40 protein-coding genes and 1 other RNA gene (1 of these 41 cut by a window edge) are annotated in these 57,671 nt (G+C 56.1%); 24 read left to right on the plus strand and 17 right to left on the minus strand.

Annotated elements, in window-relative coordinates:
• The first annotated feature begins 103 nt into the window (after positions 1–103).
• The 4 genes from SD425_RS21635 to SD425_RS21650 all read left to right on the plus strand — a co-directional run bounded on the left by SD425_RS21635 (position 104) and on the right by SD425_RS21650 (position 6,557).
• The gene (locus tag SD425_RS21635; protein WP_324672155.1) at positions 104–2,557 is read left to right on the plus strand and encodes a glycoside hydrolase family 2 TIM barrel-domain containing protein; all 2,454 of its coding nucleotides are present in this window, start codon (positions 104–106) and stop codon (positions 2,555–2,557) included.
• 666 nt (positions 2,558–3,223) lie between these two features.
• Positions 3,224–3,640: a hypothetical protein gene (locus SD425_RS21640; protein ID WP_324672157.1), complete on the plus strand. Its 417-nt coding sequence runs from the start codon at positions 3,224–3,226 to the stop codon at positions 3,638–3,640.
• Positions 3,641–4,291: 651 nt separating this feature from the next.
• On the plus strand, positions 4,292–5,371 hold the full coding sequence (locus SD425_RS21645) for a T9SS type A sorting domain-containing protein (RefSeq protein WP_324672158.1): 1,080 nt from the start codon (positions 4,292–4,294) through the stop codon (positions 5,369–5,371).
• Between the two features lie 598 nt (positions 5,372–5,969).
• Positions 5,970–6,557, plus strand: a complete 588-nt coding sequence (locus tag SD425_RS21650; RefSeq protein ID WP_324672160.1) for a hypothetical protein — start codon at positions 5,970–5,972, stop codon at positions 6,555–6,557.
• Between the two features lie 370 nt (positions 6,558–6,927).
• On the opposite strand, the gene ssrA is transcribed toward SD425_RS21650, so the two are convergent.
• From ssrA to SD425_RS21670, 4 genes are all read right to left on the minus strand, one after another.
• Positions 6,928–7,299: a transfer-messenger RNA gene (gene ssrA / locus SD425_RS21655) on the minus strand.
• 408 nt (positions 7,300–7,707) lie between these two features.
• Positions 7,708–8,436: a hypothetical protein gene (locus tag SD425_RS21660; RefSeq protein WP_324672162.1), complete on the minus strand. Its 729-nt coding sequence runs from the start codon at positions 8,434–8,436 to the stop codon at positions 7,708–7,710.
• A 121-nt stretch (positions 8,437–8,557) separates the two neighbouring features.
• Positions 8,558–8,914, minus strand: a complete 357-nt coding sequence (locus tag SD425_RS21665) for a hypothetical protein (RefSeq protein ID WP_324672163.1) — start codon at positions 8,912–8,914, stop codon at positions 8,558–8,560.
• Positions 8,915–9,002: 88 nt separating this feature from the next.
• On the minus strand, positions 9,003–10,088 hold the full coding sequence (locus SD425_RS21670; protein ID WP_324672164.1) for a hypothetical protein: 1,086 nt from the start codon (positions 10,086–10,088) through the stop codon (positions 9,003–9,005).
• A gap of 370 nt (positions 10,089–10,458) precedes the next feature.
• Between SD425_RS21670 and SD425_RS21675 the strand changes: the two genes are divergently transcribed.
• From SD425_RS21675 to SD425_RS21695, 5 genes are all read left to right on the plus strand, one after another.
• Positions 10,459–12,519 carry a DNA polymerase III subunit gamma/tau gene (locus SD425_RS21675; protein WP_324672165.1) on the plus strand — a complete coding sequence of 687 codons (2,061 nt, stop codon included), beginning with the start codon at positions 10,459–10,461 and terminating at the stop codon, positions 12,517–12,519.
• Between the two features lie 168 nt (positions 12,520–12,687).
• Positions 12,688–15,759 carry a M16 family metallopeptidase gene (locus tag SD425_RS21680; protein WP_324672166.1) on the plus strand — a complete coding sequence of 1,024 codons (3,072 nt, stop codon included), beginning with the start codon at positions 12,688–12,690 and terminating at the stop codon, positions 15,757–15,759.
• A gap of 129 nt (positions 15,760–15,888) precedes the next feature.
• Positions 15,889–17,154, plus strand: coding sequence for an NADP-dependent isocitrate dehydrogenase (gene icd / locus SD425_RS21685; protein WP_324672167.1), 1,266 nt, complete (start codon positions 15,889–15,891; stop codon positions 17,152–17,154).
• A gap of 127 nt (positions 17,155–17,281) precedes the next feature.
• The gene (locus tag SD425_RS21690) at positions 17,282–17,803 is read left to right on the plus strand and encodes a hypothetical protein (protein ID WP_324672168.1); all 522 of its coding nucleotides are present in this window, start codon (positions 17,282–17,284) and stop codon (positions 17,801–17,803) included.
• Between the two features lie 32 nt (positions 17,804–17,835).
• A complete protein-coding gene (locus SD425_RS21695) occupies positions 17,836–18,780 on the plus strand; it encodes a hypothetical protein (RefSeq protein ID WP_324672169.1) in 945 nt (314 codons plus the stop codon).
• A 75-nt stretch (positions 18,781–18,855) separates the two neighbouring features.
• On the opposite strand, the gene SD425_RS21700 is transcribed toward SD425_RS21695, so the two are convergent.
• The 6 genes from SD425_RS21700 to SD425_RS21725 form a co-directional block, all read right to left on the minus strand.
• On the minus strand, positions 18,856–20,088 hold the full coding sequence (locus tag SD425_RS21700; RefSeq protein ID WP_324672170.1) for an NADP-dependent isocitrate dehydrogenase: 1,233 nt from the start codon (positions 20,086–20,088) through the stop codon (positions 18,856–18,858).
• Between the two features lie 186 nt (positions 20,089–20,274).
• On the minus strand, positions 20,275–21,057 hold the full coding sequence (locus SD425_RS21705) for a bacteriorhodopsin (RefSeq protein WP_324672171.1): 783 nt from the start codon (positions 21,055–21,057) through the stop codon (positions 20,275–20,277).
• Between the two features lie 258 nt (positions 21,058–21,315).
• Positions 21,316–22,278, minus strand: coding sequence for a mechanosensitive ion channel family protein (locus tag SD425_RS21710; RefSeq protein ID WP_324672172.1), 963 nt, complete (start codon positions 22,276–22,278; stop codon positions 21,316–21,318).
• 167 nt (positions 22,279–22,445) lie between these two features.
• A complete protein-coding gene (locus SD425_RS21715; RefSeq protein ID WP_324672173.1) occupies positions 22,446–22,952 on the minus strand; it encodes a pyridoxamine 5'-phosphate oxidase family protein in 507 nt (168 codons plus the stop codon).
• 120 nt (positions 22,953–23,072) lie between these two features.
• Positions 23,073–23,858, minus strand: coding sequence for an SDR family oxidoreductase (locus SD425_RS21720; protein ID WP_324672174.1), 786 nt, complete (start codon positions 23,856–23,858; stop codon positions 23,073–23,075).
• Between the two features lie 286 nt (positions 23,859–24,144).
• Positions 24,145–25,188: an AraC family transcriptional regulator gene (locus SD425_RS21725; RefSeq protein ID WP_324672175.1), complete on the minus strand. Its 1,044-nt coding sequence runs from the start codon at positions 25,186–25,188 to the stop codon at positions 24,145–24,147.
• 183 nt (positions 25,189–25,371) lie between these two features.
• On the opposite strand from SD425_RS21725, the gene SD425_RS21730 reads away from it, so the two are divergent.
• Positions 25,372–25,611 carry a hypothetical protein gene (locus SD425_RS21730; protein ID WP_324672176.1) on the plus strand — a complete coding sequence of 80 codons (240 nt, stop codon included), beginning with the start codon at positions 25,372–25,374 and terminating at the stop codon, positions 25,609–25,611.
• Positions 25,612–25,770: 159 nt separating this feature from the next.
• Here the strand turns inward: SD425_RS21730 and SD425_RS21735 are convergent, their stop codons facing one another.
• Together SD425_RS21735 and SD425_RS21740 are read right to left on the minus strand one after the other, a co-directional pair.
• A complete protein-coding gene (locus SD425_RS21735; RefSeq protein ID WP_324672177.1) occupies positions 25,771–27,273 on the minus strand; it encodes an ATP-binding cassette domain-containing protein in 1,503 nt (500 codons plus the stop codon).
• Positions 27,274–27,482: 209 nt separating this feature from the next.
• Positions 27,483–28,265 carry a hypothetical protein gene (locus tag SD425_RS21740; protein WP_324672178.1) on the minus strand — a complete coding sequence of 261 codons (783 nt, stop codon included), beginning with the start codon at positions 28,263–28,265 and terminating at the stop codon, positions 27,483–27,485.
• 339 nt (positions 28,266–28,604) lie between these two features.
• Here SD425_RS21740 and SD425_RS21745 point away from each other — a divergent pair, with 339 nt between their 5' ends.
• From SD425_RS21745 to SD425_RS21755, 3 genes are all read left to right on the plus strand, one after another.
• Entirely contained in the window at positions 28,605–29,741 is a 1,137-nt protein-coding gene (locus tag SD425_RS21745; protein WP_324672179.1) for a P1 family peptidase, read from the plus strand.
• Complete coding sequence (locus SD425_RS21750) at positions 29,725–30,591, plus strand: aminotransferase class IV (RefSeq protein ID WP_324672180.1); 867 nt, start codon at positions 29,725–29,727, stop codon at positions 30,589–30,591. The genes SD425_RS21745 and SD425_RS21750 overlap by 17 nt, the downstream gene beginning before the upstream one ends.
• A gap of 314 nt (positions 30,592–30,905) precedes the next feature.
• On the plus strand, positions 30,906–31,607 hold the full coding sequence (locus tag SD425_RS21755; protein WP_324672181.1) for a hypothetical protein: 702 nt from the start codon (positions 30,906–30,908) through the stop codon (positions 31,605–31,607).
• A 103-nt stretch (positions 31,608–31,710) separates the two neighbouring features.
• Here the strand turns inward: SD425_RS21755 and SD425_RS21760 are convergent, their stop codons facing one another.
• Positions 31,711–32,565, minus strand: coding sequence for an AraC family transcriptional regulator (locus SD425_RS21760; RefSeq protein ID WP_324672183.1), 855 nt, complete (start codon positions 32,563–32,565; stop codon positions 31,711–31,713).
• Between the two features lie 377 nt (positions 32,566–32,942).
• Here SD425_RS21760 and SD425_RS21765 point away from each other — a divergent pair, with 377 nt between their 5' ends.
• Positions 32,943–33,311 (plus strand): hypothetical protein, encoded by a 369-nt coding sequence (locus tag SD425_RS21765; RefSeq protein WP_324672185.1) that lies wholly within the window; start codon positions 32,943–32,945, stop codon positions 33,309–33,311.
• A gap of 313 nt (positions 33,312–33,624) precedes the next feature.
• A complete protein-coding gene (locus SD425_RS21770) occupies positions 33,625–34,164 on the plus strand; it encodes a cupin domain-containing protein (RefSeq protein WP_324672187.1) in 540 nt (179 codons plus the stop codon).
• A gap of 129 nt (positions 34,165–34,293) precedes the next feature.
• Here the strand turns inward: SD425_RS21770 and SD425_RS21775 are convergent, their stop codons facing one another.
• Positions 34,294–34,809 carry a DinB family protein gene (locus SD425_RS21775; protein WP_324672188.1) on the minus strand — a complete coding sequence of 172 codons (516 nt, stop codon included), beginning with the start codon at positions 34,807–34,809 and terminating at the stop codon, positions 34,294–34,296.
• 169 nt (positions 34,810–34,978) lie between these two features.
• Between SD425_RS21775 and SD425_RS21780 the strand changes: the two genes are divergently transcribed.
• The 7 genes from SD425_RS21780 (at position 34,979) to SD425_RS21810 (ending at position 40,795) form a co-directional block, all read left to right on the plus strand.
• Positions 34,979–36,214 (plus strand): pyridoxal phosphate-dependent aminotransferase, encoded by a 1,236-nt coding sequence (locus SD425_RS21780; protein WP_324672189.1) that lies wholly within the window; start codon positions 34,979–34,981, stop codon positions 36,212–36,214.
• A gap of 94 nt (positions 36,215–36,308) precedes the next feature.
• Complete coding sequence (locus SD425_RS21785) at positions 36,309–36,971, plus strand: cytochrome b/b6 domain-containing protein (protein WP_324672190.1); 663 nt, start codon at positions 36,309–36,311, stop codon at positions 36,969–36,971.
• 276 nt (positions 36,972–37,247) lie between these two features.
• Positions 37,248–37,682, plus strand: coding sequence for a hypothetical protein (locus SD425_RS21790; RefSeq protein ID WP_324672192.1), 435 nt, complete (start codon positions 37,248–37,250; stop codon positions 37,680–37,682).
• Between the two features lie 112 nt (positions 37,683–37,794).
• Positions 37,795–38,979 (plus strand): sensor histidine kinase, encoded by a 1,185-nt coding sequence (locus SD425_RS21795; RefSeq protein WP_324672194.1) that lies wholly within the window; start codon positions 37,795–37,797, stop codon positions 38,977–38,979.
• Positions 38,976–39,704, plus strand: coding sequence for a histidine kinase (locus tag SD425_RS21800; RefSeq protein WP_324672196.1), 729 nt, complete (start codon positions 38,976–38,978; stop codon positions 39,702–39,704). Before SD425_RS21795 ends, SD425_RS21800 begins: the two co-directional genes overlap by 4 nt.
• Positions 39,705–39,733: 29 nt before the next feature.
• Entirely contained in the window at positions 39,734–40,081 is a 348-nt protein-coding gene (locus tag SD425_RS21805; protein ID WP_324672198.1) for a hypothetical protein, read from the plus strand.
• 6 nt (positions 40,082–40,087) lie between these two features.
• On the plus strand, positions 40,088–40,795 hold the full coding sequence (locus tag SD425_RS21810; protein ID WP_324672200.1) for a LytTR family DNA-binding domain-containing protein: 708 nt from the start codon (positions 40,088–40,090) through the stop codon (positions 40,793–40,795).
• Between the two features lie 84 nt (positions 40,796–40,879).
• Here SD425_RS21810 and SD425_RS21815 read toward each other — a convergent pair whose 3' ends face one another.
• Together SD425_RS21815 and SD425_RS21820 are read right to left on the minus strand one after the other, a co-directional pair.
• Positions 40,880–42,235: a vanadium-dependent haloperoxidase gene (locus SD425_RS21815; RefSeq protein ID WP_324672201.1), complete on the minus strand. Its 1,356-nt coding sequence runs from the start codon at positions 42,233–42,235 to the stop codon at positions 40,880–40,882.
• Positions 42,236–42,585: 350 nt separating this feature from the next.
• A complete protein-coding gene (locus SD425_RS21820; protein WP_324672203.1) occupies positions 42,586–43,632 on the minus strand; it encodes an NAD(P)-dependent alcohol dehydrogenase in 1,047 nt (348 codons plus the stop codon).
• An 874-nt stretch (positions 43,633–44,506) separates the two neighbouring features.
• On the opposite strand from SD425_RS21820, the gene SD425_RS21825 reads away from it, so the two are divergent.
• Positions 44,507–53,413 carry a N,N-dimethylformamidase beta subunit family domain-containing protein gene (locus SD425_RS21825; protein ID WP_324672205.1) on the plus strand — a complete coding sequence of 2,969 codons (8,907 nt, stop codon included), beginning with the start codon at positions 44,507–44,509 and terminating at the stop codon, positions 53,411–53,413.
• A 96-nt stretch (positions 53,414–53,509) separates the two neighbouring features.
• On the opposite strand, the gene SD425_RS21830 is transcribed toward SD425_RS21825, so the two are convergent.
• Complete coding sequence (locus SD425_RS21830) at positions 53,510–54,439, minus strand: carbon-nitrogen hydrolase family protein (RefSeq protein WP_324672207.1); 930 nt, start codon at positions 54,437–54,439, stop codon at positions 53,510–53,512.
• Positions 54,440–54,751: 312 nt separating this feature from the next.
• On the opposite strand from SD425_RS21830, the gene SD425_RS21835 reads away from it, so the two are divergent.
• A protein-coding gene (locus SD425_RS21835) for an FG-GAP-like repeat-containing protein (RefSeq protein ID WP_324672209.1) crosses the window boundary here: on the plus strand, positions 54,752–57,671 show its 5' portion. Its footprint extends 1,595 nt past the window's final position; the window shows 2,920 of its 4,515 coding nt (coding positions 1–2,920); it begins with the start codon at positions 54,752–54,754; its stop codon lies off the right edge, out of view.

The raw sequence follows: 57,671 nt of genomic DNA on the forward strand, positions 1-57,671 counted from the left end.
GATTCTAAAAATTCAGGGTCGTATCCACCATGATAGAACAGGACAGTTGACTATTGGGACTTATTTAATTTTAAGATGCACTAAAATCCTAATAAGTCCACTAATGATTAACCAGGCTTACTCGCGCCTTATCCTATTTTTATTAGGTAGTTTATGCGCTGTTCAATCAGTAAAAGGCCAAACTCAACAAGGCCGCACTATCCGCAATTTTGATAAAAGCTGGCGCTTCCTTAAAGAAGACGCTCCTGGAGCCGAACAGCCATCTTTTGATGATTCCAAATGGCGGACGCTGAATGTGCCGCACGACTGGAGCATTGAAGGGCCAATAGCCCAAACCAATCCAACCGGCAGCGGGGGGGGTTATATGCCCGCGGGTATAGGCTGGTACCGCAAAACGTTTACCGTTGCTGCTGCTGATGCTAAACGCAAAGTAAGTGTTGAGTTTGACGGCGTAATGGCCAATAGCGAAGTTTTTGTGAATGGTGTTTCGGTAGGCAAACGCCCTTATGGTTATGTCAGCTTCACGTACGATATCACATCTCATCTAAATTTCGGCGGCAAACCCAATATCATCGCCGTTCGGGTTGATAACAGTGCTCAGCCATCATCACGCTGGTATACCGGCGCTGGTATTTACCGCCATGTGCATTTAGTATCGACAGGAACTACCCATTTCGACCAGTGGGGGGTATTTATCCGGCCTATGCAGGTTACTGCGCAAAAGGCATTCGTAAATGTGCAGGCTAAAGTGACGAATGAATCGGCCGCGGCGGGTAGCTATACCTTGCAAACCACCCTAATTGACCCAAAGGGCAAGACCGTAAAAACAAGCGAAAGCAAACAAACCATTGCGGCCGGCAAAACAGTTGACTATACCCAAACTATTGAGGTGGCTAACCCTGCCTTGTGGGATACAGAACACCCGCAGCTGTACAAAGCCATTACCAAATTGGTAAGCGGCGCTGTTACTACCGATGCGATAACCACGCCTGTAGGCATTCGCGAAGCTAAATTTTTGGCAGCTACTGGCTTTTGGTTGAATGGGAAGAACCTCAAAATGTATGGGGTTTGCTTACACGAAGATGGCGGCGCGGTTGGTTCGGCTATTCCACTTGCCGTATGGGAACGCCGGTTTAAGCAACTGAAAGCTATTGGTGCTAATGCCATCCGTACTGCGCATAACGAAGTTGCTCCCGAGTTTTTAGACCTGTGCGACCGAATGGGCATGCTGGTAATGGATGAGACATTTGATACCTGGGAAGCAAACAAAGTAAGCCGTGGCAAAGAGGGCAGCAGCGGTGGTTACCACTTGTATTTCAAGCAATGGTGGGATAAAGATACCCGCAACCAGGTGCTGCGTGACCGCAATCACCCAAGTATCGTGATTTATAGCGTGGGCAACGAGATACACGATAACCTGAAAGATTCTACGGGCTTTAGAAAATATAAAATGCAGCAGGACCTGATCCACTCGTTGGACCCAAGCCGTCCTGTTACCATGGCCTTGCTGCAACCCAACGGTACATCACAGGTATATAAAACAGGATTTGCCGAACAAATGGATATTGTTGGCCAAAACTACCGGGAGAATGAATTAGTGGCCTATCACAATGAACATCCCGACAGAATAGTTATCGGCACGGAGAATACCCATGTGCTTAATCAATGGCTGGCGCTGCGGGATAATGCCTTTATGTCGGGCCAGTTTTTATGGACGGGTGTTGATTACCTAGGCGAGGACGTTTGGCCAAGCCGCGGCGCCACCTTTGGGCTGCTAGACCGTACCGGCGGCTGGCATACCAATGGTTTGCAACGAGCAGCCTGGTGGTCGGCTAAACCGGTAGTTTTTATCCAGCGCAGTTCACCAACTCCTCCGCGACCGGCGCGTGTACCGGCAGGGGGTGCCCCTGCTGCAACCCCTGCTGGTACTCCTGCTGTGCTGGACGGACCTACCGCGGCAGCGTCCCGTGGCGGCATCGAGTACCTATCGGACTGGACACCGGCCGACCTGGCCACCTATACGCAGGCCAGGGTACAGGTTTTTAGCAATGCTGATGAAACAGAGCTGTTCCTGAACGGAAAGTCTTTGGGGGTTAAACACAAGTCGCCACTCGATTCAGCGCTGTTCTGGAAGGTGCCTTTTGAAAAAGGCACCTTGAAAGCCGTTGCCCGCAACAAAGGCAAAGAAGTTGCCACCGACGAGCTAAAAACGGCCGGCGAACCAGCAAAAATCATCCTGACTGCCGATAAATCTAAGATTGGCAATAACTGGGATGATGTCTCATTTGTGACTGCTACCATTGTTGATGCCAATGGCGTCGTATGCCCGAATAGCAATAAGCTTATCCAGTTCAGTGTTAGCGGCGGCGGTGGGATAGCGGCGGTGGATAACGCCGACCGCAATGATCACGATCCTTATCAGGCAACGGAACGCAAAACGTATAAAGGCACCTGTATTGCTTTGATTAAAACGAAAGTATCAACTGGTAAAATCACAATTAAGGCCAGTGCCCAGGGCTTAACCGGCGGAGTAGTAACCATTGACGCTATGCCTTAAAAAGTAGGCGGTGGTCTAAGCGTTAGTTTGCTAGCCTATGTACGTAGTTAGCGCGTGGTGCGAAGCGCCTTTCACAGCGAACAGGAATAGGCCGCCTTGCTGTGGGCTGAGTCGTTGACGCAGTTGACAGGTCAACCGGTGTCTGAGGAGCTTTTCAAGCGGTTACCCCGCACTTTTCCGACGACGCGCTAGTAGAGTTGACGTTAGCCGTTAAGGTTATTACTAATTACAATCGTCTTACTTTGGCCTTTGGCGCAGAAGACAAGAGTCTACCGAGTATAGACCAACCTGCGCGAGCAAGCACTTGAAAGTGCTTGCTCGCGTTTTGAAGGCCTTGCCCTCCTGGAGGCCTTTTTCAGATTCGCTTCTTACTTGGCTAGCGCTGCCGGTTCCGGTGCTCAAGTAGCCGTCACTGCGCAGTTCACGCTTCTCCTACTCAGCGCGCGGCAAGCCTGCCTTTCCAGTTGGCACCAGCTCTTTTACCTAGCTAGTGGCTAAACCGAATCGTGGTCTTCCGGCAACCGCTAGCAGCTTCGTCTTGGAGGGATGGCGGCGCTTACCCGTGTTACGGCGTTGTAACTAACAGTCTGGTTCATCGTAACACCAGAGCAGTACGCGTGCTCGCCCTCATCCGCATCCCACCCCGTAGTAGTATCTCTCATGGCCATGCTTGCTACTGAGCCGGTCTGCTGTTTTGTTAACCAGGCCGCTCACCTCTGGCTTCATCCACAAGGCTTTCTGCAACTACGCTGGTTACCGGCTGGTGGCTCCAGTCGTGCCTTTCGCATAGCCCTAGAGCAACTCTTGTGGCACTTGCACCAGCAACACTGGCACAAGGTATTCGTGGACCAGCGCCACATGGCGGCGCTTTCGGCGACAGATACGGCCTGGTACCTGCTGGACTGGCTGCCTCGGGCTACGCAGCACCACTACCGCTATGCGGCCGTGCTCCGCCCCTGCCACGTAGCCACACGCCTGAGCACGCACACCATTCGCCAGCAGGCCATGGATCGGTTCCCCTTGTGCTATCAGCTCTTCGAACAGGAAGCCCGAGCCGTCGCCTGGCTCCTAGCGCAGCCCTAATAGGTGGTGCTACCCGACTAGCCGCTTTAGGTGCTCGGAGCTCAGAGCAGGTGTTCTAGGATGGTCTGACAGCTATATGAGATGCTAAAAGATGCCTCTCAATAGCCGACCTGTTGGCAGTTAAGGGGCCTATAGTGCCGCCAGCACCTTCATGTCGTCCATTCCTAATATCTGCTTGGGAGTGCCGCGGCGAATGCTGTGAATCATGGCCTGTCCAATCTGTTGCATAGTGATAGTCTGGCCGGGCAGCGCCCATAGCAGCGATTAGAGCAGGGTGGGAAGCGGGTAGAACAGCTTGACGTTTTGCTGCCCGTCGCGAGGCTTAATAATATCCGGCCGCATGATGTAGACGTGCTGAAACGGCAGTTAGCAAGGGCTTATGATCATCCTTGCAGTACTTTACCAATTCCACTGTAGCAATAAATTAATAGAGCACAGTGGGCGGCGTATTTTGGGCTGTAGCGTCAGTAAGGCTGGCGAGTGCCAGCAACAGGAGTTCATTTACAAACTGTGCTAGGTAGCGTCTGGACCAGAACGTAGATCCTTGCAGGTAAGAAACTTAACTTATTAGAAAGCAGCTTGTAAACAGGGCTTTTAACGCCATCCTTTTTAAAGTAACTTGTCTATACCTAACGTCTATCCTTCCCGCCCATGCAACCATTTTACGCTCCTTACCGCTCGGTAACTGCCCGCCCTCATGCCGCGCGTTATGCTTGCCTCAAACGACATTGCTTCGCCTTGCTATTGACGCTCGCTCCGACTGAAGCGCTGCTAGCGCAAACGACCACCTTTTCCTACTCAGGCGACACACGCAGCTATACCGTCCCCCTAGGGGTTACCTCCCTTCAGGTGGTAGCCACCGGCGCGGCGGGCGGCCGCTACGACGCGAGCACGGCGTCTAGCCCCGGTGCTCAAGTGAGCGCTACCTTGACGGTAACTCCGGGGGAGATTCTCTTTGTTGTAGTAGGCGGACAAGGTACAGGTGGCAGCAGCGTGAATGCCGGCGGCTACAATGGCGGCGGTACGGGCAGTGGCGGGGCCGGCGCCGGCGGCGGCGCCACCGAGTTGCGCCGGGCCATAGTTGTGGGTCCCACGTACGACTATCTCAGCGCTCGGAACGCCTTGCTGGTGGCGGGCGGCGGTGGGGGCAGTGACGGGGGCGGCGCAGTGGGTGGAACTGGAGGTACCCCGACGGGGGGCGACGGCGTAAAAAATAATGCAGGCATCGCCGGCGGCGGGGCGACCCAGACTGCGGCGGGTGGAACAGGTACTCTGGCCGGAACCAATAACCAGGGAGGCAAAGGCAGTTCCGGCGGCGGCGGGGGTGGCGGCTATTATGGCGGGGGCGGTGGGGCGCCTTCCAGCGGCTCGGCGGGGGGAGGGGGCGGTTCTTCGTGGGTAACCACGATGGGCAGCAGCACCGTCACCTACCGCACGGCCGCGACGAGCGGCGATGGCTCGCTCAGCATCACGCCCGTACTCACCCCACTGCCCGTGCGCTCCGCCGTTGCGCCCGGCAACCTAAGCGTGTTCCCGAACCCGACGGCGACGGGCGCTACTCTCACAGGGGCGGCCGCTGGTAGCCCCGTGCACGTGCTAGACGCGCTCGGCCGGGACGTGTTCACCACAACGACCGATGCGTCAGGCACCGCCAGGCTCCCAGCTATGCTACCAAGCGGTGTGTACCTAGTGTGGGTGGGGCCGCACGCGACGCGCCTGCGGGTAGAATAAAGAAGGCACGAGGCCACCCCGAATCGCTCAGCCAGGCGCTACTCAGGTGCCAACTCACCCAGTTCGGAATACCCCGGTCGTGGTGGTGGCGCAGCGTGTACTGCGGTTTTACCAGTAGATAGTTCGTGAAGTTACTGGCATCCGTCGTGGCGCCATTGGAGTTGCTCAGCGCTACGTTCTCATCCCGTATAGGGGTAGTTGTCGCAGGTATAGGAGACTCTTTCTTCTCAGAACAACTTGCTGCAAGCAGACCAATAAATAGAAAAAGCTGCCGTGGCCCGAGAGAAGGGCATCAGTACCGTGCAGCTGCGCCACTCACTGCGCAAGGCGGCTGAGCGAGCACCGCAGCTTGATAGTGCATTTAGTGTAGATGGTGCACCTGGAAAAACGACTTAATTTTTCAATTGCAAGTCTACTGTTCATCAAAAAGCTTTAGTCTAAACAACTAAGTCTTTTTCACTTCCAGTTATATCGATCCTGAACAAATAATATAGTTAGTATTTCGTACTTATGCTTTCTTATCAATACTGCCTTCATCCTCGTCTAGCAGACTGCGGGATACATAGTTTTACCTATTCCTTATTTTTCTCCTACCATCATGCTTACGTTATGCTATAGCGGCGCTTTCCTACTAGCGCTTTCGCCGGGGAGTGCAGCGCACTCTGCCGCTCCTGACTCGACGGCAGCTACCCACCGCCACCTGCTCACACTGCACACGTTGCGCGTTAACGCGCCATTTCTGCCGGCCCTAGGCTATGAATCGCAGGTGCATCCCCGCTGGAGTGTGCGCACCAGCCTAAGCGGTCAACGCAACAGCCTCAACTACAGCTATAACACTATAGACGAAACAGGGACGATCCACGGCCCGATCTCTAGAAGGTACCGTTCTACCACGCTAATTACTGACGTTTCGCTCAACTACTACTTGCAAGGCTCCAAACCAGCCTTGGTCGGTTGGTTTGTCGGGGCCGGCCTAAGGAGTGGCCTGCAACGTACTCGCATTACGGATGACGGCGCCGTAGCTTTCTCCCCAACGTTTCGTGCCTTATCGGTACGACCCTTGCTGCGAGCGGGTCGTCATTGGGCACTAGGGCAGCGCTGGCTGGTAGACACCCACGTGGGCATTTTGGTGTCAAGTTCATCCCTGGAGAGAGTGATCGGCGTGGGAGTAGGTTACCGGTTGTAACCAGTGCAGGTAGTTCGACCTATCCGAAACGTTGGATTGGCTTCTTTGCAGTCACTTTCAACTACCAAAGTGCCCCGGCAAAATTGCCGTAGACGCTGCAAATGCACTTAGCGGGTGCATGAGGTGTACCGCTAATTTCTTTCTCTCGGTTTAAGCAGACCGTGACACCAACGAAAAAGGCCCGCTCTGTCGAACGACGAAGCAGGCCTTATACCTTCCTGAAGCAAGCTGGCAACTATTTCCGGTTGGCTACTTCAAAAGATAAGCAGGCAACCTATATGGTGCACAAGTAATCAATCAGCTAGGTTTGTACCCCTACTTGTACCCCAGAAAGATAAAAACCTCGCTCCTGTATTAGAAGCAAGGTTTTCGGTGGAGCTGCAGGGATTCGAACCCTGGTCCAGACAAGGAAGCCGTCGAGCTTTCTACGTGTGTATCTATGCTTGAATTTTCGTGGCAACCCGGGCGCACATCAGGCCTATAGGTTACCCTTATCTGCTTGAGTTTCGCCTTGATGTCGCAGTGCCATCAAGACTATCCTCTTACTTACGACGCCCCGTACTCACCCGTGAAAAGGAAGACGGATGCGGGACGATGGCATTACTTAGTACCTAGACTAAGCAGCCATGGCGTAGCTATACTCGCCATTTATTGTTTGGGCGATTTTTTCACAGGAGAGCTTCGTCCAACTCCTGACACGCTTACTCGCGACCTGCACAAGCTGTCAATTCCGGTCAGCCCCAAATTTAAAAGAACGATTCCCGCCGCATTCGACGGGGTGCAAATGTACGCAACTGTTCTGAAAACGTTGCGTGGAAGTCGGAAGTTCCGCTTGCACTGCTAGTCCGTTGAGCATGCTGGAACTACGCCAAGGTACGGGAGGTCAGCACCAAGTTCTGCATGATGGAAACGAATGGCTCTCGCCAGAACCTAGCTCCGGCGTGGTCTTTATAAGCCGCTTCAATAATAAATACGATAGTTCGGTAGCTCGACTGTACAGGTACAGAAGACCCTAGGTGTGTGGCAGGAGTGGCTGCCGAAAGGCGTCATGGAACACAGCAGAATGCCTACTTATACAAGAAGTCTGGCGCGGCACGATGGGCGAGAGGTATCTTAGACTTAAATTTCAACGGTCCGCGCTGGACCCACCCTAGCCCGGGCAAGTTGTTGTTGCGGTGTTACTCCAGAGTGTACCGGTCGAATCGTGCGAATCGCTGCGGCCGTCGTTGGCGGAGAAAAACACCTGACCGGCTCGTTGGCAGATCTTGCCGGTCGGATATTCCAGGGTGCCCTGCGCGGTAGCCGTCTGGTTGACCCAGAAGGTGTTCAGGGTGGCGTCTACAATCCGAATGTGCACCGTGGCGCTCGCCGAAAAGCCGGAGCCGCTCACCACAAAGCTCCCGTCGCCGTTCGACTTCACCGAAATAACAGGCTTGCTAGGTTGTGGTGGCGGCACGACTTTGGCGCGCGCCGAAATCGGGAAGCTCTTGGTCAGTTGGGTACGCCCGGTACTGATAATGCCAGTACGCGTGATGTTGAAGAAGTAAGAACCAGGCACGGCGAAGTTATAAGCGGCGTAGTCGCTTCCACTCCAGGTCCACGTTGCTACTACCTCCCCATTTGGCCGGAGGACGTTGGCTCGTGTTTCCAGCACTACACCCACACTGGGCTGCACGTGCACCGCTACCGACAGTGGCACTTCGCCGCTGGTGGTTTCCGGCTGTGCCTCCAGGGTGATGGGCGGCAAGCTCTGGAGGCGCTGAATTACGGCGCGCATGGAGATGGGCTCACCGCGTTTGGTGACGTAATTGCCAATAGGCCGCAGGCTGATCGGTGGACCTAGCCCGGTAAATTTTCCTAATTCTCGCAGTGTTCTCATGGTCTTTCGTTCGGGAGTGCATACCTGCTGCGGGGCAGATAGCTAGGTTGCCGTTGCACGGACTACGGTGCCGCACCTAGCTTTCGATGAAAAACCTAGGTCGCACCGAGCAGGGATATGGCTAGTCTTCGGCCGCAGTTTTCGTCCCAGCTTCCTCGTGCCAGTGCCAGGCAGCCGCTTTGTTATAAGAGCCAAGCCGCCGAATATCCGGCTCGAAAGCTTCAAGCTTGCGGGCCACGACCGCATCGTCTACCCGCACGTTCTCGATGGAAATACCACTCCAGTCCACTTGCCATATAAACTCGTGCGCGACATCATTGCTGGTTACCTCGTTTTCGCGTGCCAACAACAAGAGGCCTAGTACCTGCCCTACTCGGGTTGGCCCTTTGTGCACCGCCGGAAAGTATTCTTCCCGCATGAAGGTGGCGAATGCCTTGGCATCTTGCTTCTTTGGCAGTCTTATGTGGTAGATAAGCATGAGTTCTACTTGATTTAAAAGATAGAACGATTTGCTCGCGGCGCGCTACACTGTTGAGAGTCTATTGCGTGTTGTAGCCTAGGTCCGCTCACTGCAAGGCAATCAAGATGGGAATTAAGCCTTGGCCTTCTTTCAGCGGGCGTAGCGCTTTGCCAATCACCGCACCGAAGGCTTTTTGCGGCTCTGAGGCTTTCATGGCGTGGCCGGGAGAGGCCGAGGTCGTGAGCAAATCACCGACCTCAATAGCCGCGTAGCGCGCATCTACTTTGCAGAACACCTTACCCATGAGGGCAATAGGCTTTCGGTCACTGCGCGTGGCTTGCCGATCCAGCACGAGCCCCGGCTTGTAAGTACCGGCTCCGGAAACGACGCCAGCCACGCGCTTATCGTAGGGCTGCTGGCTTTCGCGCAAAGCGCCTTCGTCGCCGAGCACCATCACAGTGCCTGGCTCACTGGAGCTAGCCTCGGCAATGTCAAAATCTTCGGCGCAGTCGGCATTCGAGAGGCGAATATCGCCGGTCACTTCCACGTCGCCTTCAAAAAAGCCCGCAAGCCGGCCTCCTTTCCCATAGACAGCAACACCGCTCGAAGTTGTCGCAAATACGCCCGTGCCTGTGGTGCTCCAGCCTTCTATGCCATTGCCCTGCACCGAAGTACCGCGCACGCCTGCTGAGGCCCGGCTGTCGCCCGAGGCGCCGTAGCTGGTGTCGCTCCACCCTTCCATGCCGCGGCCACTTTTGGAGCGCCCAACCACTCCAGAGTTCGTTTCACTCGTTCCGGCCACGCCCGCGCCGCCTTTGCTGGTGCCTAGCACACCCACGCCGTTGCCATCTGTCTGGCCCCAAACGCCGTTGCCATTAGTGCTGATGCCTACCACTCCTTCTGCCTTCGTAGCCCAACCCTCCACACCTCTGCCCTCAACTGAGCTGGCGCGCAGCCCGGCCGACGTACGGCTAGCGGCGCGTAGACCGTAGTCCGTGTCACTGGTGGCAACCACGCCACGGCCACTGGTGGATTCGCCTAGCACGCCAAACGACGTTACGCTTTTGCCGTGCACCCCATTACCGGCGTTGCTTGTTCCCAGTACGCCATCTGCCCCAGGTGCTCCACTTGTGTTTTCACCTTTCACGGCCGCCACTGTAGGGTCGGCAGAGTCACCACTTACGTTTGCCATTGGAGAGTATCTTAAAGTTTGAAGGTTTATTCACCTAGGTCCGCCGATAAGAGGGAGCTGGGTCGGGGGCGCCAGACAAGCGCATTCATGCCGAGTCATGCTGCAGCTTGATCACCCTGAATTAGTTAAGCTCAGGTGTTGCTAAAGCCCTCAAAATATAGGCAACCCCCTAGCCCCAAACAAGCAAACCACATGATCATGTGGCTCATTATCAGTTATTTATAATATATTATCGTTTAAGTTATTATGGCATAAACCTAGGTACTCCGGCTCGCAGGGACTAGCCATTGGCTCTTGGGTGTTTCTTGCCTGATTCCGGAGGCGAGGCTTCCGAACCCCGTCTTTTCGGGGTATCTTTGTAGGAAGAACTATGGAGAATTTCGTCGTTTCGGCCCGTAAGTATCGTCCCGCCACCTTCCGCAGCGTGGTTGGGCAGCAGCACGTGACTACCACGTTGCAGAACGCTATTGTCAGTCATCACCTAGCCCAAGCTTTCCTTTTTTGTGGTCCGCGCGGCGTGGGCAAAACCACCTGCGCACGTATTCTGGCCAAGACCATCAACTGCACGAATCTGACGCCGGAAGCCGAGGCGTGCAACGAGTGCGAGTCGTGCCGGGCGTTCAACCAGAACGCCTCCTTCAACGTGCACGAGTTAGACGCGGCTTCCAACAACTCGGTCGAAGATATTCGCTCGCTGGTGGAGCAGGTGCGCTACGCCCCGCAGGCTGGTCGCTACAAGATCTACATCATCGACGAGGTGCACATGCTCTCCAACGCGGCCTTCAACGCCTTTCTGAAGACCCTGGAAGAGCCGCCGAGCTACGCCATTTTTATCCTGGCTACCACCGAGCGCCACAAGATCATCCCCACGATTTTGTCGCGCTGCCAGATCTTCGATTTCAACCGCATTCGCGTCGAAGACATCCGCAAGCACTTGCGCTATGTAGCCACGCAAGAGCACATTGCCGCCGAAGACGACGCCCTGCACCTGCTCGCTCAGAAAGCCGACGGTGGTCTGCGCGACGCCCTGTCTATGTTCGACCAGATGGTGACCTTCTCAGGCCATAATCTGACCTACAAGGACGTGGTGCAGAACCTGCACGTGCTTGACTACGAGTACTACTTCCGGCTGGTCGATGCGCTGCTGACGGAGAACCTCTCGGCGGCGCTGCTGCTGCTGGATGAGGTGATGCAGAACGGCTTCGATCTGCACAACTTTGTGGTGGGCGCGGCTGAGCACTTGCGCGGCTTGCTGGTGTGCAAAGACGCCGTGACGGTGCAGTTGCTGGAAGTTTCGGAAGGCATTCGGGCGCGCTACGTGCAGCAGGCGCAAGCCTCTCCCCTTGCCTTCCTGCTCTCGGCCCTAAACCTAGTAAGCCAGTGCGACCGGGAGTTTAAGCAAGCCAAAAACCAGCGCCTCCACGTGGAGCTCACGCTGATGAAGCTAGCCTACCTGAACGGTGCCGTGCAATTTGCCCGCGACCTAGGTTCCGGCAACGGCCACGCTGCAAACGGCGAGGCTAAAAAAAAAACTAGCATAGGGACAGATACGCCCGGAGCGAGTGCGCCCGTACCCGCTCCGGCACCTAGCATCCCTGCCGCTACGGCTGCGCCGGTCGTTGAAGCGGCTCCTAGAGTTTCGGCGCCGGCTCCGCGCCCGATGGCGCCGCCCGTTGCCGCTCAGCCGGTTGCTACCGTTTCCGCACCGGCGGCGCCGGAAGAAATCGTGCCAGTAGAAAGCGGCGTTGATGAGTTGCACACAACCCCTAGCATCGAGGATGAGGTAGCCGATATACCGACGGTTCATCACCAGGTGATGGACTCAAACCCGCACGTGGACATTGGCGCACCGAGCGTAGCAGGCCACGAGCCGGCCGCCATCCGGATGCCACCACCGCAAACGGCCGCGAATAAGCCCTTGCCAACAACGGCCAAGCTGCCGGGCCTAGCTTCCAAGATTCCGAGTCTGAAGAACCTGAAGGAACAGGTGGCACAGCAGATGACGGCGACCAAAGCCGCGCCAGTAACAGACGACGAGCCGAGCGGCCCCGTAACGGGCTTGCCGGTTATCGACGAGGAAGTCTTGCAAAAAGCGTGGAACGACATTAAGGAGGACCGACGCGCCCAGGACCGCATGAGCGAGTACATCGTACTGAACCGGCCCGTGTCGGTGGATGATCAGCACGTTATTCGTCTGGCCGTGGACAACCCGATCCAGATTGACCAGTTCAACGCCTTCCGCAGCGAGTTCCTGACCGAGTTGCGCCAGCGAACCGGCTACCCCCGCCTGAACGTGCATCCGGTGCTCGTGGAGCAGGCGCCAACGGCCCGTAAGCTCTACACCTCGGCCGATAAGTTTGAGTACCTGGCCGACAAGTTTCCCATCCTGCTGGATATGAAACAGAAGCTAGGTCTGGACACGGACTTTTAAAGCAAAGAATGACGGAGCGGCTGAGCACCTGAGTGATGTTGAACAACGTACACTCAGGTGCTCAGCCGCTCCGTCATTCTTTGCCTAGCCCTCAGCTTTTAATTCCAAGGCCTACCCAGTATCTTTGATTTCTCATTGCCCTGCCCTATTTTCTGCTCCGGAACTTCCGTGAAAAAACCCTTTCGACTTCTCTTTCCAGCCATTGCGGCGCTTGGGCTAACCACCCAGTGCCAGACCAGCAAGCCGGCCGTCACTACCACCTCGACAGCTCCAACAGCCGCTCCGCAAGCGCCGGTTCTGAAAGAGAAGGAATACAAATACGAAACCGTTGCGAACGACCCGCTTAAGGCGCGCATCTATACCCTCGACAACGGGCTGACGGTTTACCTCTCCGACTACGAAGACGCCCCACGCATCCAGACTTACCTGGCGGTGCGCGCCGGTTCTAAGAACGACCCTAGCACCGCCACCGGCCTAGCGCACTACCTGGAGCACATGGTGTTCAAAGGTACTTCGAAGCTAGGTACGCAGAACTGGCAGGCCGAAAAACCGGAGCTCGATAAGATCGAAGCGCTCTACGAGCAATACCGTGCCCAGACGGATCCGGCCGTTCGCAAGAAGCTTTACCACCAAATCGATTCGGTATCGAGCGTGGCGGCCAAGTACGCCGTAGCCAACGAGTACGACAAGGTGATGGGCGCCATTGGGGCGAAAGGCTCGAATGCTTACACCTCGGTGGAGCAAACGGTGTATCAGGAAGATATTCCGTCGAACCAGATTGAGAAGTGGGCTGCTATCCAGAGTGAGCGGATGCACGAAATGGTGCCGCGCCTTTTCCACACCGAACTAGAAGCGGTGTACGAAGAGAAAAACCGCGGGCTCGACAACGACTTCTCGAAAGAGTACGAAGCACTGAACGCCAGCCTGTACCGCAAGCACCAATACGGCACCCAGACCACCATCGGCACGATTCAGCACTTACAGAATCCGTCGATTACGGAGATCAAGAAGTACTACGGCCAGTACTACGTGCCCAACAACGTAGCGCTCTGCCTGAGCGGCGACCTGGATTACGACCAGACCATCCGCATCATCGACAAGTACTTTGGGCAGCTGCCGAACAAGCCGGTACCTAGCTTCACCGTTGCGAAGGAAGAGCCGATTACGGCGCCCATCGTGAAGGAAGTGGTGGGACCTAGCTCCGAGAACGTGATGATCGGCTTCCGCTTTCCCGGCACGGCTTCGAAGGATGCCAACGTGCTGCGCATGATCGACAAGATCCTGACCAACGGACAAGCCGGCCTGATCGACTTGAACCTGAACCAGAAGCAGCTCGTGTTACAAGCCGCGTCGTTCACGGACCTGAATAATGACTATTCCTCGCACATCCTGTACGCCACGCCGCGCCAGGGTCAGAAGCTGGAAGCGGTCCGCGACTTGCTGCTAGCCCAGCTCGATCAGGTAAAGAAAGGCAACTTCCCCGAATGGCTGATTCCAGCCATCATCAACAACGAGCAGCTACAGCGCACCAAGAGCTACGAGAGCAACGAAGCCCGCGCCGGTGCTTTCGTGTCGGCGTTCATTGCCCGCGAGGACTGGAAGGAATATCTGAAGCAGATTGATGACTTCGCGGAAATCAAGAAGGCCGATGTATTGCGTGTGGCCAACGAGTACTACGGCAACAACTACGCCCTTGTGTACAAGCGCACGGGCAAAGACACCAGCACGCCCAAGGTTATCAAGCCGGCCATCACGCCCGTGCCGGTAAATCGCGAAGTATCGTCGGCGTTCTACAAGGAAGTGACTGCGCTGCCTACGCCGCCATTGGAACCGGTGTTTTTGGATTACAAAAAGGATATTCAGGAGCTAGCGCTCAAGCCGGGCTTGCCGGTGTTCTACACCAAGAACACGGAGAACAATCTGTTCAACCTGTTTTACGTGCTGGATATCGGCACGAACAACGACCCCAAGCTAGGGCTGGCCGCCGACTACCTGCAATACCTAGGTACCGACAAGTACACCGCCGCCCAGCTTCAGCAGGAGTTCTATAAGCTAGGCTGCTCCTTCGGCGTGTCGAGCGGCCAGGACCGCGTATTCGTGAGCCTGAGCGGACTCGATAGCAACTTTGAGCCGGCCTTGCAGCTGTTCGAAACGCTGCTAGCTAGCCCTAAGCCCGACGCTAAGGCCCTGCAAGACATGGTAGCCGGTGTGCTGAAGGCTCGCCAGGATGCCAAGCTCAACAAGCAGGTAATTCTGAGCCAAGCACTCGTGAACTACGCTAAGTATGGCCCGAAGAACCCATTCACGAGCCAACTTTCGGAGAAAGAGTTGAAGGCGCTGAAACCTGCTGATCTGACGGCGCTGACCAAGAAGCTCACCAGCTACCAGCACCGCATCCTCTACTACGGACCGCGTCCCGTTGTCGAACTGAACAGTGAGACTTTACCGCCAGGAAAAATTGACAACCAAGGAAGGAAAACTGTGCAGTTAGGTGCCGTGGCAAAGCGCCCGGGTGATGGCATAATCGAAACTCTTGCCCAACTCCACCACACGCCCACCAAGCTCACCCCCACGCCACCCCAGAAAGATTTCGCTGAGCAGCCCATGAAGGACCGCAAGGTGTACTGGGTGGATTACAACATGGTGCAGGCCGAAATCTTGTTCTTAACCAGAGGCGACGTCTACGACAAGAACTTGGTGCCGACGGTGAGCCTCTACAACGAGTACTTCGGCGGCGGCATGGGCAGCATCGTGTTTCAGGAGCTGCGCGAGAGCAAGGCCCTCGCCTACTCGGCTACCTCGCGCTACGCCAACGCCGACAAGCAAGGCCGCTCCAATTACCTGCTCTCCTACATCGGCACGCAGAACGACAAGTTGCCCGAAGCCATGGCCGGCATGGAAGCCCTGCTTACCGATATGCCGATGGCAGAAGCCAACTTGCAAATCGCCAAGAACGCCATTCGTAACAGTATTGCTACGGAGCGCATCACCAAGTCGGACGTACTCTTCAGCTACGAGCGCGCCAAGCGCCTCGGCCTCGACTACGACGTGCGCCGCGACGTGTACGAGAAGACCCAAAACATGAGCTTCGACGACCTGAAGAAGTTTCAGCAAGCCAAAGTGAAGGGCCAAAGCCAAACGATTCTGGTGATTGGCTCGAAAGATCGTTTAAACTTTAAAGAGCTGGCCAAGTATGGTCAGGTACAACAACTTACCCTGAAAGAGATTTTTGGGTATTAATCCAGACGGTCGCCTCACCCCTAGCTTCTCCCTTCGAGGCGAAAGCTAGGGGTGAGGCCCACTGTTGAACATAACTTAATTCATCACTCTATTAATACTGTCACCTAATCACTGACGTACCTTTTTAAAATGGCAGGACAGAAGATCACCATCAAAGACGGAAAGCTGACCGTACCCGACCAACCTATCATTCCCTTTATCGAGGGTGACGGCACGGGGCCAGATATTTGGGCAGCTTCCGTACGCGTACTGGATGCCGCAGTAGAGAAAGCCTACGGTGATACGCGTAAGTTGGTGTGGAAAGAGGTGTTGGCTGGCGAAAAGGCATTTAAGCAAGTCAACAACTGGCTGCCAAATGATACATTGGATGCGTTCCGCGAGTACCTGGTGGGGATCAAAGGCCCACTGACGACTCCGGTAGGTGGTGGTATTCGTTCGCTGAACGTAGCGCTGCGCCAGGAGCTAGATTTGTACGCGTGCGTACGTCCGGTGCGTTGGTTTGAGGGTGTGCCTTCGCCGGTGAAGCGCCCCGAGCTGACGGACATGGTGATCTTCCGCGAAAACACGGAAGATATCTACGCGGGTATCGAGTACATGAACGGCACCCCGCAGGCGCAGAAAATGCTCGAATTCCTGCAAGACGAGATGAGTGTGAAGAAAATCCGCTTCCCCGAAACCTCGTCGTTCGGCATCAAGCCGGTATCGAAAGAAGGCACTGAGCGGCTGGTGCGCGCGGCCATCGAGTACGCCATTGAGCATAAGAAACCATCGGTGACGATCGTGCACAAGGGCAACATTATGAAGTTCACGGAGGGCGCCTTCAAGACGTGGGGCTACGAGCTGGCTGAGCGCGAGTTTGGCGACAAAGTGTACACGTGGGCCCAATACGATAAAGTGTTGGCCAAGCAAGGCCAGGAAGTAGCCGACGCCCAGCAGAAAGCAGCCCTCGACGGCGGCAAAATCCTCATCAAGGACAGCATTGCTGATGCTTTCCTCCAGCAGATTCTGCTCCGCCCTTCCGAGTACTCAGTAGTAGCTACCCTGAACCTGAACGGCGACTACATCTCCGACGCCCTAGCGGCCATCGTGGGTGGTATCGGCATTGCACCGGGAGCCAACATCAACTACGCCACCGGCCACGCCATCTTCGAAGCAACCCACGGCACTGCGCCCAAGTACGCCAACCAAGACAAGGTAAACCCCGGCTCGGTGATTCTGTCGGGCGCCATGATGCTGGAATACCTAGGTTGGCAGGAAGCCGCCGACCTCATCTACAAAGGCCTCGAAGCCGCTATTGCGTCGAAGCGCGTCACCTACGATTTCGAACGTCTGATGGAAGGCGCTACCCTGCTCAAGACCTCGGAGTTTGGCGATGAGATTATCAAGGACATGTAATACATTGGCTTAGGCCAAGTGACACAAAACCCCGTGTTGGCTGTGAGGCTGGCGCGGGGTTCTTTATTAATACCGGTTTAGTTTACACTTAGAAAATGACAGATAGTGCAGTTAATTACACAGCTCCATGAAAATCTATACAAAAGTTACTCTAGCATATTTGTCGCTATTCATTCCGAACCTTTTAGGGGTATACAGTACATCTATATTAATTAATCAACTATTCAGCGTTTATAAATTATTTATCGTGTTTATTCCGCTGCTGTTCATTTTCTCTATTTCACGTACTAAGCTTAAAATAGTCCTTTCAGCCCTGTACTCAGCATTGCTAATTCTAGTTAGTCCTGCCCTGCTCCTCGCTAGCGCATTCATCATAGGAGACTTAGGAACTAATAATGGGCTCAGAAAAGTATACGAATATAAACTTTCCGATGGGTATTTATTCTCTATATACCGTACCCGTAATGAAGGAGCTCTAGGCGGAAATGATTTGATAATTTATAAAGAGAAAAAACTAACTCCTGGTATTATATACCGCACTAAATTTAAGAGTAAAAATATTTATAGACCATATGGGCAAACTATAGAATTAGAAGGAAACATTATCAATGTTCCTTCTGAAAGAGAGTTAAGAATTACCACCTATTGAAGCCTATAGTTTTAGCTAGGTTAGCGTAAGGAATGCACAATTTCTCACGGCCCTTTAATATCGAATCTTTGATGGTCACCGATGAAATACAAGCTGACCTTGAGGCTATCGAGCGAAACGTTGTGCTTTATGAAGAAGCAAGCTTTGATAGCCGGGTAGAAGCCCTTGATTACCTAGAGTTCCACATCCTTGATCGGATTGAGGGCCTACTTCAAGCGCCAAATAGCGCAACGGGACTGCTGTCTCTACAACAACGCGCAGAGAACGTAAAGCGCCGACTAGGAGCCATTGATGCGGTCTTGTTTCAGCGGCTGCGGGCAGACATTCGAACGGACCGTTTCCGAGGAACCTCCCTCCTAGCTTTGGTTACAAGCTGTATCGGGCGCGGTGCAAACGGCAAGCAAGCGCAGCAGGAAGTTGGGTATGATACCCTTGATGTGTTTACCAATAACTTATTTCCCGACCTAGCTTTTCCGTCAGAGACGCAAGAGCGGGAGCCAGAAATGGTGTTTTATCAAAAGACACCGGCTAGAGTCATTTTCGAGCTGGTAGAGAAAGCCCAGTTTACCACCACCGACGTTTTGTATGACCTAGGGTCCGGCTTGGGCCACGTTCCTATCCTAGTGAATCTGCTCAGTGGCGTTACTGCCAAAGGCATCGAAGTGGAACCTGCTTACTGCGCGTATGCAAGCGCCTGCGCGGCCGATTTAAACCTGCCGCTGGTAACGTTCATCCAAACCGATGCCCGCACCGCCGACTACTCCGACGGCACCGTCTTCTTTCTGTATACGCCCTTCGAGGGTCGTATGCTGCAAGAGGTGTTAGAGCGGCTGCGGACAGAGGCACAACACAGAAGCATCAGGCTCTTCACCTACGGGCCTTGTACGCTCCACCTAGCTCAACAAGGTTGGCTGCGGTGCGTAGATCCAACGGCTATGGACCTCTACAAACTGGCTGAGTTTAGAAGTTTTCACTAAAATCAGCCAACGAAGGAACAAGAAAAAAGCCCATCTGGCGACCAGATGGGCTTTTTTATTACAGACGTTTAACGCTTACTGACCTAGCTTGGCCTTCAGGTTTTGGTCAAGAGCTTCTAGGAATTCCTCGGTGTAGAGGTAATCCCGGCCGTGCTCCACTTTGTTGCCGTGGATACAAACGGCGAGGTCTTTCGTCATCTTGCCGCTTTCTACGGTTTCAACGCACACCTGCTCGAGGGCGTGGCAGAAGTCGATCAACTCCTGGTTGCCGTCGAGCTTGCCGCGGAACTCTAGGCCGCGGGTCCAAGCGAAGATGGAGGCGATAGGGTTCGTCGAGGTCGGCTTGCCTTTCTGGTGGTCGCGGTAGTGGCGCGTCACGGTGCCGTGGGCAGCTTCCGCTTCCATCACCGTGCCGTCAGGCGTTACCAGCGTCGAGGTCATCAGACCCAGCGAGCCGAAACCTTGGGCTACCGTGTCGCTTTGTACGTCGCCGTCGTAGTTCTTACAAGCCCACACGAAGTTACCGTTCCACTTCAGCGCCGAGGCTACCATGTCGTCGATCAGACGGTGCTCGTAGGTGATGCCAGCGGCTTTGAACTTCTCTTGGTAGTCTTGCTCGTAGATCTCTTGGAAGATGTCTTTGAAGCGACCATCGTACTTCTTCAAGATGGTGTTCTTCGTGGACAGGTACAGGGGCCAGCCTTTCATCAGGGCCTGGTTGAAGCACGAGTGCGCGAAGCCGCGGATCGACTCGTCGGTGTTGTACATGGCCAGGGCCACGCCGTCGTTCTTGAAGTTGAACACTTCAAACGACTGCACGTCGCCACCATCTTCGGGGGTGAAGGTAATGGTGAGTTTGCCTTTGCCTTTGGTTACGAAGTCGGTAGCGCGGTACTGGTCGCCAAACGCGTGACGACCGATGCAGATCGGGGCCGTCCAGTTGGGCACCAAGCGGGGCACGTTGTTCGTCACGATTGGCTCGCGGAACACCGTACCGTCCAGGATATTGCGGATCGTGCCGTTAGGCGACTTCCACATTTGCTTCAGGCCGAACTCTTCTACGCGCTGCTCATCGGGAGTGATGGTAGCGCACTTGATGCCCACGCCGTACTGCTTCACTGCGTTGGCCGCGTCGATGGTTACCTGGTCGTTGGTTTCGTCCCGGTACTCCATGCCCAAATCATAGTACTTGATATCCAGTTCCAGATAGGGGGTAATCAACTTGTCCTTGATGAATTTCCAGATGATGCGCGTCATCTCGTCGCCATCCATCTCCACAACGGGATTCGCTACTTTAATTTTTGCCATTGTCCTCTAGGGGTTGTTTGTACTGACTACTGTTCACGCCTAGGCCGCTGCTGGCCGGGCGCGTGCGCCAAAGATAGAAGGTCGCAGATAAAATGCCTTGTCTAGTTTATCGGTTGTGTAACCTTTGCCACCTCATACCCGCAGCACGGACGACAGAGTCTGCGCACCTACTTCTCCTAGGTTCCATTAACCAATCTGGTGGCCCGGCAGTACGGATTCTTCAGACACGCGTTCTTCCAACAGCTTTTTAGCAGCTAGGTACAGCACGGCGGCAACGCCTACCTTATTGATAATATCGGCGATGGTGAACGAGATATGAATCCAGTTTAGATTCAGGTCCGTCAGGGTGAGCAGGTAGCCGATGGGGTACACGCCCCAGGTAGTCACGGTGGTGAGAGCCATCCATTTGTAGGCGCGGCGTTCGGGTTTTTTGGCCCGATCCTTAAAGCGCTTCCACAGCCCAAACAAGATGAGTGGCACCAGCACGTAACCAGCAGTAGAAATAGCGCCCCACAGCAGCTTCTGGCCCGCAATGATTTCGCCGGCAGCCGTAAGCTGTTGCTCGCCAATGTAGCCGGTAAACACCATAAAAAAATCAGCTGCCAACAGCGTGAAAATAGCCCGTGGCGCTTCGGAGGGCTTAATCCGAAGCGCGCCCACCATTTTGAGTAGCAACAGCGGCGTGGTCACGGCCCAGTCCATATAGCGATACTGGCCGATGGCGTTGTAGCTGCGGTTAATCAATTGGTGACGGCTAGCTTCATCGGTGAGTTTGGCTAGGTCCTCCAACATGTGGTGGTAGTCACTCAGGATCAAGAAGTACGAAATACCCGCCACCGCCGCAATAATGGCCTCGAAGGTGCGGGAGATGCGGTGCTCAGGCACTACGCTACTGTGAGTAGCAAGCGAGAAAATCAGGTTGCCCAAGAAAGCGTAAGCGGCCACCGACAAGAAGAAGTAGGTAGCCATACACAGTGTCCCGACCTCACCTGCAGTGGGGATATACGTACTACTCAAATGCATAACATAAGCTTATCGTTTGCAGATGAATACCTTACTGCACTAGGCCGGCCTGGGTTTAAAAGATTTACACTTCCGTAATGCTTACCACGCCTTTCGCTAGCTTATCTACTAAAAGACTGACTGGTGTATGAGGGAAGCTTTTGAACTAGGCGGTACGCTATTCCGCGTATCCTAGCTTTCTAGTAGCCCTTGCCACCCCTCTAATCAATCGGCCTGTGCCGCTTGTTCTTGTCCCGCCCGCATAGCTTCCGCCCGCGGCTTTGGTACTTCGCCTTTGCCGGCGGGCCAGCCTTCGCGCTGGCGCTTCCGGTCGCCATCGGTTTCTTCGGTTTGGTCGTGGAAGAGAATCTGCTGGGTTGGGAAAGGCAGATCGATACCGTTCTCGGTGAGTTTGTTGCGGATGGCTTCTAACACTTGATCTTGGGCGTGCATCACGTCGGTGCGGCGGGGCGGATTGATCCACCATCGAACCTGAACGTTGACCGTACTTTCGGCTAGGTCGACTACCAAGGCTTCCGGCGCAGGGTCGGTGAGTACGCCATCTACTTCGCGCATCGCCTCTATCATTATTTTTTTGGCGCGTGCGACGTCGTCGCCATAGCCAATGCCGATTTCGTATTGCAAACGGCGTTTGTCGTAGGCGGTATTCACCGTCACGGCGTTCGTAAACAGCTCGGCGTTCGGGATAACGACGCGCCGGCCGTCGTATGTTTTGATGGCTGTAGCCCGCGTCTGGATAGATTCGACAGTACCTTCAAAATCCTTGTACTTAATCTGGTCGTTGATCTTAAACGGCTCGGTGAGCAACAGCAGAATGCCCGCCAGAAAGTTCTGGAAGATGTCTTTGAAAGCAAAGCCGATGGCAATGCCACCCACGCCGAGTGCGCTGATCAAGCTAGCTGGCGTGAAGCTAGGTACCACAATGGTGGTGGTAACGAGTATGCCTAGAATAAGCACGGCTACGTAAGCCAAGCGGCTAATCAGCAGCTTTAGACTCTCACTACCGTGCTCCCGATGACTAATAAGCCGCTCTACAATCGACCGAATGCCCTTGGCAATAAGTAGAAATCCAATGAACACGAGCAGCCCAAACAATAGGTTGGGCAACGCGGCCATGGTGTCGTGGGCTATTTGGTTGATCTTCTGCCAGGCAATCGAGAAATCCATAAGCTAGGTAGTAGGCTAGGTGTGCGGAACTACTAGACACGTAGCGCGCTTTCGAATGGTTGTGTCGGCTAGCTTTGCGCAGGCAGAACAAGCTCTTAGCCGACCTTCCCTACCAAAAAAGGCATCCTAATGGGTGCCTTTTCTTCGTGTCACGTTGGAGTAGCAACCTAGCTTGGTTGTTCGCCAAATTTCTCGTTGCGCTGGCTGTTGTCGGGCGCGCCGGTAAGGGCTCCTTTGGCCATTTGGAACAGGCTATTGATTTTGCCGCCGGGCTTGTCCCAGTACTCGCCTTGGTGTGGCTGAATTTTGAGCAGCGTAACGTTCGGGTCGTTTTTGCCTTTCGGGAACCAAGCCTTTAGGCCGTCCACCCAGAGTTCATCTATCTTGGCCTCGTCGCGGGTTACTTCGGCGGTGCCGGCTAGGGTCACGTAGGTTTGCGCGTCGTTTTCGGCGTAGCTGATGCCCACACGATTGTTGCGGTGAATTTCCTCCACCTTGCGGGAGTCGTTGTACGTAAAAAACCACAGGGTGCCGTTATCATCCACGCCGTGCGTGTACATGGGGCGGGTGTGGAAGTCGCCATCCTGCTCCTGGGTGGTGAGCATGGCATAGCTGATGTCCTTGATCTTCTCTTTAAGCAGGTCGAGTTCTTGGGGTTGGATGGCGCTGGGCATAGTGTTGAGGTTATGGCTAGAAGCTCCTCCTAAAACGGCAAGATTTTCAGGAGGTTAACCCCACAAGCACATTGGCCCGAATGCTACACATACCCACCTGCACCTAGCTTTTATAAGCAGCTAAACCGATCTTACCTGCGCTTTCCAGCTAGCAAACTCCGTCGCGACGATTCGTTCTCCCGTGATGCCGTTGCTCTCATCGGAGGCCAGAAAGACGATCGGCTCCGCCATTACCTCCGGACTCAACAGTTTGAAATGGCTCGCAACCGCTGCTTTCGCCTCCTCCGGGATCATGCCGGTTTCGGTAGCGCCGCCGGGCAGCAGCATGTTCACGTCGATGTGGTGCTCGCGCAGGTCTTCGGCCATGATGAGCGACAACGACTCGGCGCCCGCTCGCGACGGACCATACGGCACAAAGCCGCGACGGCGCATGGTTTCGTGGTTCATGGAGATGTTTACGATCTTGCCCTTCCCCTGCTCTACCAACATCGGTGCGAAGGCCTTTGCCACTAGAAAGTAGCCGGTCAAGTTCGTGTCAATCAGGTCGCGAAAGCCATCGGCAGTTACTGCATAAAACGGCTGCGGCTTGGTCAGAAAGTCTGGGTTCACGGTGCGCATGCCGATGCCGGCGTTATTCACCAGCAGATCCAGCGTACCCCAGTGTGCTGTCACCCATTGTACCGCCGCGGCAATCGACTGCTCATCGCGCACGTCCATCTCCAAGGCAAACACTTCCAGTTGTTGCGCCTGCAACTGAGCCACTACATCAGCTAGCTTTTCGCTGCTGCGGGCAGTAAGCGCCACAGTGGCGCCTGCTTGGGCCAAGGCTTTGGCCATTGCCAACCCTAGTCCACTTGATGCGCCTGTAACTAGGGCTTTCTTTCCAGTTAAGATTTGTTCGCTCATGTAGCTAGGCTACGGCTTCAAGGGTTGCCCTGTTGCTGGCACAGCCTCTATCCCCTAGGGTAGAAAACTCAGCTGCATCGTATGATGAGGCAGTAGCTGGTGCAGAGCGTATCCCTAGGTATTGCCTCTGGCACTGACCCTCCCGCGGGTCATCTTCATTCTCCTCAGCCTTTGATATTTGCACCCTAGCGTGGCATATACAGCACAGATAAAAATTACTATCGCAGCCTACATGAGCAACAGCCGGAATTTGGAAAGTCAATGCTAAATACGCTGCACTAGATAATCAGGCGGCGTGTAGCGGCTCTTTTGCGCGTTTCAGCCACGCATCCACCGACACTTTGGTGTAGCGGTTTCGCTTGGGAAGGCGCCGAATTTGGGAGGGCGTTACCCCAAACTTGCGCCGAAATGCCGTGGTAAAATGCGCCGGATTGGTGAAGCCCACCGACTCGGCAATTTCCTGGATCGATTGCTCCGTGAGCGTCAGCAGCTGCTCAGCTACGCGCAGGCGCTGCTCGGCGATGTAGCCAAACACGGTGGTGCCGAACAGCTGTCGGAAGCCCTTCTTGAGCTTGAAGTCGTTAGTACCAAACATGCGCGCTAGCTCCAGCAAGCTAGGTGGATCTGCATAATTGCTATCTAGGAAGTCGCGGATGCGAAAGAGCAAGTCTCGTTCGCGGGCGTTGAGGCGCGGCACGAGGCGACCTAGCTCTGCTTGTTGCTCCACAAACAGATCCATGATGCGCGCCTCCAAAAAGGCCTTCTTCAGCGTGCCTGTGTAAGGGCACTGCACAATCTGCTGGATAATCAGGCGCTGCGTGGGGCTAATCGTGGTTCCGGGCGGCAGCATCACGAACGGCTCTCCCCGACCTAAGTGTTTTTCGTGCATCGACACCCACTCCAAATTGTTGGCTATCATGTCCGTAAAAAGTTTAGGTGTTAGGTGCAGGCAAAAGCTGCTGAAGTGTTCCTGCTGCCCTCGAAACGTGTATGTATTAACCGGCGCTTCATCGCCCATCACGTTTTGGTGCCCTACGCCCACGTGCAAAGGTCGCAGGGCGCACCGGCGTGATGCCATATCGCCTTGTAGCTGGTAGTAAAACGCCACCCAGGGCTGCTCCACCGCTAGCTCTACCCGCAGTGACCGGTCGAGGCAACCGCTCATGTGGGTCATCTGCAAGCCGTCCATGAGATAGTCGGTGAAAACTAGCTCGCCGCCACCTGAGCTGTGCCAGATGGTATCGGCCTGCAACAAGCCTGCTTGTGCTCGGATGTCTGTTTGGCAATTATCAACCAACTCCGCGCTACGAAACTGAAAAAAGGGCTTCATGCAGACAGGAAAGATAACTCGTTGACCAGCAACGAGGTCATAAACATCTGCATTCTTTGGGGAGAAACAAAGAGCTGGCGTGGGAAAAAATAAAATCCGTTTCGCGAAAGTAGTTCATCGTGCGAATTCCGACTTTTATCGAGCGAATCCGACCTACTAACCTGCCATACCGCTCATATAGCTATGAACCTCACGAGTCCCCCTCCCGTTTCTCGTAACCAGTCGATGGCAACGCTGCTGCGCCTGCTGAGCGCGTGCCGTATTGCGTTGCAAAATGCGTGGGAGCCGCAAATTACAAACCGTTTACACTACTCCCCTTACTCGACGAAGCTCCGACAGCAGTTGATCCGAGTGACACGACTTTTCTGGCTGACAACGGGCCTTTTGGCTGTTGCGATGCTAGTAAGTTGGGCCCTGCAATAATAGCTTGCCCTTAGAGCTTTAATCTAACAGAGCCCAACAGAAAAAGAGCGCCCTTTCCACCAGCAGGATTTCTCCTGCTGGTGGAAAGGGCGCTCTTTTTTAATTTACCCTGCGCAGCTAGCTTCATGTAATGTGTAAAGCCGCTTCGTTACGGAGCGCTTATCCTGCTACTTGTCTGCCGTTATCTAGCTGCAACACTTGAGTCACGCTGGCCGGAATTTCCTGGGCATAGTGGCTCACATAAATCAAGGTAGCGTTGCTGACCTGGCAAATGGTATCTAGCACGTGCTTGAAGTGCTGCTGCTGCTCGGCATCTAGCCCCTGACAGGGTTCATCGAAGATGAACAAAGGTGGGTTCTTTGCCATAGCGCGCGCCAGCAAGCACAGGCGCTGCACGCTAGCAGCTACTTTCCGGAAAGGCGTAGCCGCGTATTGCTCTAGGGCTAGCACGCGCATCCAGCGCAAGGCCACCGCAGCATTTGCCGCTTGGCTTTTCCGGAAGAGACCTAGGGTGTCGTAGAAACCTGACTCGATAACCTGCTGACAAGTGTTCTGGGCCGGGAAGTACTGAAACAGCTCCGGTGATACAAACCCGATCTTCTTCTTGATATCCCAGATGCTCTCACCGCTGCCCCGCTTGCGGTCAAACAGCGTTATCTTCTTGCCGTAAGCCTGCGGATTATCGCCGTTGAGCAAGCTCAACAACGTTGATTTGCCGGCGCCATTGGGACCCACCAAGGCCCACCGCTCGCCCTGCCGCACCTCCCAACTGATCTGGTCGAGCACGCGCTTGCCGCCGTAGGAAATAGATACGTCTTCGAGCCGCGCTATCACGTCAAACGCGGGCGGGGTGGTCAGCGCAAGTAGGGCACGCAGTTCTTCTTCATCCAAAGGCGGCAGTTCCGTGGTGGCAGCTTTGTGAGTTTCAAATTCCTCACGGGTGCTTGTTCTCACCATGCGCCCCGCCTCTAGCTCGGCTACATGGGTGATGCTCGCCGGAATTTCTCCCGGTGAAGTTGCCATGATAATGGTGATGCCGGAAGCCGTAATGGCACCTAGGATGTCGTTGAAGGTGGCGCGGGTTTGCTTGTCTAGGCCAGCCAGCGGGTTGTCGAGCAGCAGCAACAGCGGATTTTTGAGCAGGGCGCCGGCAATGAGCAACCGCTTAGTTTCGCCGTTCGATAGCTTGATGAGTTGTTGCTCTTGCAGATGAGCTAGGTGCAGCGTGTCGATGGTGCGCTCATACGCCCAGAAAGGCTGCTCGGCGTACGACTTAATGGTGGCTAAATAGTGGCGCACCGTGAGGGCATCTTCCGAGTCGTGGGCGTTGAAGCGCTGCTGGTAGTAGAACTCCGTGGTGTTGGAGAGGGTCCGGAAAGCATACTTTGCTCCTACTTTTCCGATGAGCTTGCGCGGCGTCAGGAACGGGTCGGCCCCTAGGTGCTGCTGCACCTCTTCTTCCAGCAGCGGGAAGCTAGCGTTGCCCCCCATGATGTTGAAGTTGCCAGCGATGGCTTCCAGCAAAGCACTTTTCCCAGAGCCGCTTTTCCCGACCAACGCCCAGTTCTGCCCCTGCTCAACCCGAAAGGTGAGGTCGGCAAATAGCGTTTGTTGTAGGTAACGCACGGTGATGTGCTCGAAGGAAAGAACCGTATTATTCATAAGCGAACGTAGCAGGCTGACACTGGCAGGAGGGCGCAAAGCTAGGTATCGATTTGGAGGAACGCGTCACTGCGTGCCGAAACGTTGCACCTAGGTACCAGCCCAGCTAGCTTCTGCTCATGCTATTGACAGGCGTGAACCATAAGGCTCAAAAGCAAAAAAGCTCTTCCAGATGTTGGAAGAGCTTTTAAGAAGTAGGAACCTAGTGCTTAGCGGATACGGCCCCGGCCCCGGTCGCCGCCATCGTTGCCGCCCCGGTTTTCATTACCACCGCGGTTGTCATTGCCACCCCGATTATCGTTTCCTCCACGGTTTTCGTAGCCGCGATTGTCATTACCGCCGCGGTTATCATTACCACCCCGATTGTCGTTGTTGCGGTTGTCGTTGTTACGATTATCGTAACCGTTGCCACGGTTCTCATAGCCGCCGCCCCGGTTATCGTTGCCGCGGTTATTGTAGTAGCCACCGTTGTTGTACCCACGGGTATCGACGTAGCCACCGCGGTTGTTGCCACGACCATAGCCGTAGCCAGGGCCTGGATTGTAGCCCGAGTAAGGACGATTCACAATGACCGGCTGGCGGTAGTTGCCATACACACGCGACGGAACTGGGTAGCGCCAGCCGGGTCCGGCGGCATAGCCGTAGCGTGAGTAGTACACCGACCGGTGATTGCCGATGTAGTTCCACGGATTGCGACCCACGTAATCAATCACGACGGGGTGGAAGAAGCGAGGGTCGTAACCCGCGTAGACCTGGGGCAGGTAAGGCGAGCTTACCCAGTAGCCGTTGTCGAGGTACACATACTGCTGCGAGTACAGATCGTAGTAGCCGTCGATTTCAGGGATGTAGTAGTACTCTACATTAGGACCAACAGATGGCCCCCAGACGGGAGCCCCAATATTCACATTCACTCGCACTTGGGCCTCCGCGGCGCTGCTAGCTAGCAGCACACCCAGCGTGAGTCCTAAGAACGATTTTATGAGCGATTTCATGGTTGCAAAAAGTGAGGTGAGAGACGATGATACTAAAGCAACTTACGAGCCATATTCCCTTTTTTCGTGGGAATTATCCTATCAGGCTGAGCTACTTGCGTATGGTATACAAACGTGGTTTGGTGAGTGAAGTTGTGCGGCCGCAGCTAGCGCTGCGGCCCTTTGTTGTATACTGTTTAGACAATTGTACTGCGTAAAGGATTAACGCAGCTGGCCGGATATTTTAGGAGAAATCCTTCTCCTTTTGCTACCAGCAAGAGCCGAGACCTAGCTGCCGGAAGGCCACCGCTTACGCCAATTGGTTTTTGCTACTTTTACCGCCGACCTTCTCCCTTAACGATGCGCCTTACTTTGCTTCTGCTCCTACTCGGCAGTTTTGCTTTGCCGGCCTGGAGCCAACAACGGCAGCGGGCCCGGGCGTATGGCCTAGCTATTGGCGTACTGCCGACTGGTCCGCTCAACGCCATTACGGATGTGGAAGGCGTGCGCGTGGGTCACACCACGCTCGTGCAGGGCAATGCAGTCCGCACGGGCGTCACAGCCATTCTGCCGCACCCCGGCAATGTTTTTCAGCAGAAAGTACCGGCGGCTGTATTCGTAGGAAATGGGTTTGGCAAGCTCGCTGGCACGACTCAGGTGCAGGAGCTAGGTAACCTCGAAACGCCCATCATCCTGACGAATACCCTGGCCGTAGGTACGGCCCTGAATGCGGTGGTCGACTACGTGCTGCACCAGCCCGGCAACGAGCAAGTGCGCTCGGTGAATGCCGTGGTGGGCGAAACCAACGATGGCTACCTCAACGACATTCGCAGCCGCACGATCACCGAACAGCACGTGCGCGCTGCCATTGAGCAGGCGAGCAGCGGCCCAATGGCCGAGGGCAACGTGGGCGCGGGGACGGGTACCGTATGCTTTGGCTTCAAAAGCGGCATCGGCACGGCGTCGAGGCGGCTCCCGGCGAAGCTAGGGGGCTACACGGTGGGGGTGCTGGTGCAAACCAACTTTGGTGGTGTGTTGCAAGTGAACGGGGTGCGCGTGGGCGAAGCGCTAGGCCAATTTTACTTAAGCGAGCAGCTTAAAGACAAAGCCGACGGCTCGTGCATGATGGTAGTCGCGACCGACGCGCCCATGGATGCACGCAACCTAGAGCGACTCGCCAAGCGCGCCTTCCTAGGTCTTGCCAAAACCGGCGGCATTGCCACTAATGGCAGCGGCGACTACGTGCTAGCTTTTTCCACGAATGCTAGCTTGCGCATTCCGCACACCGCCACCGAACCGACGCAAACGACTACGGTGCTAACCAACGACGCCATGTCGCCGCTGTTTCTGGCCGCCATAGAAGCTACGGAAGAAGCTATTATCAATTCGTTGTTTAAAGCAGAAACCACGACCGGCGCCGACAACCATACCGTAGAAGCCTTGCCGCTGGACAAAGTCATTTCCCTCCTAAAGAAACATCATGCCCTCAAACCCTGAACTTTACGCATTCGTGCGCGGCGAAATCGTGCCGCTCGCCAGTGCTTCGCTGCACGTGAGCGACCTCTCTATTCAGCGGGGCTACGGCATCTTCGACTACTTCCGCATCCACGAAACGCAGCCCCTGTTCGTGGAAGACCACCTCGACCGCTTCTACGAGTCAGCGCGGCTGATGCAGCTTGCCGTACCGATGTCGCGCGAGGTGTTGCACAACATGATTCTGGAGCTAGCCCAGCGCAACAACCTAGCTTTATCGGGCATTAAGCTACTACTCACGGGCGGCTACTCCGACGACGGCTACACGCCCGCGCCGGACGGGGCTAGTCTGGTCATGATTCATCAGCCATTAACTATGGTGGAGCAGGCCCTTATCGATCGGGGCATCCGCATCATGAGCCACGAGTACGTGCGTGAGGTAGCGCGGGCCAAAACCATCAATTACACGATGGGCATCCGCCTCATTCAACGCGTGCGCGAACTCGGGCTAGATGATGTGCTGTATCACCAAGGAGGCGTTGTGAGCGAGTTTCCGCGCAGCAACTTCTTTATCGTGCGTCAAGACAACACCGTCGTAACGCCTGCCCTGGACATGCTGTTTGGTATCACGCGCAAGAAGGTGTTGCAACTAGCCAGCCAACAGTACCCAATAGAGGAAGGCACAGTGACGCTAGATGACATCTGGCAAGCCAAAGAAGCCTTTTTGACGAACACCACCAAGCGCCTTCTGCCTGTGGTGGAACTCGATGGCAAACCCATCGGCACCGGCAAGCCGGGCGAGGTGACGTTGTCACTGCTAGCAGCCTTTCAAGAGCTAGAGCAAGCAGAGTTAGCGAAAGCTAGCGTTGCGTAAAGTCGCTCACGGGTCCGTCGCCAAGGCGTCCGACCGGTTGTTGTCAGAACAAGCTTCGTGCGGTCGTTGCAACCCTGACAGGGCTTGAAGCCCCTGTCAGGGTTGTAGAAGAACGTGCACCTAGCTCAGGCAGACGCCCACAGCCGACAACCGGTCGGACGCCTAGGGCGTCGGACTGGTAGACGACATATCAGGTGATAATCGGTCGAGCGCCATCCACATTGGACTAGGAACAGCACCAAGTTTTGCTTCTCCGAAACACAGCGAATCCCGTATGGTCTGTCTGACTGCTTTCTACCACATACGCTGTTTTTATGTCGCTTGATCTGCAAACCAACGCTGTTATTGATACCGTGTCGCTGCCGGCGGCTACCGTACGGCGCAGCCTCGACCAGAACATTCCGGATTCCAAGACCGTGACGGGTCTGGAAGTGCGCCTCTCGCGGGTGCTCGTGAAAGACAACCGCACGGCCAAAGTGTGGCCCTTCCCCGGCTACGCCGATGTGTACTTGCTGCTCATCGTGTTCGACGATCTGCATCCAGAGCCGCAGACGATCAACCTTTCCGGCTTTACCCGCATCGACGACAACGAGGATTTGCCCGTTGATAAAACGGCCTATTACTGGAAGCAAAACACCCTCAACGAACGGGCACCCTCGCAAGTGCACTTATTGCTGTCGGTGATGAAGAGCAAAGAGCGCCTGCGCGACACCGGCACTATCCTGACCCAAGCCAAAGACTCGGCCGATTACCAAAGCCTAGTGAGTGCCGTAGTGGCTACCATCGCCAATGCGCCCGCCCAAATTGCTACGCTCCTGCTCCAACTTGGAGCCGTGGTAGGCCAGCAGCTACACGAAGTGGAAGACAAACCGCTGTTCACCCAAGTCATTAGCTTCACCGACATCAACGGCGACTTCGATACGCTCGGCAAAACGCCCATCGTGAAGATGAATCAGTACGTGCAAACGACCCTCACGCTGGTAGTGCGCGACCCAGCGCGCGAGCCAAACACCTAGGAACGCCACTTCCCGAAAGAACCAGCTGTCCTTGTGTTCCCTAGCCTCCGAGCAAGGGAATACAAGGACAGCTAGCTTTGCAGCCATTACACATCGCATTAGCCTAGCTTACAATAGCTTGCTGCTTGCGGTAGTCGGATGGTGTTTGCCCGGCGAGCTTGAGGAATGTGCGGTTGAAGTGCGACAGGTTGTTGAACCCGGCGGCGTAGCTCACCTCCGTAATGGGCATGTCCTGCAACAGCAGCAACCGAGCTTGACTGATGCGGTACTCCTGCAAAAAGTTGGTGAGCGTCTGGCCGGTCATTTTCTTGAAATAGCGGCAGAATGCCGGCACCGTTAGGTGCGTCAGGTCGGCCATTGCCTGCACAGTGATGTTTTCGGCGTAGTGCTGCTCAAGGTGCTGATACACTTCGCGCAGCCGCTGCTGCTCCCGGGCTTGCAGCGCCGACATACCCATATCGGCGTGTAGCTCTGTCACGTCGGGGGCCTCGGCAAGTTGGTAGAGGACCCGCAGCAACGTGAGCAGCCGTGCGGGCCCCGGCTCGGTGAGCATCTGGCGCAACGTAGCCCCCACGGAAGCCCGCGTAGCGGGGCCAAACGACAAGCCTTGCTGGGAACGAAGAAACAGCTGCTGCACGGCAGCTAGCTCGGGGCGCTGCAAAAATTGCTCACCCATAAAATCTTCGCGCAGCTGCAACACAATCTGCTCGAAGTCGCCTTGCTGCTCGTAGCTGAAGCTCAGGTGCGGCAAGTTCGGCCCAATAAACACCAGCTCGCCCCCTTTGTAGCGGGAAAAATGCTGCCCAATGTGCCGCCGGCCGCTCCCCTGCGGAATATAAACCAGCTCGTATTCCGGGTGGTAATGCCACAGAATATCACGCTCCAGTGCATGCGTGAAATGCAACAGGGTGAAGGAGCTGCCGGGGGTAGGCTGAATAGGTTCGAACTCCAGCTTCATGCACTATTAACGACCACGCAGCCGAAAAGATGCTCAGTAGGATAACACAAAGTTAAAATAGTATCAGAATAGGCAAATGTACAAGTAGCATGATTTAAATAATATTTATAATTTTGCATCTATAAATATTAAAGTTAGGTCGGTCCACTTGTCGCAATCCCCACAAGGACAGTATACAAGGGGTTTTTCTATTTGGTGGTGGCAGCTTCTACAAAAGCTGCATTGCACCCTTATAGCAGACCAGCCAGTTTCTTCTGGACTTGCCAGAACTCACGTGGTGCTCAATGAGCATCCTAATCCGAACTCCAATGCCTCAGTCACTCCTATTTGCGAATTCCTCCGGTTCAGTTTTGTGGGCACCCGAAGTACCCTGCTTGATGGTACGTTTTCACGGCGCCGTTCATCCGCCCCATTACCAACACCTCATGGACCAGGGCCTAGCCCTTTACAACCAACATGCGCCCGCTGATACGCCGGCCAGCTGGATTGTGGATGTGCGTCAGCTCGACACCCTACCCAACACCGTACGTCACTGGACGGCAACTAATTGGCAGCCACGCGCCTATGCTGCGGGTTTGCGGCATTTGCGCTTCGTCGAGCCCGAGCATAGCTCGCGTCAGCTGGCCTTGCAGCTGCACACCGCTACGCAAGAAGCTGCTATTGAGGAGCGTTGCCAGCTCACCCAGCACGAAACACTGAGCGCCGCCATCCAACAAGCGCAGCAAGCCACGGCAGCCACTAGCTAGGCTCAGATCCTATTCTTAACAAGGCTTAAAGCCAGGAACCGTCCTTTCGACCAGCGAGAGAAATCTCGCGTGCTGATGTGAAGTAGAAATACTGCTGCACGCGAGATTCCTCCTGCTGGTCGAAAGGACGGCCTGTTTGGCACAGACGCTTAGCTAAGCGTTCTTTCGTTTTGAGAAAGAGAAATAGGTTAACTCCGCGAGACAATCCGCGTTGGGAACAGAGTGGCACCTAGCTTTTGTGTGCTTCTTACCCTAGCTCTGCTTCCATGAACCGCAAGAACTTCTACGCCTAGGCGGCGCCTCCACCCTAGGTTTGCTGGCCTCGCAGCTGCTGGCCGGCACGGCGGCCCCGGCACCCGAAACGTATCTTTTCCAAGACGACGGCCGCATTCCCAACAGCCGCTATCCGTTGCTGGTGTACCGCAAGGCCTTTGCCGACACGGGCGCCAAGGGAGCGGCATGGCTGGAGCAGCACTTTGCGACCAACAACTGGACGAACTCCTGGCGCAACGGGGTCTTTCCGTATCATCACTACCATAGCATTTCGCACGAAGTACTGGGCGTATACAGCGGCTCGGCCCTGCTGCATATGGGCGGCGAAAAAGGCAAGCAGGTGCGCGTGCAAGCCGGCGACATCCTAGTTATTCCGGCCGGCGTGGGCCACAAGAAAATAGAAGCCTCGTCTGACTTTGGTGTGGTGGGTGCTTACCCCGATGGGCGCACCTACGACGTGCTACGCGGCGAACCTGGCGAGCGGCCCGGCGCCGATCAGCGCATTGCCGCCCTCCCTCGCCCCGCCACCGATCCGCTTACCGGCAGCCAAGGCGGCGTGCAACAACACTGGACGGCATAACTGTCATTCCGAACGAAGTGAGGAATCTGGGGTAGCTCTATCTATAGGTAAACCCAGATTCCTCACGCTGTTCGGAATGACAAGCTGAACGGCATGGCAGAATGAAGGAAACGACAGCTGGTTAGCTAGCTATGCCGCTTGCAGTATGCGCGCGGTCACGAGCAGCTGGCCTAGGTGGCGCATGGTGTGCTCGGCGGCGTGCACAAGCAAACCTAGCTTGGTAGAAGGCACCTGTGCCCGCCCGACGCCGCGCGGTTCCGGCAAGGTTGCTTCGTCGGTCGTGCGCAACTCGGCTAGCGCACGGTCTACTTGTTGGTCGAAGGCGCGCACGAGGTCGGCTACGTGGCAGGGCGGTTGCGGGCATTGGCCTTCGACGGCCAGGGCTTGTAGCTGCGTGGGGCTAAGCGCCTCCTGGCGGGCGTAGGTGAATAACCGGTCGAGCACGCCGGTGAGGTGTTGCAGGTGAAAACCGACCGAAGCCACACCGGCAGGTCGTTCCCACAGGAGGTCTTCGGGAAAATCTTGTAACAGCGCGTCGAGTTCTTCGCGGGCTTGCAAAAGTGCGTGCGCCACGGGCTGGAGCAGCGCCGGCATATCGGGCAGTGGGCCGCGCAGCCACACTTCGCGGGAGTCAACAGGTGTCATAAGCGGTTAACCAGAAAAGCTAGGTCAGGGTTGGCAATGCTGGTATTTACAGCAGCTTTATTACGCAAAAGTTGCCAAATTCAGAGGCAGAAATACGATTCGCGCCACAGATTAGCAGCAATCCTCGTATTTTTCGGAAATATTTGGCCCTTTGCCTTTTAGTACGAGCATGTTAGAAGTATCCCAGCGCGGCCGCGCCATGCCGGTGTCGCCTTATCGAAAACTGACTCCCTTCGCCGATGAAGCGAAGACACGGGGAGTTCGAGTGTACCACCTCAACATCGGGCAGCCCGATATTGAAACGCCTCCAGCAATGATGGCGGCGGTGCAGCAGGCGGATATCCGGGTGCTGGAATACAGCCCCAGCGCAGGCAGCGTGAGCTACCGCCAGAAGCTAGCCGCGTACTACCAACGCGCTGGCATGAACGTGGTACCCGAAGACATTCTGGTCACTTCGGGCGGCAGCGAAGCCATTTTCTTTGCTATGATGAGTTGCCTCAACCCCGGCGACGAAGTCATTATGCCGGAGCCGTTCTACGGTGCGTACACGGCGTTTGCCATTGCCACGACGGTGAATATTGTGCCGGTTACGTCGACCATGGACGAGGGCTTTGCTCTGCCGCCCATCAGCGAGTTTGAGAAAGTAATCACGCCGCGCACGAAGGCCATCCTGATCTGCAACCCCAACAACCCCACGGGGTACGTGTACAGCCGCACCGAGCTAGAGCAGATGCGCGACTTGTGCCTGCGCCACAACTTGTACTTCCTTTCTGACGAAGCCTACCGTGAGTTTTGCTACGACAGCGAATACTTCAGCGCATTTCAGCTGGAGGGCGCCGAGGAAAACGTAGTGCTGCTCGACACCGTGTCGAAACGCTATAGTGCTTGCGGAGCGCGCCTAGGTGCCTTGGTTACGAAGAACAAGCAACTCCAGGCGACGGCTTTGAAATTTGCTCAGATGCGCGTGAGCGCGCCGGGCTTGTCGCAGCTCATGGGCGAAGCCGCTACCGAGTTGCCCGAATCCTATTTCGAGCACACCAAAGCCGAGTACATGGCCCGCCGCGACTTGATGGTGAGCCGCTTGCGCGCAATGCCCGGCGTGTACTGCCCCGTGCCCGGTGGCGCTTTCTACGTGGTGGCCCGCCTGCCCGTCGATGACAGTGAGCAGTTTTGCCAGTGGTTGCTGGAGTCGTTCACCTACGACAACCAGACGGTGATGCTGTCACCCGGCGCCGGTTTCTACGCCACTGCGGGCCTAGGTCACGACGAGGTGCGCTTGGCTTACGTGCTCAACCTCGATGCTCTCAACGTGGCTCTCACTTGCCTCGAAAAAGGCTTGGAGGCGTATCCTGGTCGCACGCACGCGCCCGAGGAAGCAGCCCTGTTGCAGGAAGTAAAATCCTAACTTTAGCTACTCCGTAGGGGTTGTTTAACCTCTTACAAATCTGCTACTTTGATAGGCCGGCCCTTTTGCCGGCCTATTCTTTTTTCCTTCGCTTATGCTTCAGCAAGCCCCGCCCCTCGCGGCTACGCAACGCAAGAATTCGGCAGCCCTACGCTTCTGGCACTGGACGAGCGCGCTACTTATCCTGGCGCTATTGACCACGATTTTGTTTCAGTTCGTAATTGTGAAGGCCAGAGAGGCGGCTCCGCTCTTTCAGGAAACGTTGCAGAAGAGCAACATCACCCTCACTACCGATCAGGCTAGGTCACTCACGCGCATCATCTCGCATCGTATCTGGGACTGGCACATCTACCTAGGTGTCGGGCTTTCCGTGATGCTTTTATTTCGCATCATCACTGAACTGCGGCAACCCGCTACCCAAAAGTTTTCCTACAAACTGGCGCAAGTGCGCAAGCTTTTCCGCGAAGTCGGCGCTGATAGTCCCGATTACCGCCACTCGATCTTTGTGAAGTACTCCTACCTGGTTTTTTACATCATGCTGATCGTGATGGTGGTAACGGGGCTAGCGCTAATCTACGCAGATGATGTCCCCTTTCTGCATTCATTGGAGCACACCATCAAGGAGATACACAACTTTACTATGTACTTGATTCTGAGCTTCACGGCGCTGCATATCATCGGAGTAGTGCGCGCCGAGCTGACAACGGACAGAGGCATCGTATCGGATATGATCAACGGTGGCGACCAACCAACCTAGGCTCCTGCTAGTTTGACGGCGGCGCCCCGTTAAGCTAGCACACGGGTCTTCAGCTTAATTGATTCACTGCGACTTATGCTATACCAGCTAACTGGATTTCTGCTGTTGTCTATCCTAGGTATTGATCTGTTGCTTGTTGTTATACTCTATTTTTTACCGAGGATCAGGGAGCAATCCACCAGAACCTTGTGCTACGGCTTCGTGGTCCTCCTTGCACTAGCAACCTCCTTTTTTAAACTGCTCCGTATCTCTCCTTCTCTACTAGCATCCACGCCGGTGCATGTCACCGTCAAGAGTAAGCACCGCGACCTATTCCGAAGTTTCTACTATATCAAACAATACCACGGACGCACGTTCGCTACTTGGAAAAGCTACATGCCGGGTATGAGCACCGACGCGACACTAGAAGCGGAAGATGTTAAGCTGTTTTTGGCGATACAGCGGGATCATCAGTGGCTGATTACTCCAATCCGATCCATTTCTCATACGGGTGAAGCCATTGTCGACCTGGACAAAGCTAGCTTCCTACCCGACCGGACCGGTGCCATCGAAGCAGCAATTGTTGCCCGCTACAAGTGGGAAGCTGGTAACTATCTTTCTAGCTTTCTCACGCTTGTGCTCGTCGTTCTGTTGATTCAGCGGTTATGGTACCTAGGTTCCGGCATAACCAGAACCAGCCTACATGCACCCGTACACCCGAGCTTGTCCTAAACACGGCTTGTCGTTAGTCGATGAAGGCTGACCGTTAGTCTACAAAGCAGGTCAACAGTGCGTTAGCCGCGCCTGAACTGGTATATTCACCTAGGTTCAAGCAGCTAACGGCATGGCACACACAGCAGCCCAGTGGCCCATCCGGCTTCTACGGGCAATCGACGAGCACTTTTGGCTTCGCCACGGCTTGTTCTGGCTGGTGCGCACCGTGTACATGACGTGGCAATTCCTGTACGATCTGCACACGACCGCCGATTGGCAAGTGGCCCTGCGCGATTCGCTGATTCTGCTGCCGCCGCAACTAGTCGCTACTTACTCTCTGCTCTACGGTGTGCTGCCTCTGCTGTGGCGCCCCAAGCGTCGCGGGTTGTTTTTGGCGCTGCTGGCGCTATGGCTCGTGGGTACCCTAGCTCTCACGTTTGCCTATCGGTTCTTTGTCTTTATTCCCGCCCACCAGGGCGCCCACACCTCCTTCACCGATTATAATGTGGTCTTTGCCCACGGGTCGCACTTGCCGCTCTTGCTGCTCGCTGGCGTAGCGGCCTGCCTGCACGTGTACCGACAGTGGCATCAAAAAGAGCTGCTCAACGGCCAAATTAAGCAAGAGAATGCCCAAGCCGAGTTGCAACTGCTAAAAGCCCAAGTTCACCCGCACTTCCTGTTTAATACGCTCAACAACCTGTACGCCCTCACCCTGCGGCAATCCGACGAGGCGCCGATAGTGGTGGAGCGGCTAGCTAGCTTGCTCTTTTTTGTGGTGGAGCAGGGCAACGCCTCTTCCATTGCGCTGGCTGACGAAGTAGCGTTGCTGCGCAACTACATCGCGCTGGAACAACTTCGCTACGGCTCCCGATTGACCGTAGATTTTCAAGTCCAAGACCTGTCCGGTACGGCGCGCATTACGCCCTTGCTATTGCTACCGCTGGTTGAAAACGCCTTCAAACACGGTTCTGCTGAGCAACTGGGGCAGGCTAGCATTCACTTGACCCTAAATATGGTAGGCGACAATTTATACTTTGTCGTTGCGAACACTAAAAACCTAGGTTCCGATACGCACGCCAAGTCAGCGGGGATTGGCTTGCAAAATGTACGCCAGCGCTTGCAGCTGCTCTACCCCCAGCACCATTTTGAAATAGAAGCTCACGACGAAACATTCACCGTGCGGCTGATGCTGCGGTTATCCACGCACGTTGAGTTAGCCCATCCTCCTAGCGCTGAGCGGAGTGACCTGCCCGCTGATGACTCCCACACGCCGGACGCAGTTCATCTGCCCCTCGCCACTGCATTACGCTCATGAAGAACTGGCTTCGTCATCGAGTCACCCGGCACATGCTCTTTTGGGTTGCCGTCATGGGTTTCTTTCTCCTGATGCAACTGCCCGCCCACCTGCTCGCGGGCGCTGAGGTGCACGTTTTGGTCATGTTCACTAATCAACTTCCGTTGTCGCTGCTGGCCACGTACTCGTTGTTGTATGGCCTTTTGCCCTTGCTGCTGGTACGGCGACGCGTGGCACTTTTTCTCAGTGGGCTAGGCGTTTGGCTTTTCGTGTGCTGGCTGCTGACTGCGCTGCTTCGGGTGTTTGGGTTCTTGGCAATGTCTGGCCATGCGGGGGCACCCAAGCAGGCATTGCAGTGGACCGATTACCTGACGTTGCCTTACACGTTCTTCACGGTGCTGGTAACAGCTGGTGTGGCCTGCGCAATTAAAGTCAGCAACGAATGGTACAAACAGCGGCAAATCAGCCAGCAGCTACTACAACGCAAGCTCCAAACGGAGCTACAATTGCTAAAAGCGCAGCTTCAACCCACCTTCTTGTTTGACACGTTGCGCATGCTGCACACGCTCACCTCGCAAAAATCGGCCAGCTCCCCGGCGGCGGTGCTGCACTTATCGGCCCTGTTGCGCTACCTACTGTATGACAGTCAGCAAGCGATGGTACCCCTAGCCAGCGAGGTAGAGATGATACAGCACTACGTAGCCTTAGAGCAGCTGCGGCTAGGAAATCAGTGGAGGTATCGCTGAACTTTAGCGGGGCACTAGAAGCACATAACATGGCGCCGCTACTCTTGCTCCCGTTTGTGGAGAATGCTTTTCGGCGCGGCTCCGACGCGCACGCAGAGTGTTCGTGGGTGAGCCTCGACTTGGTCGTGAAGCAGAATTCACTTACTTTCAAAGTCATTAATAGTCAGAGCAATACCGAGTCTGATGCTTCTCCAGACCTAGGTCTGAGCAGTATTCGGCAGCGGCTTCAGCTTCTCTACCCCCACCAGCACGAGCTAAAAGTAGTGTCGGAGCCCGATACGCTGCTGCTTGTGCTGCACGTGCAGCTTACCCATGCTTTGCCGCCGGCACTTACCGAATTGGCGCGCACGTCTTACCCGCTTACCACCACTTTGTAGCCCGCTATGAAACTGCACTGCCTACTGGTAGATGATGAGCCGCCTGCCCTGGAAGTCCTCGAATCGTACGTTCGCGAGGTGGCGCACCTGGAGCTAGTGGCGAAATGTGACAACGCCTTGCAAGCGTTTAGCCTACTCCAACAGCATCCCGTCGATTTGATGTTTTTGGACATTAAAATGCCGAAGATGCTCGGCACCGACTTTCTGCGCAGCCTACGCCATCCGCCACAAGTTATTTTCACCACCGCCTACCGCGAGTACGCCTACGAGGGGTTCGAGCTCGATGCCGTGGATTACTTGCTCAAGCCGGTGTCGCTCGAACGGTTCCTGAAAGCAGTGGCAAAGGCGAGCAAAACCGACCTAGCTTCTCCACCGCCCGTAGAGTCTGCGCCCACCATCCACCCCGATGCTTTCCTGTATTTCCGCATTGATCGTAAGATGGTGAAAGTGGTGCTGCGCGACATTCTGTACGTGGAAGGGCTAAAGGATTACGTTAAGATTCATACCCTCGCCGGGCCGCCATTGGTAGTCAAGCAAACCATCAGCGGAATTGAGGAAAAGCTTTCGGAAAGTAACTTCCTGCGCATTCATCGCTCTTTTATCGTGGCCCTTGATAAGATCCAGACCTACAGCGCCCGTCACGTGGAAATCGCGCAGCAAGAGCTTCCTATTGGCCGCCTGTTCCGCCAGCGCGTCGATGCGGTGCTCAATTGACGGGAAGGAATCATAGGTAATCATAGGCACGTCCCGCTTCTACTAGCAGAAGCGGGACGCGCACTAGGGACTATTCTGGCAACGCTACTTTCCTAGGGGCACCTCTTTAAAAAACAGCTTAGCGTTGATATTCCGCGCTACGGTTTTGCCCTGCACCTGGCCTTTCTCGCAGGAGACGCGGTAGTGAATCCCGCCGTAGAGGCGCGAAATACCACCTTCAATACCCGCTTGCTCAAACGAGGCATACGACCGGCTACCTAGGCCAAACTGCACATAGTTCTGATCGGTGAAAGCGTAGTTGTCGCCGAATAGTTGCGTTAGGGCTTCAGCCGCAGAGCCAGATACTACGGCATGGCCAGCACTGTATTCTGGGTATGAGGGCGTCGGAATAAGAGAGTTCCAAGTGGGTTGGCCCATTGTGTTGCGGATGTAAGTGATAGGGCGCAGTAGGTTGTAGGTGTACTTTGTTTTAAGCGTGCTAATCAAGGCGTCGTTCAGAGTGATGCCTACTTTAGCATAAGCCATCAGGGCTTTGCCTAGGGATGTGTGCTCCTTCTGCAAGACCTGCGCTAAGATCGACATCCAGTGGCCAGGTGGAGTGAAGCTGCGGCCGTTAGGCACGTCATTCCAGAACAAGGCAGTGGCTTTTTGCTCCGCGGTGCTGGTTTGCGATATATCGTACACTTCCTTGACCATCAAGTAAAACGGCGAGCCTACCTGTTCGGAATAGGCCATGGGTGGGCCAGGGTCAGTGTTGTCGATGCTGCTCGCCACAATGGGCCGATTGGAGCCCCAAAAAGGGAAGACGGGTTTGCCGAAGGTAGGCGGCGTAGGTACCCATAGACCGGGGCCAGTGGGTAGCGTGTAAACCGCGGGGTTGTTGTACCCATCCGTTTGGGCCCACGCCCACACGGATGCAGCTACTTGCTTGCCAAACGTGACGGAGCGCTCCACCACTTCTGGTGGTAGCCCTGCTGCACAAGCCGCCTTGTTGGTCGCTTCGAGCGAATCGATGGCAGCTAGGTTAGCAGCGGAGGTCGTTGAGAAAAAGCTGCGGTTGATGGCTGCCAAGGCTGCGTTGGTGCTCAAAGGTGAGTTGTAAGCTAGCTTCTTATCGGTCGATGGCAAGCCCGTCAGGCCGTTAAGCTGGCCTTCCAGCGTTCGGTAGCCTAGCAGGCCAGGAACCGCCGCCTCGTAGCCGGCAATACCGGCGTAAGCGAAAGGCCGCCCGAAAGTATTGGTCGGGTCTACGAACGTGGTTTGCACCAGCCGCAGCTGCAGGTTCAGCCACGAGACCGCCACGTCGGCGCGGTAGTCTGGCACGGTAGGCAGCGGGTCGTGGTCGGCGCAGGAAGTGCCCAGAAGCAAGCTGCCGCCCATCAGCAGCCACAGCAGAAGGATGCGCGGACCAAAACGATACGTATTACGGGTAGTTTTCATGTGCATAATGAATAGTAGGTCAGCAAATTCAAGTGTTCGACTTCCGAACCTTATTGTCAGTTACCATTCAAAGATGCCCCATAGGCTAGGCTCTTGCTGGCTTATTCGCCTAGCGGCAATGCTTCATCGACATACAGCAGCAGCATCTTGGCAAACAGCATTTTATGTCGTTCGTCTACTTGTTTCTGTTGTCTGTCGACAAGCTATTCCTGGAACATTCGCCGTTTTATCATTTATCGAAAAACTAGCCTGCACTGCTGTTTTCGGTCCTAACTCCACAAAGGCAAACAGCCCGACTTCTGCGTTAGAAGTCGGGCTGTTGTACAGAAAGCTAGCTTTCCTGCTACACCTTACAGCGTAGCAATGTCAATCACGAAGCGATACTTCACGTCGCCTTTCAGCATGCGCTCGTAGGCGTCGTTGATGTCGGCAATGTTGATCAGTTCGATGTCCGACATGATGTTGTGCTCGGCGCAGAAATCCAGCATTTCCTGGGTTTCGGCGATGCCGCCAATCAGCGAGCCGGCAATGCGGCGGCGGTTGCTGATCAGGTTGAAGGCGTGAATGTGCGGCGCCTCCGTAGGTACGCCCAGCAGAATCATCGTACCATCGCGACGGAGTAGGTTCACGTAAGTAGCGAGGTCCAGCTGCGCCGATACGGTGTTGATGATGAAGTCGAAGTAGTTCGTTACGCTCTTCAGCTGCTCTTCGTCCTTCGTCACCACAAACTTGTGGGCACCTAGCTCTTTGGCGTCGGCTTCTTTGTTGGGCGAGGTGCTGAGCACGGTTACTTCAGCGCCCATAGCGGCGGCTAGCTTCACGGCCATGTGACCAAGGCCACCTAGGCCCATCACGCCTACGCGGTGCCCGGGGCTCACTTTCCACTCACGCAGGGGCGAGTAGGTCGTGATGCCGGCGCACAGCAGCGGCGCCACGCGAGCGAGGTCGAGCGTATCGGATACTTTCAGCGTGTACTTTTCATCTACCACGATCTGGTTGGAGTAGCCGCCGTAGGTGGGCGCGCCGCTCTCGATTTCGCGGCTGTTGTAGGTGCCCACCATGCCGGTTGTTTCGCAATACTGCTCGAGGCCTTCTTGGCAGCTCGGGCAAGTGCGGCACGAGTCAACCATACAGCCGACGCCAGCTAGGTCACCTACTTTGAACTTGGTAACATGGTCGCCTACTTTGCTGATGCGGCCCACGATTTCGTGGCCGGGCACCATTGGGAAGATGGAGCCGCCCCACTCGTCGCGCACTTGGTGCAAGTCGGAGTGGCACACGCCACAGAACTGAATATCAATGAGTACATCGTGAGGACCTACTTCGCGGCGTTCGAAATTGAAAGGCGCGAGGGGGACTTTCACAGCTTCCGCTGCATAGCCTTTTACTGGAATCATGAATTTAAAATTTGGTTTTGGAGAAGGTAAAGCGCGGTCTTCCTTAACAGCAGGCCGGCTCGGAGGTTTTACTTGTTTACGGTAAACCTAGGATTAGTGGCCTAGCTAGTTCCCCTATCGGTGCTTAATTACGTGTAAAACGCGCTCCTGCTTACATCTAGGAACGCACGTCAGCACGTCACAACCTAAAGCGCTTGGGCTGATGTTGCCTACCGGAGTTTCTCTACTTTTCCAAACCGCTCCATACCAATATAGTGCTACTTAGTAGAGGAATAAGTAAAACCCAATTAGCCGGAATACTTCCTATAATTTTTTATAATATATCATCAATAAGTTAAATTTATTACGATTAATTATATTTTTTGTAAGAATATTAATAACAATATTAGCCTTGTTCTTATGCTTCACACGAGCTTCGCTGTTGCGCTTGTCAACGGGTCAGTTATGCCCGAACAGGCAGAAGAACAAGAGCCATTCAACGCTGAGTATCCATCCAATTTTTATAAGTCAGCTTATGAAACTATTTACTCACTCTTTTGCACCAGGTGAAAAAGTGCAGACCTGCAGTGGCTCACTCACCTTGCCTCCCAGTCTACTGGGCATCCTCTCCCTAGCTCCGCAAGAGCCTAGGGCTTCGCTGTTTGTGCCGAATCGAATTGCTTTAGAGCAAGCACTAAGCTAGGCAACCGCCGCAAAGATTATGAAAACACCTATTACTCCTGCAAGCCTGGAGCGAGCCGGCGTGTGCCTTGCCCGAAACGTTTCCGCTCCAAATTCTACCGCGGCAAAAACCAATAACTGGTTTTTCGAATTAGGTTATTCTCTACTAATCAAGCGCTTACTACTACTCGTATTCAGCCTTAGTTTTTCCTCTTTGCTGGCCCAAAACGCCATCGTGACGGAAAACGCGCAGACGGGTGCGCTAGCTTCTGAGTGGGATGTTAGCGGCGCTGGCGACCTATCCATCCAAGGTTTTGCGACCGATATCAGCTACAATGTGGGCGAAACGGCCCGCTTCAAAATTAAGACAAACGCCACCGGCTACACGATAAGGATCTACCGGTTAGGCTATTACCAGGGCCGTGGGGCTAGGTTTATAACCCAGATAGCGCCATCGGCTCCGCTGCCGCAGACTCAGCCACTCGGCAACTTCGACGCAACCACTGGCTTGCTGGATTGTGGCAACTGGGCCGAGTCGGCTAGCTGGGCCATACCTAGCTCGGCTGTTTCGGGTATTTACATTGCCAAGCTCACCCGCACCGATACGCAGGGTGCCAGCCATATCGTCTTTGTGGTGCGCAACGATGCCAGCACCTCCGATCTGCTTTTCCAGACCTCGGATGCTACCTGGCAGGCCTACAACGTGTACGGCGACAACAACAATGGCAAAAGCCTCTACACGGGCGCAGGCGGCAAAGCCTCCAAGGTGAGCTACAACCGGCCGTTTCTGACGCGCAGTGGCGGTGGCGGTGGCGGAGCGGCCGAAGATTGGCTATTCAACTCCGAATACCCGATGCTGCGCTGGCTCGAAGCCAACGGCTACGACATGACCTACAGCACCGACGTGGACACCGACCGGCGCGGCAATCTGCTACTCCAGCACAAAGTGTTCATGTCGGTCGGGCACGATGAGTATTGGTCGGGCGCTGCCCGGGACAACGTCACGGCGGCCCGCAATGCAGGCAAGCACCTAGCTTTTTTCGGCGGCAATGAGGTGTACTGGAAAACGCGGTGGGAAAACAACAACCGCACGCTGGTGTGCTACAAAGAAGGCGGCTCGGGCGAAAACGCCTGTAGTGGCAAGTGCGACCCTAGTCCCGAATGGACCGGGCAGTGGCGCAGCGGCTGCAACTTTCCCACGGCAGGTGGCTGCCGCCCCGAAAATGAGCTGAGCGGCCAAATCAGCTGGAGCGGGGACATCGGCACGATTCAGGTGCCGGCCACCTACAAGAACCTACGCTTCTGGCGCAACACCAGCGTGGCAGCCCTAGGTGCCGGTCAAACGGCTACCCTCACGCCCAACACCCTAGGCTACGAGTGGAACCCCTACCAGGAACAGTTTAAATCCACCTACCCTAGCGGTCGTATCGTGCTGTCGCAGACGACGCTTAACGGGAAAGTTCACCAACTCTCTATCTACAAGCACAGCAGCGGCGCCTTGGTATTCGGCGCCGGCACTGTGCAGTGGTCTTGGGGCTTAGATAGCAACCACGACCGGGGCAATGATGCCGCGAATCCGGCCATGCAGCAGGCAACGCTGAACCTGTTTGCCGACATGGGCGTGCAGCCGGCTACTCGGCAGGCTGGCTTGGTGGCCGCCACCGCCTCCACCGACGCCCAAGCGCCAACCGTCGCCATTACCTCCCCCGCTCCTAATGCTAGCCTGCCCAGCGGCACCGCCGTCACGATTACAGGCACAGCTACCGACGCCAATGCCGTAGCCGGAGTGGAAGTATCTACCGACGGCGGCACAACGTGGAACGTAGCCACCGGCACCACCAGTTGGACGTTCGCCTGGACTCCTACCACGCAAGGCGCGGCCACCATCCGAAGCCGTGCCTTCGACGACTCGGGCAACATGAGTGCCCCGGTTGTAGTAGCGGTTACGGTCACGGGCCCCAACACGCAGGTATGTCCCTGCACGGTATTTCAGCCGACGGAAGCGCCCGCCAATAACCCCTACAACGACAACCAAGCCATTCAGCTCGGTATGCGGTTCCGGGCTAGCTCCGATGGCTACATCACCGGGGCGCGTTTCTACAAGCAAAGCGGCAACACCGGCACCCACACTGCCCAACTCTACAACAATGCCGGCGTGCTACTGGCCGAGGCCGTGTTCACCAGCGAATCGGCCTCGGGCTGGCAGGAAGTTCCCTTCCCTAGCGCTGTGGCCGTCACGGCCAACACCACCTACGTCATTTCTTACCACAGCAGCGCGGGCAATTATTCCGCCACCAATCCGGGCTTCGATGTAGCGAAAGTCAACGGCCCGTTGCGCGGCTTGGCCAACGGAGAAGATGGGGCAAACGGCGTGTACAAGTACTCGGCCACACCAGCTTTCCCCACCGACAACTACCAAACCAGCAACTACTGGGTTGACGTCGTGTTCAACACCACGGGGGGCGGGGCAGATACTACGCCGCCAACGGTTGTTTCGACGTCGCCAATTGCCAACGCTGGCAACGTCAGCATCACGCCGGCCGTCACGGTCACGTTCAACGAAGCCCTCGACCCGGCCACCGTGAACACCAACACCCTAGGTCTTTTCGGCCCCGGCAATGCGCCGGTAAGTGCCTCCGTGAGCTACAACGCCAGCAGCCGCACGGCCACGCTGAGCCCAACGGGCAACCTAGCTTATTCAACTGCTTACACGGTACGTGTTAAAGGCGGTACCACTGACCCGCGTATTAAAGACGCAGCAGGAAATGCATTGGCCGCGGATTATACCTGGTCGTTTACGACGCGGTCCGCGCCACCGGCTCCTCTACCCTCGCCTAATGATGGTCCCGGCGGCCCAATCCTGGTGATTAGCTCCACGGCCAACCCGTTCAGCCGCTTTCCAGTTGAAATTCTGCGGGCGGAAGGCTTCAACGAGTTTGCTGCCAGAGACATCGCGCAGGTAGACAACACCTTGCTGAATGCCTATGACGTGGTGGTGCTGGGTGACATTTCGGTGTCGCCAGCCCAAGTCACGATGCTCACCAACTGGGTAACGGCTGGGGGCACCCTGATTGCGCTCCGGCCAAATGCGCAGCTAGCTCCCCTCCTAGGTCTTAACCCTGCGAACGGAACGCTCAGCGACAAGTACTTGCTGGTCAACACAGCCAGCGGGCCCGGCGTCGGCATTGTCGATCAAACTATGCAATTCCATGGCACCGCCGACCTGTATACGCTGAACGGGGCCACAGCCCTAGCCACGCTGTACTCGGGGGCAACTGCGGCGACCACCAACCCAGCCGTAACGACCAAAGATGTGGGCCCCAACGGCGGCAAGGCCATTGCCTTCACCTACGACCTAGCACGGTCCGTGGTGTATACGCGTCAGGGCAATCCGGCCTGGGCTGGGCAAAAGCGAGACGGCGAAATCAACCCGATTCGCTCGGACGACATGTTCTTCCCCGACTGGATTGACTTCAACAAAGTAACAATTCCGCAGGCTGATGAGCAGCAGCGCTTGCTAGCTAACATCATCGTGCAAAGCAACTTGCACCGGAAGCCCCTACCTAGGTTCTGGTACTTACCACGCGGCTTGAAGGCAGCAGTAGTAATGACCGGTGACGACCACGGCAACGGCGGCACCAAGGGCCGGTTCGATGGCTACATCGCTAAAAGCTCCTCCAACACGGCCCAGGCCGTAGCCGACTGGACGGCCATTCGGGGCACGTCCTACATCTACCCCGGCACGCCCATCACCGATGCGCAAGCTGCCGCCTACGAGGCGCAAGGCTTTGAAATCGGCCTGCACCTGAACACGGATTGCAACGTCTGGACGCCGACTTCCCTGCGCAACTACTTCGATACGCAGTTGCCGCAGCTAGCCAGTCAGCTACCTAGCATCTCTGCCACCAGCACGCTGCGGACGCACTGCATCTCGTGGAGCGACTGGGCCACCCAGCCCAAGGCGGAGGTGGAGCGCGGTATTCGCCTGGATGCCAACTACTATTACTGGCCCGCTGCCTGGATTCAAAACCGCCCCGGCATGTTCACCGGCTCTGGCATGCCGATGCGCTTCGCTGATACGGATGGCTCGCTGATTGACTGCTACCAGGCCACCACGCAGCTCACCGATGAATCGGGTATTACCTATTCCACCCACATCAATACGCTGCTAGATAATGCATTGGGCGCTAAAGGCTACTACGGCGTGTTCACGGCCAACATGCACACCGACCTAGAGCAGGTGGGCACCAACAGCACCGATGGTTCCAACACCATCATTGCCGCCGCGCAGCAACGCCAAGTACCGGTGATTTCGGCCAAGCAAATGCTGACCTGGCTGGACGGCCGCAACAACTCGTCGTTTGGCACGATGACCTGGAATGGTAATGCGCTGAACTTCTCCATCACGACGGCCAGCGGCTCGAATAACCTGCGCGCCATGCTCCCGCTGCTTGCCAGCGTGGGCCAGCTCACGGGCATCACCGTCAACGGCAGCGCCGTTACGTACACCACCGAAACCATCAAGGGCATTCAGTACGCCTTCTTCCCGGCCAACGGCGGCAACTACGTAGCTAGCTATTCGACGGATAATACGCCGCCCGTCATTTCGGCCGTGGCCGTGGCGCAACCTAGCTCCGGCGGCGCCACCATCACCTGGACGACCAACAAGCCCTCAGACTCGAAAGTGGTGTATGGCACCACGGCAGCCAACCTGAACCTGACGGCTACCACGGCGGGTTTGGTGACCTCGCACAGCGTGGCGCTGAGCAGCCTAGCCCCGTCCACCACGTACTACTATCGCGTGGTGTCGGTCGATGCACAGTCGAATACCACGACTGAGCCCAATCCGCCAGCGGCCCCGCTGAGCTTCACCACACCGGCCGCTCCGCCAGCTGTTTGTTTTCAGGACCAGACTAGCGCTGACTTTACGGCTGGCACTACCGGCGCCAACATCTACGTGCCCGCGGCGGGTGGCGTACTACTGAAGCCGCAGGTAGCCCAGGAGTTTACGGCCGCGCCGCCCACCACCGAGTGGCAAAGCTTCCCGTGGAATGGTGGCGGAGCTACCACCTTCTCCGGCGGACAAGCCGTTGTGGATGGTGCCCGCTTCAATACCGAACCCGTCACGGCGACTTCTGGCCCCGGCACCTCGGTTGAGTTCGTGGCTACGTTCGGTGCCGCACCGTTTCAGCACGTCGGTTTCGGCGCTGGTAATGATGTGGATATGTTTAACAATACGCCGATCTGGGCCATGTTCAGCACCGGCAGCGCGTCCACTAGTCTGATAGCTAGGGTCAACAACAATGGCACCCAGACGGATGTGCCGCTGCCCGGCAACTTGCTCGGCACGGCCCACCGCTACCGCATCGATTGGAAAGCTAGCAGCATCGACTTCTACGTGGATGGCACCCTAGCTCAAACCACCAACGTGGCGCTAAGCACCCCGATGCGCGTGGGCGCCAGCGACTACAATGTCGGTGGACCTGCTGTGAGCCTGGATTGGGTGCGTATTAGCCCTTATGCTAGCCCAGGCAGCTTCACCTCCCGCGTGTACGACGGCGGCAGCGCCAAAACGTGGGGCCAAGCTAGCTGGCAGGCCGATGTGCCCACCGGCACGGGCTTGCAACTGTTGCAGCGCCAGGGTAACACTGCTGTACCAGATGGCACCTGGACGCCATTCGCCGCCATTGCGAGCAACGGCGCTACCGTGGGCGGCACCTCCCGCTACATTCAGTACCGGGCCGACCTGAGCACTTCCACCCCGACCCTGACGCCAACCTTGCAGAGCCTAGGTATTGCCTGCTCGACGCCAGCTTGCGCAACGGTGGTGTTCACGCCCGCAACGGGCACTGCCCTGCCAGCCGGCACGGTAGGCACTGCTTATTCGCAGACCATCAGCACGGCGCCAACGGGCTACACGTACTCGGCCACTGGTTTGCCCACCGGGCTCAGCATCGACCAGAACTCGGGGGTTATCAGCGGTACGCCAAGTGCGGTGGCCGCCAACGCGGCTATTGTCGTTACGGCCACGCAAGGAGCCTGCACAGCCACAGCTAGCTATACCCTAACGGTGACTCCGGCCAGCACGCTGCGCGTACCGGAAAACCCGGCCAATGCCGTGGCGGGTCTGGACTACAAGTATTACGAAGGTTTTTGGAATACACTGCCCAACTTCGGCACGCTCACGCCCACGAAGACCGGTACCGTAACTACCCCGACACTGGCTGTTGCCCTGCGCGATAATGGCTTCGGGTTCCAGTACACGGGCTACGTGACGGTGCCCGAAGACGGCCAGTATACCTTCTCCACTACCTCCGACGACGGCTCGCAACTCTACATCGGCTCCACGCTGGTGGTGGATAACGATGGCTTGCACGGCGACCGGGAAGTGGCGGGTTCTATTGGCTTACAGGCCGGCACGCACGCCCTTACCATCACCTTCTTCGAGAACGACGGCGGCCAAACCTTGCAGGTAACTTACGCCGGACCTAGCTTGACGAAGCAAGTCATTCCGGCTTCCGCCTACAAGCGGGTGCCCATCACCGGAGCCAACCAGGCGCCGATTGCCAACGCAGGCCCTAACCAGAGCATCACGCTGCCCACCAGTTCAGTCACTCTGAATGGCACGGCTTCCACCGACCCCGATGGCACCATTGCCACTTACCTGTGGAGCCAGGCCAGTGGGCCGAACAATGCGAGCTTCAGCAGCACGAGCGCGCCCACGCCGACGGTGAGCGGCTTGGTAGCTGGCACTTACATCTTCAGCGTGGTGGTTACCGACAACCTAGGTCTGCAAAGCACTCCCGCTCAGGTGAGCATCATCGTGAATGCCAGTGGCACCCTCCGCACGCCGGAAAACCCGGCCAATACCGTGGCGGGCTTGGACTACAAATATTACGAAGGTTTCTGGGAGGCGGTGCCGAACTTCAGCACGCTTACTCCGCTGAAGACGGGTACGACCACGGCTTTCGAGCTGACGGCTCAGCAGCGTGACTACGGGTTTGCTTTCCAATTTACGGGCTACGTGACCGTGCCCCAGGATGGCATCTACACCTTCTACACCAACTCCGATGATGGCTCCCTGCTCTACATCGGCTCGACGCTGGTGGTCGATAACGACGGTTCTCACGACAGTCGAGAAAGAACGGGCACTATTGGCCTGAAAGCCGGCACGCATGCCTTCAAGGTTTCCTACCTACAAGGCTACGGCAGCCAGAACCTGCAAGTCAGCTACGCCGGACCTAGCCTCGGCAAGCAGTTCATTCCGGCTTCGGCGCTGCGTCGGGTATCTGGAACCACCTCGACCAACCAGCCGCCGGTGGCCAATGCGGGTAGCAACCAGAGCATCACCTTGCCCCAGAACAGCACCTCGCTCAGCGGCAGCGGCACGGACACAGATGGCACCATCACCGGCTATACCTGGAGTCAGGTGAGTGGACCCAACACAGCTACGTTCAGCAGCAAAACCGTGTTCAACCCCATCGTCAGCGGCTTGGTAGCGGGCACCTACGTCTTCGGCTTGGTAGTCACCGACAATTTAGGAGCCAACAGTGCTATCAGCCAAGTTTCCGTGACGGTAAATGCCAACAACAGCTTGCGTGTGCCGGAGAACCCAGCCAATACCGTGGCCGGCCTGGACTATAAGTACTATGAAGGCTTCTGGGATGTGCTGCCCAATTTCGCCAGCTTGACGCCGCTGAAGAGTGGCTCCACGACGGCTATCGATCTGAACGCTCGGCAGCGGGATTATGGTTACGCCTTCCAGTACACGGGCTACGTGACCGTGCCCACGGACGGGCAGTACACCTTCTTCACGACTTCGGATGATGGCTCGCAACTGCTGATCGGCTCCACGGTGGTGGTCAACAACGACGGCTTGCATGACACGCGCGAAGCCAGCGGCACCATTGGTTTGCAAGCTGGTACGCACGCCTTCACCGTCACCTACTTCCAGAACGGCGGTGGCCAGAATCTGACGGTGAGCTACCAGGGACCTAGCCTCGGCAAGCAAGTCATTCCAGCCTCGTCGCTGCGGCGCGTGGCTCAGGGCAGCAACCAGCCGCCGGTGGCCAATGCGGGCAGCAACCAGAGCATCACCTTGCCCCAGAACAGCACACAGCTTAGTGGCAGCGGCACGGATGCGGATGGTCCCATTACGGCCTACACTTGGAGCCAGGTGAGTGGCCCGAACACGGCTACCTTCAGCAGCAAGACGATAGCGACTCCGACCGTGAGCGGCTTGGTAGCGGGCACCTACGTGTTTGGCTTAGTAGTCACCGATAACCTAGGGGCCAACAGTGCTATCAGTCAGGTGTCAGTTACGGTAAATGCCAACAACAGCTTGCGTGTGCCGGAGAACCCGGCTAATACGGTGGCCGGTCTGGACTATAAGTACTACGAAGGCTTCTGGGATGTGCTGCCCAACTTCCCGACGCTCACGCCCGTGAAAACCGGCACGATAGCCACTCCTAACCTATCGGTGGCCTCGCGCAATTACGGCTATGCCATTCAGTACACGGGCTACGTGACTGTGCCCGTAGATGGCCAGTACACGTTCTTCACCAGCTCCGATGATGGCTCGCGCCTCTACATCGGCTCTACCCTGGTGGTCGACAACGACGGGCTGCACGACACGAAAGAGCGGCTAGGTACCATTGGTTTGCAGGCCGGCACGCATGCTTTCACGGTGGCCTTCTTCCAGAACGGCGGCGGGGAAAACCTGACGGTGAGCTACCAAGGACCTAGCCTGAGCAAGCAAGTCATTCCGGCCTCGGCGCTGCGGCGCGTGGTGAACGGGGCTGCGGCCACTACCGCTACTGCCGGCGTGCTTCAGACCTCGGTTTCCGAGCGAACCCAGCGCGCCCTGTTGGAGGTTTACCCCAATCCACTGGCGGAGGAAAGCGGCTTGGTGCACTTCCACACGTTGCAAGGAGGCAAGGCACAGGTGTATTTGTACAATGACCTAGGTGAGCTCATCTCGACGCTCTACAACGCCGAGGTAGTCAGCGGGCAGGAGTATTACCTACCCTTGTCGCGCGGCAACCTAGCTAGTGGCGTCTACCTGCTGCGACTTATCAGCAACGGCAAAGTGGAAAATAGGCGCCTTACTATCACGCGGTAAGGACCTTGCGTATTCCGCTACCCCGAAAACGGCGGCTGAGCTTAGCTCAGTCGCCGTTTTTATTAGCCTTTGTTAGGGCTGCTGTTTTTGTCCCGATCAGGAGCGCACGGGTAGCGTTTCGGGCTGATTTGCTACTGTTAGTTGGAATACATCATTGCGCGAATAATGCCCTACGCAGTCGAAGTCCAGCTTGCTTTTAATCAGCACGTCGGCGTCCAGCTCGGCCGTCAGCAAGCCTTCTTGGTCCCACAGCGGCCCAGCCAAGATTTCGCCCATCGGCGAGATAATCACGCTACCGCCCCGGCTCATGCTATCGGGCTCGTCGGCTAGGTCGGCTTGGTAGCGCTCGGGGTAGTCGCTTTTGCGCACAAACTGATTGCTGGCCAGCACGTAGCAACGGCCTTCCAGGGCAATGTGCTGCATGGTCGACTGCCAAGAGTCGCGGGCGTCGGCGGTGGGCGCTAGGTAGATTTCGACGCCTTTTTGGTAAAGCGCCGTGCGCGCCAGCGGCATGTAGTTTTCCCAGCAGATCAGCCCGCCCACTATACCTAGCTCCGTGGCAAAGCTTACCAGCGTACTGCCGTCGCTTTCGCCCCAGATGTAACGTTCTAGCCCGGTGGGTTTGAGCTTGCGATGTTTGCCCAAGAGCGCGCCATCTTTGCCAAAGTAGAGCAGCGTGCAATACAGCGTGCCGCCAATCGGCTCCTTTTCGGTGATGCCCAACGCCACAAATACGCCCGCTTTCCGCACGGCTTGCTGAATACGACCTAGCTCCGGCGAATCAACGGCCAAGCTGTTTTGCCAATAGTCGAGCCACACGGCGCGGCCTTTGTCGGTGCGCCGCCCCACGATGGCCTCGAAGGTCAGGCCGCGTGGGTAGCACGGAATAAACGACTCGGGGAAGAGCAGCAGCTCGCAGCCGGCGTCGGCGCCGCGCTGGATCCAATCAATTACTAGGTCAACACTTTTCTCCAGATCGAAAAGCGCGGGGGTGGCTTGTACCACGCCTACTTTGCTCGTTTTCATGTGGCTTCTGCTGGGCACCTAGGTTCAAGAGAAGGCCAACCTGCGCAAAAGTAGCAACCTACCCGAAGGACCTACCACGCAATGCTTCCGCACGACAGCCTAGGTAGCTAACGGGGCTCAGTGCTGGGCGCTACCTGAACAGTAGCTTCAAAATTCACAACTTGTTTTAAGCCAGCAATATAGAAATAAATTACATATAAAAATACACAGATAAAATTTACTTATGCCTGTATATTTTCATGCTCAATTACTCACCAGGCAGGGTTAGAACCTGCTCATTAGCTGCCTTTTTCACCCTCTTATCCTTACTTTATGTTCTTATTTACTCCGCGCTTTTATCGACGTAGCACATTATCATCGGAGCATACGCTTCCTCTGCGATTCCTTCGGGTAGGACTCCTGTTATTATTCATTGGGCAGGTTGGTGCTACGGGCACGCAGGCGCAGTTGCTGGTAACGGGCACGACGCCACCCGCCAACGCGGTAGCCGCGTCGCGCACCACTAACGTAGCGGCCACCTTCAACCAGCCGCTGGGCAACACTCCCGCCGTGCAGCAAGCCGTGAAGGTATTTGGCCAGCAGACAGGCGGCCGCAAAGCGGGCACCGTCACGGTGAGCGGCAACACACTCACGTTTGACCCCACCACCGATTTTAAAGCAGGCGAGCAGGTTTTGGCCACGTTCACGACTGCCGTGCAAGGCAGCACCGGCGGCAGTTTGTCCAAGCCACAGGTCTTTCAGTTTACCGCCGCCACCGCCCCGAGCACGGGTGTCTTTACCGGGGGTGCATCTCTGGATGCGGACGCGCGTAATGGCTTCATCGGAGATTTGAACGGAGATGGCAGCCCGGACCTGATTGACTACACCTACGGCCCCTTCGCCGAGGGGACGATTCGTCTGAGCAACGGCGACGGTACCTATGGCAGCCCGCAATCCCTTTCCCTCTCCTACTTCACGCGGAGTCTCGCGCTCGGCGACGTGGATGAGGATGGCGACCTAGATCTGATTAGCGCGCACAACGTCCGCTACAGCCCTAATGGGTTGGTATCCGTGCATCTGAACAACGGGCAAGGCTCTTTTTCCGGCGGGTCAAGTCTTACCGTTGGTTCTTTTCCCACCTCCGCCACCCTGAGCGATGTCAACGGCGACGGGCACTTAGATCTGCTCTTTATCAGCACCATCGGCTCTAATGCCCTCAGCATCCGTTTTGGCAACGGCAACGGCACCTTTAGGGAAACAGGACAGGATATCCCAGCCGACGAAACCCCCATTGTTCCGGTCGACATCGACAACGACGGCGACTTAGACCTGTTTACTGGCAACCAGGCCTACCTCAACAATGGCACGGGCTTCTTCGCGGGTTCGCAGGCAATTAATGCGGATGCCGCCTCCGCGTTTGGCGACCTGGATGGCGACGGCGACCTCGACCTAGTGACGTCGGGAGGTACCATCTTGCGCAACAACGGCGCGGGCACGTTTACGGCTAGCGGCGCGGGCACACTCGCCGGCAACAACCGCCTCGGCGACGTAGATGGGGACGGTGACCTGGATCTGGTATCGGGCAGCGGCACTACCGTGCGCGTGCGCCTGAACGATGGTACTAGCCTCTTCAGCGGCAGCCAGCAAGTAGCGGTAGCCGGCACGGGCCTCCTATCCCTGGCTGACGTGGATGAGGATGGCGACCTGGATATCTTGGCGAGTAATGGCTACACGGTGAGCCTACGGCTGAACGGAGCCGCCAACTTTGCTATCACAGGCCTTTCCCCGGCACGCAACGCAATAGCCGCCCCGCGCACGACGGACGTGGCCGCCACCTTCAACCAGACCCTAGCTAACACCGCCGCCACGCAAGGCGCCCTGAAAGTGTACAGCGCCCAAGCTGGCGGCCGCAAGGCGGGCACGGCCACGGTGAGCGGCAACACGCTCGCCTTCAACCCCACCACCGACTTCAAGCCCGGCGAAACGGTATTCACAACCGTAACCTCGGCCGCGCAAAGCAGCAGCGGCGCTAGTCTGGCAACCGGGCAGGTATTCCAATTCCGGACCGCTACCACCCCTAGTTCTGGTACGTTTGCCGAAGGCTCTAACCCGACCGTAGACAATGGTACTCCGTCGCTCGGGGCTGTTACGTTCGGCGACGTGGACGGTGACGGCGACCTTGACCTCCTCACGGCGAACACAAGTAACATATTCAATATGGGTTCCGTGGGCGTGCGCCTGAACGATGGCAAAGGAATATTTGGTCCAGGCCAAATAGTGCCGATTGATAGAGGAACTGGTACGTTGGCAACCGGCGACATTGACGGCGACGGCGACCTGGACTTTGTTGCTACAAACTACACGTTTACGAGTTTTACTGGCCGCATCGGTGCTTTGAACGTACGCGTAAACAACGGCAACGGCAGCTTCAGCAACACGCAACAACTATCGATAACGGATGACGGATACGAAAGCATTCGATTCGGCGACGTGGATAGTGATGGAGATCTTGACTTAGTGGGGGCCAATTTTACCGGAAGAGTAGACGTATTCCTAAATGATGGTGGAGGCACATTCAGCTTCGGCCCGCGTGTCGCCGTTGGTCAGTTTCCCAAACAAGTAGAGTTGACTGACGTAGACGGTGACGGCGACTTGGACGTACTCACGTTTACCCGGAATAGTATTAGCGTGCGCCGCAATGATGGCCAGGGGTCCTTCAGTGGCACGCAAGAAGTAGCCGTGGCTGATTACCCCCGAGGCTTCGCAGTAGGCGACGTAAATGGTGACGGTTCCCCGGACTTGCTCGTGTCCCGGTACGGACTCGACAGTAACGAAATCGGCCAGGTAGATGTGTTTGCCAACGACGGCAGCGGCGGCTTCACCTTGGGTCAGAGCGTGGCTGTTGGGGCAAGTCCGCAAGCGCTAAAGCTCGGTGACGTCGATGGAGATGGCGACCTAGATTTTCTGGTTTGCAATTATTACACAGGCGTATCTAATAACACCGTAACTGTGCGGCTGAACAACGGCAACGGTGTTTTTAGCGGTAACCAGCAAGTCCCCGTGACGGATTACCCCGGCAGTCTGGACCTAGGAGACGTAGATGGGGATGGTGACCTAGACCTAGCTACCGCTAGTTCTTTGCTCCCTCAACTCATCATCCGCCTCAACCAGAACACGGCGCAAGGCCCACTCGCTGTTGTGAGCGTTGCACCGGCTCGCAACACTGTAGCAGCCCCGCGCGCAACGGATGTGG

The sequence above is a fragment of the Hymenobacter sp. GOD-10R genome, from assembly GCF_035609205.1.
GTDB lineage: Bacteria > Bacteroidota > Bacteroidia > Cytophagales > Hymenobacteraceae > Hymenobacter.

Coding starts and splice junctions, on each gene's coding strand:
- SD425_RS21670 (WP_324672164.1), bottom strand. CDS start 10,088: ATGGCAAACGTAAGTGGTGACTCTGCCGACCCTACAGTGGCGGCCGTG.
- SD425_RS21640 (WP_324672157.1), top strand. CDS start 3,224: ATGCTTGCTACTGAGCCGGTCTGCTGTTTTGTTAACCAGGCCGCTCAC.
- SD425_RS21665 (WP_324672163.1), bottom strand. CDS start 8,914: ATGCTTATCTACCACATAAGACTGCCAAAGAAGCAAGATGCCAAGGCA.
- SD425_RS21815 (WP_324672201.1), bottom strand. CDS start 42,235: ATGAAAACTACCCGTAATACGTATCGTTTTGGTCCGCGCATCCTTCTG.
- SD425_RS21695 (WP_324672169.1), top strand. CDS start 17,836: ATGCACAATTTCTCACGGCCCTTTAATATCGAATCTTTGATGGTCACC.
- SD425_RS21730 (WP_324672176.1), top strand. CDS start 25,372: ATGAACCTCACGAGTCCCCCTCCCGTTTCTCGTAACCAGTCGATGGCA.
- SD425_RS21760 (WP_324672183.1), bottom strand. CDS start 32,565: ATGAAGCTGGAGTTCGAACCTATTCAGCCTACCCCCGGCAGCTCCTTC.
- SD425_RS21805 (WP_324672198.1), top strand. CDS start 39,734: ATGGCGCCGCTACTCTTGCTCCCGTTTGTGGAGAATGCTTTTCGGCGC.
- SD425_RS21775 (WP_324672188.1), bottom strand. CDS start 34,809: ATGACACCTGTTGACTCCCGCGAAGTGTGGCTGCGCGGCCCACTGCCC.
- SD425_RS21785 (WP_324672190.1), top strand. CDS start 36,309: ATGCTTCAGCAAGCCCCGCCCCTCGCGGCTACGCAACGCAAGAATTCG.
- SD425_RS21650 (WP_324672160.1), top strand. CDS start 5,970: ATGCTTACGTTATGCTATAGCGGCGCTTTCCTACTAGCGCTTTCGCCG.
- SD425_RS21690 (WP_324672168.1), top strand. CDS start 17,282: ATGAAAATCTATACAAAAGTTACTCTAGCATATTTGTCGCTATTCATT.
- SD425_RS21745 (WP_324672179.1), top strand. CDS start 28,605: ATGCGCCTTACTTTGCTTCTGCTCCTACTCGGCAGTTTTGCTTTGCCG.
- SD425_RS21820 (WP_324672203.1), bottom strand. CDS start 43,632: ATGATTCCAGTAAAAGGCTATGCAGCGGAAGCTGTGAAAGTCCCCCTC.
- SD425_RS21715 (WP_324672173.1), bottom strand. CDS start 22,952: ATGCCCAGCGCCATCCAACCCCAAGAACTCGACCTGCTTAAAGAGAAG.
- SD425_RS21675 (WP_324672165.1), top strand. CDS start 10,459: ATGGAGAATTTCGTCGTTTCGGCCCGTAAGTATCGTCCCGCCACCTTC.
- SD425_RS21660 (WP_324672162.1), bottom strand. CDS start 8,436: ATGAGAACACTGCGAGAATTAGGAAAATTTACCGGGCTAGGTCCACCG.
- SD425_RS21710 (WP_324672172.1), bottom strand. CDS start 22,278: ATGGATTTCTCGATTGCCTGGCAGAAGATCAACCAAATAGCCCACGAC.
- SD425_RS21740 (WP_324672178.1), bottom strand. CDS start 28,265: ATGAAATCGCTCATAAAATCGTTCTTAGGACTCACGCTGGGTGTGCTG.
- SD425_RS21735 (WP_324672177.1), bottom strand. CDS start 27,273: ATGAATAATACGGTTCTTTCCTTCGAGCACATCACCGTGCGTTACCTA.
- SD425_RS21795 (WP_324672194.1), top strand. CDS start 37,795: ATGGCACACACAGCAGCCCAGTGGCCCATCCGGCTTCTACGGGCAATC.
- SD425_RS21635 (WP_324672155.1), top strand. CDS start 104: ATGATTAACCAGGCTTACTCGCGCCTTATCCTATTTTTATTAGGTAGT.
- SD425_RS21645 (WP_324672158.1), top strand. CDS start 4,292: ATGCAACCATTTTACGCTCCTTACCGCTCGGTAACTGCCCGCCCTCAT.
- SD425_RS21800 (WP_324672196.1), top strand. CDS start 38,976: ATGAAGAACTGGCTTCGTCATCGAGTCACCCGGCACATGCTCTTTTGG.
- SD425_RS21750 (WP_324672180.1), top strand. CDS start 29,725: ATGCCCTCAAACCCTGAACTTTACGCATTCGTGCGCGGCGAAATCGTG.
- SD425_RS21780 (WP_324672189.1), top strand. CDS start 34,979: ATGTTAGAAGTATCCCAGCGCGGCCGCGCCATGCCGGTGTCGCCTTAT.
- SD425_RS21725 (WP_324672175.1), bottom strand. CDS start 25,188: ATGAAGCCCTTTTTTCAGTTTCGTAGCGCGGAGTTGGTTGATAATTGC.
- SD425_RS21700 (WP_324672170.1), bottom strand. CDS start 20,088: ATGGCAAAAATTAAAGTAGCGAATCCCGTTGTGGAGATGGATGGCGAC.
- SD425_RS21720 (WP_324672174.1), bottom strand. CDS start 23,858: ATGAGCGAACAAATCTTAACTGGAAAGAAAGCCCTAGTTACAGGCGCA.
- SD425_RS21755 (WP_324672181.1), top strand. CDS start 30,906: ATGTCGCTTGATCTGCAAACCAACGCTGTTATTGATACCGTGTCGCTG.
- SD425_RS21705 (WP_324672171.1), bottom strand. CDS start 21,057: ATGGCTACCTACTTCTTCTTGTCGGTGGCCGCTTACGCTTTCTTGGGC.
- SD425_RS21830 (WP_324672207.1), bottom strand. CDS start 54,439: ATGAAAACGAGCAAAGTAGGCGTGGTACAAGCCACCCCCGCGCTTTTC.
- SD425_RS21810 (WP_324672200.1), top strand. CDS start 40,088: ATGAAACTGCACTGCCTACTGGTAGATGATGAGCCGCCTGCCCTGGAA.
- icd (WP_324672167.1), top strand. CDS start 15,889: ATGGCAGGACAGAAGATCACCATCAAAGACGGAAAGCTGACCGTACCC.
- SD425_RS21765 (WP_324672185.1), top strand. CDS start 32,943: ATGGTACGTTTTCACGGCGCCGTTCATCCGCCCCATTACCAACACCTC.